This window comes from Alcanivorax sp. HI0007, assembly GCF_001635525.1.
Lineage (GTDB): Bacteria > Pseudomonadota > Gammaproteobacteria > Pseudomonadales > Alcanivoracaceae > Alcanivorax.
In genome coordinates this window covers 1-57,040 of the sequence record NZ_LWEJ01000074.1, presented here as the reverse complement: position 1 = coordinate 57,040, position 57,040 = coordinate 1, and the positions used below count along the sequence as shown (strand labels likewise).

Here is a 57,040-nt window from a genome sequence, read left to right as displayed (position 1 = left end):
AAGTTGCTGAAGATGGCTATCGATGCCTGTAACGCCCAGGGCAAGTACATCGGCATCTGTGGCCAGGGGCCATCTGATCATCCTGATCTTGCCAAGTGGCTGATGGAGCAGGGCATCTCTTCCGTGTCCCTGAACCCGGATTCCGTCCTGGATACCTGGTTCTACCTGGCGGAGAAGCATGGCAACTGATTAGCCTGCTTGATCCATCTGGTGCCCCACGGCAAAGTAAAAAGCCCGCTATTGCGGGCTTTTTACGTTAGTGGCAATGTTGGCGACAAGACGCTTTGCAGCCGCTCATGCCTCTTGAAAGTGACAGCCTGATTGGAGCCTGATTGGGCGATGGGTTGAGGTGGCGTTGAGGCCGCCAGTCAAGGTCGCCGGGTGTATCGAATCGGAGAGAAGGGAAGCCATGTTTCATCGCCTGATCAGGACGCTGGATTTATATGATGGCTTGAGATTGCCCGTAAAAGTCGGTCGGCTTGAGCTTTTGCTGGTCCATGAAGAGGGCGAAACCCGGTTAATGCAGCGTCGCTGTCCCCATGCAGACTTTGCTCTGGATCGCTGCACAATCAGTCATGGGGAGCTTCGCTGCCCAGGGCATGGATTGACCTTTTCCCTGCGGAGTGGCCGCTGTCTCAATGGCAACTACCAGCTGCAGCAATACCGGATTGACTACGACGGCCCCTGGCTGGGTGTGGATTTGTCTCCCTAACCACCGGCTTCAACACAGAAAATCGGGCTGACTGAACAGGACGACTCTCTCTTCTTTTGGCGGCGCGGCACGTGCCAGAACGGCCAGACGTCTTATTGAGGGATGGGGGAGGCGTAGACCACTTTCTCGTCATCCAGGCCTGCGACAAAGTGGCTGCTGTAACGATGGCGCAGTTGTTTGACCTTACGCACATAGGCCTGGGTCTCCTTGAAGGGAGGGATGCCACCGTAGCGGCGCACATTCCCTTCGCCGGCGTTATAGGCCGCCAGGATATGATCCAGGGTAGAGAACTTGCCTTTCAAGTAGGCCAGAAAGCGGGTGCCGCCAAGAATGTTTTCACGGGCATCAAACGGGTTGCTGACTTTCAGATAGGCCGCCGTTTCGGGCATTAGCTGCATCAGACCCTGAGCTCCCACACGGGAGATGGCCTTCGGGTTAAACAGGGATTCCGCATGGATTACGGCTTTCACCAGCGCCGGGTCGACCCGGTGCTGGCTGGCTGCGAAAGTGATCAGGGTATCGTAACGGTCACGCTCTGCATCGCTTAGCGCACGGGGCTGGTAATTCCATCCCTTGCGGATGGACAGCAGAGTATGGCCACTGCCAACCCGGTCCTGTGGCTGGTCCGTGAACAGAATGGTGCCATCGGCGGCGCGATACTTGTAGATATCGCTTGCCGCAGCACTTGAAAAACTGATCATGCCGCTCAATAGCAGAGCCAGCAGCCCGGTCAGTCGCATTGTGTCCCGTTCCCCATTGGATGCGTGCTGTTTCAGACGCGTTATTGTTTTCGTGAAATGCCTTACCAGGCTATATCCAGACTATATAGCAACAGATTAGCATTTCTGATGGACGTTACCCCCATGGTACCGCTGCGCCCGTTGATGTTGACCCCAGTTCGATAAAGGGTCATTTTCACGTGCTGAGCGTCGCGGCTGATCCAAGCCAATCATACTATCGCTGCGGTCATAGCCCAAGTGACCTGGCACACATTCCGGTTTGTCCCTGCTATTGCCGTTTGCTATGGGTGGTATCAGCGGGGACGTCTTGTGAATCTTCTCGCACTGCGCACAATGGGGTCTAACTTGAAGGAGTCAGCAGTGACAAAAGAATTCGACCTGGTGGTAATCGGGGCCGGTTCCGGCGGTGTTCGAGCGGCCCGTATGGCGGCAAGCCACGGTGCGCGGGTAGCCATCATTGAAGAGCGGTTTTTTGGCGGCACCTGCGTGAATGTGGGTTGTGTCCCCAAGAAGCTGTTTTCCTACGGGGCGCATTTTCCTCAGGAATTTACCCTGGCAGAGGATTTCGGTTTTACGCTCAAGGGCTGGTCCTTTGATTGGGCAACCCTGCGAGATAACAAAAGCCGGGAAATCCAGCGCCTGAATGGTATTTACCAGCGAATTCTTGACCAGGCCGGGGTTACCGTTTTTGAGGGACATGGCAAGGTGCTGGGCCAGGGGCGCGTTGCGGTGGATGACCAAGAGCTGAAAGCGGCGAACATCCTCGTCGCTACCGGCGGCAAGCCTTATGTGCCGGAGTTCCCGGGCTCAGAATTGGCCCGAATCTCTGACGACCTTTTCTACCTGGAGGCGCTGCCTGACACGGTGGCAGTGGTAGGAGGAGGCTACATCGCCACCGAATTCGCTGGCATCCTGCACGGGCTGGGCTGCCAGGTAACCCAGATTTACCGCGGTGACCTTTTCCTGCGCGGATTTGACGGCGATATCCGGCAGTTTGTGGCAGAGCAAATGCGCGGGCAGGGCGTGGACCTGAAGTTCAATGCCGACGTGAGCCGTCTTGAAGTCGTGGGCAGCGGCAAACAGGTCACCTATCATGATGGCAGCCAGCAAACCTTCGATGAAGTGTTTTACGCCACCGGCCGTGTGCCGAAGCTGGATGGCCTGTTCGCAGACGGTGCTGTTCCGGCATTGACGGATAAAGGGGCGATCCAGGTCGATGCCGGGTTTGCCACTTCCATTCCCGGGCTTTATGCCTTGGGGGATGTGATTGACCGTGTTCAGCTGACACCTGTGGCACTATCTGAAGGGATGTGGCTGGCTGCAAAATTGTTCGGAGAGAACAAGCCGTCATCGCACATGGATTACCGCCATATCGCTACCGCCGTGTTCAGCCACCCCAACATTGGCACCGTCGGCCTCACCGAGGAAGATGCGTTGCGGCAGACTCCTGCCGTCCGGGTTTACAAAAGTGGTTTCCGCCCCATGCGCTATACCTTGGGTGACAAACAGGAGCGCAGCTTTATCAAGCTGATCGTGGACGATGAAAGCGACAAGGTGCTCGGGTTGCATATGGCCGGGGAGGACGCGGCGGAAATCACTCAGGGATTTGCCGTGGCCATCAAGATGGGGGCCACCAAGGCTGATTTTGACGCCACGGTGGGCATTCACCCCACGGCGGCGGAAGAGCTGGTCACCATGCGTCAGGGAGAAAGAGTTACCGCCTGACGATCAACCTATCGTTTCCCGAGACGTAGGCGCGTCCCTGGCGGCGCGCCTACGGTCCGGGTGTCAAATTCTCTCCAGTGTTACAGGTAACCCATCCCCGGGAACCGGCAGGCTGGTGGTATCCACCGGCATTTCGTAGTCCTGTGGCACAGTCCAGCGGTAATTGAGCAGCACCTGGTGAAGAATGGCCTTCACCTGCATCTCCGCAAAGTGCAGCCCGATACATTTGTGGGCGCCGCCGCCAAACGGTACCCAGGCATAGGGATGCACCTTGTCTTCCCGGCGAGCGTCGCTGAATCGCTCCGGATCAAACTTTTCCGGTTCCGGCCAGTACTCCTCCATGTAGTGCGTGAAGTAGGGCACCACGTTAATGAAGCTGCCGCGGGGGATAAAGAACCCTTCGTACTCCACATCCTTGACTGTCTTGCGAGGCAGGGAGGGCACCGGAGCGCAGAGCCTAAGCGCCTCTTTCATGGCCATGCCGATGCCCTCAAGCCGGGGCAGATCCTCGTAGTCCAGACAGGTTTTGCCGAGGGCCTGGCTTTCTTCGCGCAGACGTTCCTGCCATTGCGGATTCTTGGCCAGATAGTAGAAGAGGGTGGAAAGCGTGATGGTGGAGGTGTCGTGTGCCGCCATCATCAGAAAGATCATGTGGTTGACCACGTCGTCATCGCTGAACTGCTCACCCTCTTCGGTTTCGGCGTGACACAGAACACTGAACAGATCGGAATCCCGGCTTTGGCGTTTTGCGGCAATTTCCTTGCGGAAAAAAGCTTCCAGAACCTTTCGGCCCTTCAGTCCTTTTGACCAGCGCAAACCGGGCACACTGGTGCGCACGATCGCCGTGCCGGCGCGAACGGTATCCACAAAGGCGCGATTGATGTCGTCAGCCTCCGGGCCCAGCTCATAGCCCATGAACACATCCGTGGCCAGGTCCAGAGTGAGTTGTTTTACCGCATTGAGCACGTGGAAATCGGGGATCGATTTCCAGGGGGCAATCCCGGTGGTGATGTGCGGGCCCATTCTGTCCAGGTAGCCTTTCAGCACCTCGCGGTTGAAGGCCTGTTGCATGATCTTCCGGTGCCAGCGATGCTCCTCGAAATCCAGCAGCATGATGCCGCGGTGAAAAAAACGGCCGATAAAGTAATCCCAGCCCTGATGATTGGAGAACAGATCGCCGCGGTTGAGCATAACGAATTGATTGGCATCAGGACCGAGCAATTGCACCATTTTCAGCCCGAAAACGCTGGTCCAGGACACGGGGCCGTATTGGTCATACCGCTTGCGCATCAAGCCGATGGGGTCGCGCATGAAGGAGAGGGTGTGGCCAATTAGCGGCAGCCCCTTGTCACCGGGTACGGCCCGAAGCGGGCTTTGGGTGGGCACGGGGCAAAACGGTTGCGACATGAATCTCTCCTCATAAACAGTCCGTTTACTATTAGCCTGATAGCGCCTGAACCTCAACACAACTAAACAGATTTCGTACTGGCATTTCCTGGGGAACGGCGAGTCTGAACCGGCAATCGGATGCTTGCAGAGGGTGAGCTTCCACAGCGCAGGTCCGCGGTTTTCTCCTTTTGAAGCACCACGCTGACAATAGCTGTATGGCTTTCTCTGGATCGCATTGATTGCGAATGCACGAGTTTGGCCAGGGGCATGTGTTGTTTTTTTGATCGGCAGGACCCGGGCAGCCCAAGGGGCGTGGCTGTGGGCAGTCACTAAAGGGTTATGCACCCGGTTATCCACAGAAACTGTGGATAGAAAAAGAGGGCCCATGGACACTGGGAGAGCCAGTACGGCCTGTGTATGATTCGGCAACAAACAAAATTCCTGCAGATGCCTGCCTGGTTCGCGTTGAACCGTCTTTCCGGTCAAAGGGGCCTGTCGCCTGATTCGAATCGAATCGGGGCCAGAGCGCCAATGCCCGAACGCGCAAGCCCCGGCGGAACGGGTTCTGCAGTTGATCTGCCAGTCTGCTGTATTAAGGAGAACAAGGAATGCGTCGTGTGGTCTTTAACCAGAAAGGGGGCGTGGGGAAATCCAGCATCACGGTAAACCTGGCTGCCATCAGTGCTGCCGAAGGCAATCGCACCCTGGTGGTGGATCTGGATCCGCAGTGTAATGCCAGCCAATACCTGTTGGGGATGCCTGCCTACAGCAATGGTGAGGGCCCCAAACCCAATATCGGTACTTTCTTTGCCCAGACGCTATCGTTTCGGTTGAAAGAGAAGGACGCTCGCGAGTACGTGCATGCCACTCCTTTCGAGAACCTGTTTGTTTTGCCTTCGGATGGTGAGCTGGGCGAAATCGAGCATATGCTCGAATCCAAGCACAAGATCTATAAGCTCCGGGGCCTTCTGAAAAGCCTGGCAAAGGATTTTGACGCGATCTTTGTGGATACTCCGCCGGCCTATAACTTTTATACCCTCTCCGCCTTGATTGCGGCGGACCGGGTGCTGATTCCTTTCGATTGTGATGCCTTCTCCCGCAAAGCACTGTACACACTGCTGGAAAATATTCAGGAAGCCCGGGAGGACCATAACGACGAGCTTCAGGTGGAAGGGATTGTGGTCAATCAGTTCCAGCCCCGCGCCCGATTGCCTCAGGAGCTGGTAGCATCCTTGGAAGAAGAGGGCCTGCCCATGTTGAGTAGCAAGCTCTCTGCCAGCGTGGTCATGCGGGAATCCCATGAACAGGCCACACCGCTGGTGAATTTGCAGCCCAAGCACAAGCTGACCGAGGAATACCGCGCACTGTTCCACGAGCTCAATGGCCGCTAATCCATTTCGTCGCCAGGCCACCCGCCGCGCCGAACGTATATTGCGTTCGGCCACCGCCAGTCGCTGGTTGGCCAGGGCGGTGTTCAGCCGCTCTGATCAGTTGCAGCAACGGCTGGGCGAGGCGGCAGGGCAGCTCAAACTCCTGGCCGCGATGCTGCTTGATTGGGCCACAGGGCGCTATCGGCAGGTACCCTGGGCAACCCTGCTGACCATCACCGGGGCGTTGGTGTACTTTTTGATGCCTCTGGACGCCATTCCTGACCCGATTATCGGCCTAGGTCTGCTGGATGATATGGGGGTGCTTGCCAAATCCTGGCAATTTGCCCGCCAAGACATTGAAAGCTACCGAGAGTGGCGTGATAGAAAGGGGGATATCCGTGCCGACGAGAAGCAGGACTGACGACAGCGACGCCATCTTCAAGCCGGGTTTTAATGGCCGCGGCAACCTGGTTTACGAACCCTTGTCAGTGCTGAGCCTCAGCCAACGGCTGGGACGGCTGCGCTATGCCTGTTACCAATTTGCCGCATGGTTCACGGGGTTTTTGCTGATTGCCCTTGCCATGCTGCTTTCCGTGGAGCTTGTCCCTGGCCTCGTCGGTATTGGTGTCACGCTGATAGTCGGGCTGCTGTTATTGCTCTACACGGTGGGGCTGATGGTGCGCCGGCTTCATGATATGGATATGAGCGGCTGGTGGGCGCTGCTGTCCCTGGTCCCTGTGCTGAATCTGCCCTTTCATCTATTCCTATACCTGGGTAATGGCAGCAGCTCCATGAACCGCTACGGCACGCCGAACCCGCTACCGAGCGGTATTGTTATGCTGTTCGGCGGACTGTTCTGGTTTATTAATGTGTTTTCGATTATAGCTACCATCGCCTTCATGGTAATTGCGTGGCTGGCTCCGGAATGGTTGCTGCCCTACCTGTCACAAATACCGGATAGTTGGTCGGCTTCGGGTCGCAATTGGATGGAGGTATTTTGATATCAATGTCAGGTTCCTCTCTCTTACGAATTTTGTGATAGTGTTTACTATAATTTCGTCATTGCTTGCCTGGGGCAGGCTTGATCAGAGCAAAAACAAACAACACACAACAACAATTAGCGATCTGGAAAAGGGAGTAGTTATGGGCAAGCGTCTGCTGGGGAGCCTTTTGGCCATCGCCTTGCTGCCAGTGCAGGGGATGGCAGCCATCACCAATGCCGATCTTGAAGAGTTCGAATTATCACTGTGGAAAGTGCGCACAAACTTTTTTATGCTGACAGTGATGACAGGCAGTGATACCTACGCCTCGGAACTGAACAAGACGATCTCACAGGCCAGTCAGGCGCTTTCCAATTTGAAAGCCAGTGCGGAAGGCAGTGAAGAGCGTCAGTTTGTCATGGACCTGGAAAAGGACTGGGCTCTCTACATGGACGCTGCCAAAGGCAACACTATGGCAGAGCAAGGTTACACCAATGCCTACGTCATCAAGGACGTGAATGAGCTTCCCGCCATCATGGCGGAAAAAATGGATACCTTTGGGAATGCCTCAGGTGGACAGTACGATGAGATTCGTGAGCTCTCCGCCTATCTGCAGCGGATGACATCGGAATACCTGAATGTGGCTGCGGATCCGGCCGGCGGTATGGCTGCGGGTTCCGATGAGGGGCGGCTGGATTTCAAAAATGCCGTACCGGAATTCGAGAAGATGCTTAAAGCGGCCCAGACCCAGTATGCCGGCGATGAAGCCATGACCCGGGCACTGGACCAGGTAGCGGTAAAATGGAAATTCATTCGTCAGTCCATGGTGAAGTTCTATGAAAATGCGGTGCCGTTTCTTATCTACCGCTATACCCGGCAGATGGTAGATACCATGGAGCAGGCGATCAGCCTGGCTTCAACGGATATGGCCAAGCCCACCTTTGGGCCCGTTGAATAGTCACAACGGCCATTATTCAGATACATTGTGCCCCCGCTAACGGCGGGGGTTTTTCATGGGGTTGAAAGAGGATATCGGGGTGAAAAAACAAGGACTGTGTGTGTTTGCGGGTGCACTGATGTTGGCTGTTTCCGGTGCACAAGCGGCACTGTCTGCAACGGAGCTTGCGATGCTGGAAGCGGATGCCTGGCGTGCCAGGATGGGATTTCATCTGCTCTCGATTCGTGGCGACAACCCGGAAGATCGTGCGGCCCTGCGCCAATTGCTGGAAGCCGGCGAGGGCCGTGTGGCTGAATTGAAATCCCAGGCTGAGGGTGACGAGGTGTCTCAGGCTAACGCCTTTGGCCAGGCCTGGAACGATCTTTCCCGCCGGGCCATGGATAACCCGCTGGCGTCTCTCGGCTATGCCGATTACGGTGCCATGAGCGAGATGAATACCACGACGCTGGCAGTGGCCGAATTGGCAGAACAGGCGCAAAGTGCCCCTGACGCCCAGTATCTGGATATTGCGGATTTGTCGGTATCCATGCAGCGGCTGGCCAGTGAGTATCTGGCATTGGCTGCCTTCCCGTCAGCGGGTTTGCCCACCGGTACCGGGTTGGCGCCGCTGGATTTTGCCCTTGAAGCAAAAAGTATCGATGACACGCTGAGCCGCCTCAAGAGCCGCTATGCCAGCGATCCGCAAGCGAATGAGGTTCTGGCTTTTGTCGAGCAGCGCTGGGTTTTCGTCCGGGGCACCATTCCGCGAATGAACGAGCAGGATACCAACAAGGTGCCGTACCTGTTTTACCGATATGCCACCCAGATAGCAGAGCGGGTGGATGAGTTGGTCGCGCCCTGAAACCTCGCGCCGCCGCTTGGCAAGGGACTATTGAGACAGGCACTCCCTTTTACAGCGTTCCCGTCTCGCTGCTGAACAGATCCCGCATCAATCAGAACGGGTGGCCAGCCAGTCCGCACTGATCCGCCAGGCGTGGCTCGGCGCCTTGGAACCGGAGAACACCCCGGCGTGACCGCCGGGGACTTCCTCGAATCGCTTCTCCTGGCTACCGACTAGCCGCAAGACTTCCCGGGCCGCGCGCAGGCTGACGATATTGTCAGTGGTTCCGGCAAAAGCCAGCAGATCCTGGTGAATGGCGGAGAAGTCCACACTGCGCCCTCCGACACGGATTTTTCCCTTGGCCAGGCTGTTCGCCAGAATCATCTTCTCGATCACTTCCCGCACCACCGCGCCCGGGTAATCCACCATATCGTTGAACCATTGGCCCATGGTCATGTACTCGGTGACGTATTCCCGGTCGGCGATATTCTTTACCAGATCCAGGTAAGCCTGAACCACCCCCGGCGGGTTGGTCATCTTGAATCCGAATCTGAGCAGCCCCGCCGGGATATGGAACAGCTTGTCGTCCAGGGGGGAAAGGCGCACCTTGAACCAGTCGTGGGCTTGCATGGCCGGAATGGAGGCCAGGCCCAGAGCCTTGCCGAAGGGGCCGCTCTTGTGGAAATTCACCGGGCTGGCAATCGTGATCAGGCTGCGCACCGGGGCATCCGGGTGTCCGCCCAGATACATGAGGCAGAGCAGGCCTCCCATGCAGTAGCCCAGCAGATTGACCTGTTCCTGACCGGAGTGGGCTTTCACTGTGTCCACTGCCGCCGGCAACCAGCGGTTCACATAGGTATCCAGATCCAGGCTGCGCTCCGCCTGGGAGGGTTTGCCCCAGTCCACCAGATAGACGTCATAGCCCCGGGCCATCAGATAGCGGACCATGGAGCGGTTCGGCATCAGATCGTAGGTCCAGCACTGGATGCCCAATGCCGGCACCAGAATCAACGGGGTGCGGTATTTGTTGCGTTCTACCGGCATCATTTCGTCGTTGACCGGGATTTCGCTCATGGGCGGCAGGCTATAATGGCGAACGGCCATGATGCCGTCCCGGTAGATTTCATCCCAGGGGCATTTGTCGATCTGGATAAACCGTTGCGGATGCCGCCGACGCTCGACGATATGCCCAACGGCACGCAGACTGGTTTTCAAACGGGATGACGTCGCCATGGGCGGCCTCCGACAATCAGGGGGGATGAAATGCTAGCGGCAGGGCAACGTATTACCATGGTGAAAAAGTAACACTTTGCAGATTAATGTCGACTCGTTAATCTATCGCGCCCGACGCACAGGAGGCATTGGCCGTCGTGACAAACTCATCATTACCTTACACCCGCCTGGATGTCTGTAACCGTTTTCTGGAGTCGGTGAGACACTCGGTGGTACTGGGACTGGAAGTCCTCAGCGCAGAAGAACACGCTGTCAGGGTAAGGGTTCCCTGGCGAGAGGATCTGGTGGGTAACCCGGAAACCGGCGTCATGCATGGTGGCGCCATCTTCGCCATGATGGACCATGCTGGCGGTATGGCAGTGACCTGTCGCACCTTTCCCACGTTCGAAATCACCCCCACCATCGACTTTCGCGTCGACCACCTTCGTGGACCGGCCAAGGGTGCTGCGGTGGTTTGCGAAGCCACCTGTTACCGGCTCACCAACCATGTGGCCTTTGTCCGCATCACCACCTGGGAGGAGGGCGCCGAGGACGAGCCCATCGCAACCGGTCTGGCAACCTACACCCGGTTGAAAATTGAAACTGCTGGCAAGGTGGTGGGGCAATGAAAGCACTGAAAACCCTGATTGAAGAATGCCGAGCCGGCGAGGCGGACTACCAGAGCCTGATCGACCGGGTACCCTATGCCCGCTTTCTGGGTATCCAGGTGGTGGCACAAGGGGACGAGCTGACCTTTGTGTTGCCCAAGCATGACAATGTGGTGGGTAATCCGACTCTGCCAGCCTTGCATGGCGGGGCCGTGGCAGGCTTCATGGAGCAGGCAGCGATTATCTTTATCCTGTTGCAAATGGGGGAGCCACGGGTCCCCAAGACCATCGATTTCACCATCGATTACCTGCGAGCCGGGCTTTTCCGTGACACCTATGCGGAATGCAGCGTCACCCGACTGGGCCGACGGATAGCCAATGTGCATATCAGCGCCTGGCAAAAAAACCGCCAGGAACCGATCACCATTGCCCGGGCGCATTTCCTGCTGTCCGATGATGCGGGCTGATCCCGACGGATTGAGGCCCGCTTCTTTGTCCAAGAGACCGCGCCCTGAGGTCGGGCGCGGTGCTTGGCACCGTAATTAACACGACTCGCCTGTCCGTTATCCATGTTCTGGTAGCGGATGCATCCTCCCGCTGCTTGCCTCCGTTAGTCTTCCCTGGTCCGTACCGCGATTGTGATTTTGCGCCAGCCCGCAACCCGATTGTCATAACGCGACATTGTCCCGGCAAACACTTCCGCCTAGCGTTTAAGTGAACCTGTTCGGAGCGCACCGTTGCGTTCCGGGGTGTGCGCTACAACGCTAAAAAGGGTGTATCCATGAAAATAACCAATGTCACCTCGCCACCAACTTCCGTGAGCATCTACGACAACTGGGACGGCCCCGGCTCCGACGATATCGAAGACAAGCTGACACCGGGCCACGTGCAGGATGTGGTGGAAATCTTCCAGACCCCGCTTACCGGTCACTATAACTGGGACTATTCCAGTGCCGATGGCCGTATCCGCAAGTTGTATCGCCTTGGCAAGGAGCTGAACTGGAATGCAGACATGGATCTGGACTGGACCCAGACCTTCCCCAGGAGCGAGGTTCCTCTCGATCAGGCCTTTAATCCGTTCAACGGCTGGCCCACGTTTGAGGCACTGAGCGATGACGAGAAACTGCGTTTTGGCTGGCACAACCTGGCCTGGATGCTGGCTCAGTTCATGCACGGGGAGCAGGGCGCACTGCTGGTGGCATCGCAATTAGCCAGTTGCGCGCCGTCCTACGATGCCAAGCTCTATGCGGCGAGTCAGACTTTTGACGAGGCCCGGCACGTTGAAGTGTTCACCCGGTACCTGCAGGAAAAGATCGGCATCCTGTATCCGGTGAACCCCAACCTGAAAGCACTGCTCGACAAGATCCTTTCCGATCCGCGCTGGGACCTGAAATTCATCGGCATGCAGATCATCATTGAGGGCCTGGCTCTGGCGGCCTTCAACACCCTCAAGCTGACCGCCCATGACCCGCTTCTCAAGCAGATTATCCACCTGGTGATTCGCGATGAAGCACGCCACGTTACCTTTGGCGTCAATTACTTGGAAGATTTTGTTGAGACTCTTTCTGAAGCGGAAAGGGAGGAGCGCGCCCACTTCGCGTTTGAAGCCTGCGTGGTCATGCGCGAACGGCTGATCAGCACCGAGGTCTTTGAGCACTTTGGCTGGGATGTGGAAGAGGCCCGTGAGCAGGTGCTGTCTTCCACCATCATGGCCCAGTTCCGCAATCTGCTCTTCACCCGCATCATGCCCAACCTGAAACGTATCGGCCTGCTCACCGAGTCAGTGCGCCCCCGTTTCGAAGAGCTGGGCATCCTGCAGTTCGAGAATCTGGTGGATGACGGCGAAGTGGATTGGGCAGAGCTGTCGAAACCTCTCTACGACGAAGTTTCCTGAGGGCTGTTTCTGTAGGCTCTTACAAAGCCCATGGACAGCGTAGGGTGCACTGAGCCTAAGCGAACTGCACCGATCTGGGGGCTCGGTGCATCCTACGTTTCATTACACGCTCTCCACGTTGACCATTCCCTGCCGGACCGGTTTGGCCAGCGCCTGAGAGGTCGCTTTATAAGCCTGCTGTAACGCCACGGGCCCCTGTTCCAGCTTCCCCGGACCGCTGCGGGCCAGGCCGTCAATGGCCAGGGTGATCAGGTTGGGGCGCAAAGGGGCCTGCAAGGCAGGGCTATTGGCCCGACGCCACGGGGATCGGGATTGCAGATGGTGATAGAGTACGCGCTCGCCGGGCCAGGTGCTGGCCAGGCCATGTCGGTCAGCAATGCCGCCATCCCAATAGTAGTCACCGTCAATGCGTGCCGGTTGAAACAGGAACGGCACGGCGCAAGACGCATAAACGGCCTCGATGGGATCTCCCGCATTCAGCACCCGCGTGCGGCGGGTACCCGCATGCCAGGCAGACAGGGCCACCGGGGTGGGGCTGTCTGCCAGATCGGTCAGCGTCAGCATCTCCCGCAGCAAACTGCGGAAACGTTTGCCGGCAAGCAGTCCCAGCCCGGGGGCAGGGTCCCAGAAATGCTCCCGGCACAGACCTGTCAGGGTAAGTTCCATTTTTTCCGGGCATGCCTGACCGGCCATGCAGGCTGACACCAGGGCTCCGGCACTGGAACCGCAGTAACGCGCTGGCGCCAAATCATGTTCTTTCAGGGCTTTGACGACACCAAAATGGGCAAAAAAACCAAAAAAACCGGACGACATGGCCAGGGTGAAGGGGCGATCTGCCAGCCATTCAGCCAGGCTCGGGGCGGGATATGTCTTCATTGAATGCTTCCTCTGCGGCGACAAACCCTAACCCGGGGACCCTCAGCCACACAATCCTGCTGACGGCCGTGGCCGTGACGGCCCTGGGCCAGACCCTGGTATTCACGCTGCTGCCCTCTCTGGGGCGGGCCACGGGCCTGGCGGAAATGCAGGTGGGGCTGATTATCAGTTGTTCCTCACTGGTTTTTGCGCTGGCCAGCCCGGTGTGGGGCACCCTCAGCGAATCCCTGGGGCGAAAGCGGGTGCTGGTGATCGGGCTCAGTGGCTATTCCCTGGGCACACTGATGTTTGCGCTGGTGTTTGATATCGGCCTGCACGGTGGCCTGGCGGGCGGCCTATTGGTGGCCGGGCTGGTGTTAAGCCGCATGCTGCAGGCAGCAATCATGGCCGCTACACCGGCGGCTGCCGCTGCCTACACTGCGGATATAACTACCCCGGAGCAGCGCACCCAGGGCATGGGCCGTATCGGTGCGGCCAACAACCTGGGCACGGTTATCGGCCCCGTGTCCGGTGGCCTGCTGGCAGCGGTGGGGCTGGTTTTCCCGCTCTATGGCGTGGCTGCCCTGACGGCGTTGATGGCACTGGCCACCGCATTGTGGCTGCCTGCCTCGCCCCATCAGCCCACCGCGAGAACCGTATCACTGGCCAGGGTGCTGCGTAGCGGATTGGGTGCCTATGCGGACCCGCGATTGCGGGATCTTCTGCTCACCGGGGTGATGCTGTTTATGAGCTTTGCGCTGATTCAGCAAACCCTGGGCTTTCTGTTTCAGGATCAGTTTGGATTATCGCCGGCCGCTGCGGCGCGTGCTCTGGGATTAACCATGATGGCGGCGGCGGTGACCTCGTTGGTCGGTCAGATTGTGGTCGTGCAATGGTTGCGTGCCCCGGCGACCTTGCTGGTGATTCTGGCGGTGCCCGCAATCGGTCTTGGTGCGTTGATATTGTGGCTGGCTGATCAGCAATGGGTAATGAGTGTGGCGGTTTTGCTGGTTGGCCTGGGGCTGGGCTTTGGTATGCCGGCGATCATGTCTCTGGCCAGCCTGCGCGTCAGCAGCGAAGAGCAGGGCAGGGTCGCCGGCCTGGCAAGTGCCTGTCCGGCCCTGGGTTTTATTCTTGGGCCCCTGGTCGGCACCGGGTTGTATACCCTGGATCATCGCTGGCCCTATCTGCTGGTCTTGTCCCTGATGGTGCCGCTGACCTGGCTGGCCTGGCGGCTGGTGCGTTCCGCGGCTGACAATGCGTAGGGAGTCAGTGGCGAGGTCAGAGTTTCGAGTTGCGAAAACCGGTCAAGAATACTTCAGCCTCGTAGGGTGCACTGAGCCTAAGGCGAACTGCACCATCCCCGGTGCCGAATCGGTGCAGTTTGCCTAGGCTCAGTGCACCCTTCGGAAATACCGGATGTCATAGGCCAGATCGAGTCAGGCGTTTAGCGACAGAGATTTCCATAGATGGGCCGCCAGCAGGCTGCGCCAGGGGCGGAAGTCTGCCAGCCAGGTTTCGGCTTCCCGGGCGGTCGGCGGAGTGACATCACCCTGTAATTGTTGGATTGCCCGGCGCACGGCCACATCCCCGTGGAGGCTGCCGTCCATCCATGCGTAGCCCCGCAGCAAGGCATAGTGAACACTCCATGGACCCAGCCCTCGTATCTCCAGCAAGGTCCTGCGCAGGGTTTCCAGCTCGGCTGCCGCGATGGGCCGCTCAGGCAGAAGCGCCTCGTCGAGACAGCGTCGGGCGACAGTCAGCAAGCAATCTGCTTTGCTGTGGGACAGGCCACAGTCACGCAGGGTACCCGCGTAGACCTGGGCGATATCCCTGGCATCGGGATAACAGTAAAGCCCGGCACTGTGCCTGCGGCCGGTTGTCTGTATCAGACGCCGACGGATGGAAACGGCAGCCGCCACACTGATCTGCTGGCCGATGATCGCCCAGCTGAGTGCCTCAAACGGCGAGGCGGATTGTGGTATCCGCAATCCGGCCTGGGAGCGGACCAGGGCGCCGACGAGGGGATGCTTGTCCGCCTGGGTCTCGAACTCCCGTGTGGGTTGATCGAGACCGAGCAGATGTCGCACCAGGTCATCCTGGCAAGGCGACGTCTGTGGCATTTTCCCGTCAGAGTGAAAGGTCACATGGGCCCGGGCCGGTTCATGGAATTCCACTGTCAGTAAGACAGGCGCCTGTTGCCAAATGAATGCTTTGCGCAATGTGCTCGCATCCACGGTTTCAGCTACTGCCTCCACATCCCGCCGGTGAAAATCCAGAAAGGCCTGGTGATCGAAATCCTCAGGGAGCAATACACTCCGCCGGTCAGTCATTTGTCACACTCACTGGCCCTGATAACCCGTTCGCGCTTGAGCAAGACACGCTTGCGTTCGACTCCCCAGCGATAACCGGACAGATGACCATCCCGTCGCACAATACGGTGGCAGGGAATAGCTACGGCAAGCGTGTTGGCGGCGCAGGCCGACGCCACTGCCCGGGCCGCACTCGGCTGGCCGATTTTCTCCGCCAGCTCCTGATAGGACAGGGTGGTGCCCGGTGGTATTTGTCGAAGCGCCTGCCAGACCCGTTGCTGGAATGCAGTGCCACGAATATCCAGCGGCAGCGACAGGCCTTGCCGCGGATCTTCGATCAGCGAAATCACTTGGGCCACTTTGTCATCAAATGCCCCATCCGGAGGGAGAAGCTCGGCACCGGAAAAGCGTTGCTGAAATTCTTCCAATAGTGCTTCAGGCTCATCGCCGAGGCTGATGGTACAGAGGCCCTGGGAGGTTTCTGCCACCAGCAGGCTGCCCAGACTGCATTCCGCGATGGCAAAGCGGATAGCGGTACCCTTGCCCGCGGAGCGGTACTGGCCCGGGCGCATGCCAAGCATGTCCTTGCCCTGGGTATAAAGCTGACTGCTGGACTCCATGCCGGCGTCCTCCATGGCACCAATGATGGAAGTGTGGCGCTGTAAATTTCCGCACAGGCGTCGTCGGCGCACCGCCAACGCATACTCCCGGGGAGTCAGACCGGTGACGGCCTTGAACTGGCGTTGCAAATGGTAGCGTGACCAGCCGCATTGTGCGGCCAGTTCTTCCAGGGTAGGTAGAGTGTGGCTGTGTTCAATGTGCCGACACAGGGCGGTTACGGTGGCGGTTACCGGCGAGCCTGCCACAGAAAGGGGGGTGCAGCGACGACAGGGGCGAAATCCCGCCTGCAAGGCTGCGGTGCCATCAGGAAAAATCCGCACATTTTCCACATTGGGACGTCTTGCCGGGCAACTGGGCCGGCAAAAAATGCCGGTAGTGATCACCCCATAGACAAAACGCCCATCCGCGTTGCGGTCCCGTTCCAGGATGGCCTGCCACTGTGTGTCTGTCACCGGCTGAGAGGCTGTCACCACGATCTGTTCCTTCATTGTTTCCGTCACGAGTCTGAACGGATCATGGCGCGAAGGAAATCGTGATGCACTCTGGATGTTGCGGGGGAATTGAAAAAAGCGGCGGGAATGGGAGGTGGGTGAGGGCACCCACCTCCACACGAACCTGACTACCTTACTCGGTGTAGGGCAGCAGGGTCAGTTCAACGCGGCGGTTCTGTTCACGACCGCTGGCGGTGCTGTTGCTGGCAATAGGCTGGGTTTCGCCGAAACCGACGGTGTCCAGACGCACTTGCTCAACGCCGAAACCGCTGAGGATATTGGCCACGGACTGGGCGCGCTGCTGGGAAAGCATCAGGTTGTACTTGTCACCGCCGGTGCTGTCGGTGTGACCGGCCACCTGGATCATGGTGGACTTGTATTCCTTGAGGACCTCAGACACCGCATCCAGTACCGGACGGAAAGAAGGCTTCACCGTGGTGCTGTCGGTATCAAAGGTCAGGTTACCCGGCATATTCAGGATGATGTTGTCACCATCACGGGTCACAGAGACGCCAGCACCTTCCATTTTTTCGCGCAGTTTGGCTTCCTGGACATCCATGTAGTAGCCCACACCGCCGCCGGCAACGGCACCAATACCTGCCCCTTTCAGTGCCCGCTCCTTGCGTTCCTTGGCACTGTCGGACGTGGCGATACCGATCAGGGCACCGGTTACAGCGCCAATACCGGCACCCATGCCGGCTTTGGAGGTCTGCTTCTCACCGGTATAGGGGTTGATGGTGCTACAGCCTGCCTGCAGGGAAACAGCACCTGCCAGTGCCAGGCAGCCAATAAAACGTTTCATGGAAACTCCTTGTAAATTATATAAGGTATTGGTTTTAAAATGGTTTGAGAGTGTAGAGACAATAGCCCTGCAAACAGGGTCGGTAAAGCGGCGTCTTCACGAGTTTACGAATTTGTACGAAAAAAACCGGTTGCCGTTCGGGATATGCGCATACCGGATCCATGATTCCGGTAACGGCGATGGCAATACTTTGCGTGTCCGAAATAGTCCATCAGGTGTCCCCCTGCGCCAGTGAAAACCTCACTCTGCAGGTCTACCATGGGGCATGAGTCAGGTCCGATCTGCCCCTGTCCATCCTCTCTCATTCGGGGCTGACGGATTCCCAACATCAAGGAGTACGCTGCATGCGACGCTGGAACGGCTGGGGCGACAGCGCCAACCATTATCCGCTGAAGGCCTCTGGCCTGACTTTCTTACAATCCCGCCTTGGTTCCGCCACACCCTTGCCTGATGCGGAAATCACCACGGTATCCCAGGCGGTCCCTCCCTCCCGTCTGCCAGCCCACCCGCTGATCCGAACCGATGCGGAAACCCGGATCCGCCACGCCCGCGGGCAAAGCCTGCCGGACTGGCTGGCCATGCGCTCCGGTGATTTCGGCTGTTTCCCTGATGGTGTCGCCATACCGACCAAAAGCGCTGAGGTGAAAGCCTTGCTGGTCTGGGCACAGGAGCATGATGTGCTGGTTATCCCCTATGGGGGTGGCACATCCGTAGCAGGGCACATCAACCCGCCAGCCAGCGACAAGCCGGTCCTGACCCTGTCCCTGGCGGCCATGAATCGGCTGCTGCATCTGGACAAGGAAAGCCAGATTGCCACTTTCGGAGCCGGTACACCGGGACCGGAAGTGGAAGGGCAGTTGCGGGAAAAGGGATATATGCTGGGGCATTTTCCGCAATCCTGGGAGCTTTCTACTGTGGGAGGCTGGGTAGCCAGCCGTTCCAGTGGTCAGCAGTCCATGCGTTACGGTCGCATCGAGCAGATGTTCGCCGGAGGCCGTGTTGAAACCCCCAGGGGCACCCTGGATATCCCCACCATCCCGGCCTCATCCGCCGGGCCGGATTTGCGGGAAATCATCATGGGCTCGGAAGGGCGCATGGGCGTCATTACCGAAGTCAACGTCCGGATTACGCCTTTGCCGGAAATGGAAACCTTTCAGGTGGCCTTTGCGCCGGATTGGGAAACAGCCAAGACCTTGGTACGCAGCCTCACCCAGGCAAAGCTGCCGCTTTCCATGCTGCGCCTGTCCAATGCGGAAGAGACCCGTACCCATCTGATGCTGGCCGGGCATGAAAAAATGGTCTCTGTGTTGCACCGCTACCTGGCATTACGCGGTTGCCGGAATGAAAAATGCATGATCACCTTTGGTGTCACCGGGGAAAGGGCACTGGTGCGCCATACACTGGCCACCGTCAAGAAGCGCATTCGCGCCGCCGGCGGCACGGTGGTTGGTGAGCTGCTCGGCAAAAAGTGGGAAGAGTCCCGTTTCCGCTCTCCCTATCTTCGCCATGGCCTCTGGGAGCATGGTTACGTGGTGGACACGTTCGAGACAGCAGTGGACTGGAAGCAGGTCACCCCGGCCATGGAGGCCATGGAACAGGCGGTGCGCGACAATGTGGGGGAGGGAGAGAAGGTGCATGTCTTTACCCATCTGTCACACCTGTATCCGCAGGGTTCCAGTATCTATACCACGTATGTGTTTCGCTGCTCCGACACGTATCAGGCGACCCTGGAACGTTGGCAGGCCATGAAACAGGCGGCCAGCAATGCCATCGTGGCCCATGGCGGCACGATCAGTCACCAGCACGGGGTAGGGCGCGACCACGCTCCCTGGCTCCATCATGAGAAAGGTGATCAGGGCATGGCAGCACTGGGGTCGCTGGTGAAGCACTTTGATCCCCAGCAACGGTTGAACCCGGGTTGTTTGCTTGAAAACGCAACGTCCCGGACTTGAGAAGGAATATTGATGTTAGGCAAACGCCAATCCCTGGACGCCCTGGCTGACGAAAATTGGGATCTTGTTGTCATCGGTGGCGGAATCACCGGTGCCGGCGTGCTCCTGGAAGCGGCGCGCCGCGGGCTCCGTGTGTTGCTGCTCGAACAGACCGATTTTGCCTGGGGGACGTCCAGCCGCTCCTCGAAAATGGTCCACGGAGGGCTGCGATACATAGCCCAGGGGGACATTCGCCTGACGCGCCATTCCCTGCTGGAACGGGAGCGCCTGATCGACGAATTGCCGGGGCTGGTGGAGCGGGCAACCTATCTCTTCCCGTTGCGCAAAGGGGTGTTCCCGGGCCGCTGGCCCATGAAAGCCATTCTCTGGCTCTATGACTTCCTGGCGGGCATCCGTGACCATCGCTACCTGAGCCGCGAACAATTGCTGGAGCGGGTGCCCGGCTTGAATCGCCAGTCGCTGACCGGCGCAATGAGTTATACGGATGCGCTCACCGATGATTGTCGTTTGGTGGTGCGGGCGATCCTGGAAGCGGCCCGCCATGGCGGGGTGGCGCAGAATTATTGCCGGGTGGAGCAGGCGATGGCCGATGGAGACAAATTTGCCATCACCGTCACAGACCGTACCAGCGGGCAGACCGCCACTCTCTCATCACGCCGGGTGGTCAGTGCGACGGGGGCCTGGGCAGACCGGTTTTCCGGCAGCGACCCGCGTGTTCGGCCGCTCCGGGGCAGCCACCTGTTTGTCGACCCTGAACGCCTACCAGTGAAGGATTGCCTGACGGTGATGCACCCGGATGATGGCCGCCCGGTCTTTGTCTTCCCCTGGGAGGGAGTGACCTGTGTGGGCACGACGGACCTGGATCATCCCCAGGACATGGACATTGAAGCCGCCGCCAGTGGCCAGGAAGTGGACTACTTGCTGCGCCTCATCAACAGCCAGTTCCCCGACGTCAAACTCGACCGCAAGGATATCTACGCCACCATTGCCGGCGTCCGACCGGTGATTGCCTCGGGGAAGGGGCTGGACCCCTCCAAAGAGCGCCGCGACCATGCGGTGTGGGGTGAAAACGGCATCGTCACCGTCAGTGGCGGCAAGCTCACTACCTTTCGACTGATCGCCCTGGATGCCTTGCTTGCCACCGGACTGATTGATAGCGCCACCCACCGACGCGGCCAGAAAAGCCGTGAACCCGGCTTTACGCCCATCAGCGATGCGCCCGCAGCCGTGGATGCGTTCCTCCATGCGGACCAGGGTGACCCGGATTTCATTCAGTGGATTCTGGATCACGAAGATGTGGTGCACCTGGATGACCTGATGCTGCGCCGGACCCGCCTGGGTTTGCTGTTGCCGCAAGCAGGCAAAGCCAGGCTCGATGCCCTGCAAGAACAGATTCAGCAAAGTCTGGGCTGGGATGACGAGCGCTGGCAGGAAGAAAGGGCCCGCTACCTGGATATTCATCAGCGTTATTACGGTGTGCCCGCGTCTCCATTACAGCAGGCTGCAGGATGAGCGCGCCATTACTGCTGGCTCTGGATCAGGGCACACAAAGCGCCCGGGCCATGTTGTTTGACGCCCATGGCGAGCTTGTGGCCCGGTATCAGCAACATATCGAACCCTACGTGGTGGATCAGCCCGGTCACGCGGAGCAGGATGCCAATTATTTTTGGGAGCAGTTGGGCCAGGCTTGTCAGGGGTTGTGGCTGGAGCATGCCGAGCTGCGTTCCCGGGTTGTGGCTGTCTCCCTGACCACCCAACGAGCCTCGGTAGTCTGCCTGGACAAGGCGAAGAAGCCGCTTCGTCCGGCTGTGATCTGGCTGGATCAACGCCGCACGCCGGATTTCCCCCGGCTTCCCTGGTGGTATGCGGCGCCGGTAAATTTGCTGGGCCAGGGCGAAACCCTGCGCCAGTTCCAGGCCAAGGCAGAATGCAACTGGCTGGCCCAGGACGAGCCGGAAATTTGGCAGCGAACCGCGCATTTTCTGCTGCTCTCCGGCTATCTGAACTACCGGCTTACCGGAGAAATTCGCGACTGTACGGCCTCCCAGGTCGGCTACATTCCGTTTGATTACAAGGGACAGCGCTGGGCGCCGCCCCACGATCTGAAATGGAAAGCCCTGCAGGTTACCCGCGAACAGTTACCTGAGCTGATTCCGCCGGGGGAGACCCTGGGCAAGGTGACTGCCGCCGCCAGTCGACACACCGGCATTCCTGCCGGGTTGCCGGTGATCGCCAGCGGCGCTGACAAAGCCTGTGAAGTGCTTGGGTCAGGCGCCTTTACCCCGGACATCGGCAACCTCAGCTACGGCACCACCGCCACCTTCAACACCTGCAACGAACGCTATGTGGAACCGATCCCCTTTGTGCCCGCTTACAGTGCCGCGGTCCCGGGGCGTTTTAATTCGGAGATCATCGTCCAGCGCGGTTACTGGATGGTGAACTGGTTCAAGCGGGAGTTTGCCCAACAGGAAGTGCAGCAGGCGCAAGAGCTGGGCGTCAGCCCGGAAACCCTGTTCGAATCCTTCCTGCATGAGTCGCCACCCGGTGCCATGGGGCTGGTGCTGCAACCTTTCTGGAACCCCGGGGTGCGCATACCCGGCCCCGAGGCCAAAGGGGCCATTATCGGTTTTGGTGACGTGCATACCCGCGCCCATCTCTACCGGGCGATCATCGAAGGCATTGCCTATGCGTTGCGCGAGGGCAAGGAGCGCCTGGAAAAACGTAACCGGGTTGCAGTGCAGTCGTTAAGGGTGTCCGGGGGTGGCTCCCAGAGCGATGCCATCATGCAGATCACGGCCAATATATTCGGCTTGCCCGCCGAACGCCCGCACACCTCGGAAACCTCCGGTCTGGGTGCGGCGATTAACGCGGCCGTGGCCATGGGGCTGCATGCGGATCATGCCAGTGCGGTGGCGGCAATGACACGACCAGGCAAGCGCTTTGAGCCTGACACGGAGACGGCGCGTCAATACGATGCGCTCTTCCGTCAGGTCTACCGCAAAATGTACCCGCGCCTGTCTCCCTTGTATCGTTCCATCCGGCAGATAACCGGCTACCCGGCACGATAGGACGGTTCGTCGGCATGGCGGCGTCCCCTGGCAGCATGACTCGCACTACAGAGAACGGATCCGGCCGTTTCATTCTTCGTCCGTTGTGGCTTGTGCACGTTTTTTTGCCTAGGCTGTGCCGGACTGAATGAGGTTTTCCATGGTTTTCCGATTCCGGGCCGCACTGTTGCTTTTCTGCCTCGCATCCTCTGCGGCTGCTGGCAGCGCCACCCTGCAGGCGTTAAGGGCGGACCTGGGCAGCGGATCGCTGAAGCCGGTACTGGCCCGCCAGGCGCTGGTATCCATTCCCGACAAGCTGCTGGCCCGCTGGGTGCAGGACGTCCCCATCGAACAGTTTGCCATCACCGGATTCAATCAAAACCGGGCGCGTTTTGCCGCCCGCGTCAGGCTGCATTTCGTTGACGGCAGGGTGGGGTTTTTACGGTTGGAGGGTGAGCCCGGGCCAGACTACCGGTTGACCGGATGGTATGACTACAGCAGCGGCCTCGAGCTGAGTGAGCTGATTGCCTACAGTGATCAATTCAACCGCGGACAGGGCAAGGCGTTTCTGACCATGCTGCACAAGCGCCCTGATGCTCCGGAACTGGCCAACCTGGCCGCGGACCATCCCGTGCTGCAGGCGTTATGGCTCGCACAATGCAGCGGCAAACCCTGTGAGGAGCAGGCCCTGGCGGCCCAGGCCGTCACAGACAAGCCGGCCCTGTGGCAGCTCGAGAAGGCTCTGGACGCTGATCTCGAGGATTACCGTAAAATCAGCCAGACGCTTCATGGTGCCCTCGGCGATGATCCCTATCTATGGTGGTTGGAAGGGCAGCAGGCGTTGCTTCAGCAGCGATGTGAATGGGTGCAGGCAGACCTGGCACGGGCCTGGCAACGGCACACGGAACATCGCTTGCTGGCCGACGTGGCGCTGCAATGTTATCTGGCGACAGGGCCGGGCGGGACGGAGTTTCTCGACCAGCTTTCCGCTGCTTTGGGGGCTGACACCCTGTCCGCCGCCATCCGCAATTATTACCAGCAGCAGGGCACCCCGGTACCCACTCTTTACCAACCCTGGACTGTGCCGGGAGACTATTGATATGCGTGTTTCCGATCTGGCCCGCAAGACGGGAACCACCACCGAAACGGTGCGGCATTACACCGACATTGGTTTGCTGCAACCGGTCAGGGACCCGAATAACGGTTATCGCCGTTACGGAAATACGGATCTACGGCTGCTGCGGTTTGCCCTGAAGGCGCGCTCCCTGGGGTTTACGCTTGCGGATATCCAGTCTCTGGCAGAGGCATCTCGGCATGGAGAGACCCCTTGCGGTCAGGTGCGTACGCTGATTGAAACCCGCTTGCAGCAGGTGGAGGATCGTATTGCCGAGTTGCAATCACTTAGCCAGAGAATGCGTACCGCCATGGCCGAATGGCAAACCGTCCCCGACCAGCGTCTTGACGATGGTCGGGTTTGCGGCCTGATTGACACCTTTACGGATGATGCCGGGGAAACCGGCTAGATCAGTCTTTCTTGGCGGCCTTGTCGGTACCTTTCTGTTTGTCTGCGGCCACTTTTTCCGCAGCCGCTTCTGCGCGGGCTTCAGTACGGGCCTCTTCCTTGGCGGCATCTTCCTTCACCAGACCCAGTACATGCCAGCCCGCCTTCGGTGCCGGCTGGCTTTCCTCGCTGAAGACATAGATGCGATCACGGGTGTCGATGGCAAACAGCGGCCATACCCGGCGGTGAGGGGTCTGCAGGTAGGTGTTGAAGTCGAATTCCTCTGTGAGCCGGGTCTTGCGGATTTCCGCACCCTGACTCAACAGGCTGGCCAGGCGGGCATAGGTCATTTCCGCACCAAATAACGTGGCGCCCCGGTGTTCAGGGGCCACTTCGTGTTTCACTTCCTTGTCGCTGCGTTGGGTCGGCAGGCTGAAGATGTTGGGCTCTCCGAATTCCAGGCGATAGCGCATGGTGGCCATGGTGTTGAGCTCTCGCCGTGGGCTCAGGCCCAGCAGTTTTCCGTAACCCACCAGGTCCATGTATTGGTCTGCATGCTGGGAGACCGGATTACCATAGAAGGTGCTCAGGCCTTCCATGCGCGCCAGGCGGATGGACTCCCAGCTGGAATCGGTAACCATCACCGGGAACTGGTTTTTCTGCAGGGAAGAACCAATGGCCCGGGCCACCGGGTTGGCTCCCACAATCAGGAAACCTCGCGGAGCCGGCTCGGCAACTTTCAGTAACCGCGCCAGCGGCCGGGCGGTCAGGCTTTGCAGGGCCACCGTGCCAATGATGACCATAAATGTGAGGGGCACCAGCATTTCCGCACCGGCCACGCCGTTTTGCAGCAAGCGTTCGGCAAACAGGGCGGAGATAGCCGCAGCAACAATGCCGCGGGGTGCAATCCAGGCAAGCAGTGACTTCTCCCGCCAGTTCAGATTGGAGCCAAGGGTTGCCACCAGCACCGAGGCAGGGCGGGCCACCAGCTGGATAATTGCCAGCAGCACCAGTGCCATCAGCCCAAGCTGCTGCAGCTCCTGCATTTCCAGTCGCGCGGCCAGCACAATAAACAGGCCGGAAATCAGAATGACCGACAGGTTTTCCTTGAAGTGAAGGATGTCGTTGGTCCGCACTCCCTTCAGGTTGGCCAGCACGATGCCGGTGGCGGTGACGGCCACCAGGCCGGATTCCTCACTGAGTGCGTTGGCAAGCACGAATTCGCCGATCACCAGAGACAGCACCAGAAAGCTGCGCAGATATTCCGGCACCAGATGCCGACGCAGCAGCGCCGCCAGTGCCATGGCAACCACAACCCCGATGGCGGTGCCCACGGTAATGGTCTGGATAAACAGCCACAGGGTGTGGAGCAGGGCGCCTTCCTGGCCGCTGGCCACCACCAGCTCATAGGCCAGTACGGCAAAAATGGCGCCCAGCGGGTCAATTACGATGCCTTCCCAGCGCAGCAGCCGGGCCACGCTGCTCACCGGGCGTACGCTGCGCAACAACGGCACGATCACGGTAGGCCCGGTGACCACTACGAGAGCGCCGAACAGCAGGGCCAGGTCAAAAGACAGCTTCAATAACCACCAGGCAGAAATGGCCACAATGGACCAGGTCACCAGTGCCCCCCAGGTAACCAGGCGACGCACCGTTTTCTCGAGGCCGCGGATTTCGTCGAAGCGCAGGGTCATGGCCCCTTCGAAGAGAATGATGGAAACCGCCAGCGACACGCCGGGAAGAAGCAAATCGCCCAGCAGCTCCTTGGGCTCCAACACGCCAGTGAGTGGCCCCAGAGCCAGACCGGTCAACAACAACGGGAGAATGGCAGGGAGCTTGATGCGCCAGGAAACCCACTGGCAGAGGAAGGCCACTACGGTAATGATGGCCAATTGGTAAGCGATCTCTAAATCCATGCAGTTTCCGTTTGGTAATGACGGCAGGTTGGGCGGGCAGCGTTATTAATGGGGCCGATGGCAGCATGCAGTGGCAAACAATCTGCGGGGCATCTGCGCCGGTCCGTTGGTTGTATTGTCATCACTGGCATCCATCGCGGTTTTTCGCCCCAACGGTGAGACTCGTGCCAGGCCCACCAAAGCGGCTAATGGTCACAGGACATCCCGGTGGCCGCAACCCGTTTTTCATAAGCATACTTGAATCAGGTTCAGAAAATCACTGAACCTGGCGTTGACATGCGTTACCATCGCGCTCTTACTGCCTGACTGGACATTGCATGCAAGCCCGAATTTCCCCGCGCCGACTGGCGCTTCTGCTCGGCACCCTGGTTGCCCTGGGGCCGCTGGCCATTGACACCTATCTTCCTGCTTTACTCGCCATGTCCGAACATTTCGCCGTGCCGATCCATGATGTGGAGATTTCGGTGAGTGTTTATGTGCTGGGCGTGGCGCTGGGCCAGTGGCTAGGCGGGCCCTTGTCGGATCACTTCGGGCGAAAGCCGGTGGCCTACGCAGGTTTGCTGTTGTTTATCAGCTCCAGCCTGATGATTCCGTTCAGTGCGGATATTCAGGCGCTGTATGTCCTGCGCTTTCTGCAGGCGGTGGGCGGCGGCGCCTCGGTGGTGATTGCTGCCGCGTCGGTGCGGGACCATTTTACCGGCCAGCAGGCCGCCAGTGTGCTGACCAGTATCGGCCTGGTGATGTTGATTGCCCCCCTGGTGGCCCCGGCAGTGGGCGTGGCGTTACTCAATCTGGCGGGATGGCAGAGCATTTTCTTCATGCTGGCAGGCTACGGGGCACTGCTGATGCTGCTGGTGCGTTTCCCCCTGCCTACGGTGCCGCCCAGTCAGGACAGTGAAACCCTGTGGCATCGGTTGTTTCATGCCTATGGGCGGGTGCTGCGCAATCGCCCGGCCATGGGATTCATTCTGGCCAATGGGCTGGCATTTTCCGCCCTGTTCGTCTTCATTACCGATGCGGCCTTTTTGTACATGGATTTTTTCGGTATCAGCCCGGAGCAGTTTCCACTCTTTTTCGGCGCCAATGTGGTGACCATGCTGGGTCTGAACCGCTTGAATGTGATCCTGCTGCGCCGTTATGCCAGCGCCGACATCATGCGTGCGGGTTTGATCCTGCAAGCGTTGGCGGGAGTGGCCCTGTTGGTGCTGACGCTGACAGACACTCTGGTGCTGTGGGCCGTGGTGCCATTGATCATGGTGACCGCGGGCATGGTGGCTTTGGTGATTCCCAACGGTATTGCCAGTTTTCTGAGCCTGTTCGATCGCGATAGCGGGGCGGCGACCGGCCTCAACGGCACCCTGCAATTCCTGTTGGCTGGCCTGATCGGCACCGTACTGGGTGCCTGGCATGATGGCACCCCGGTCCCCATGACCATGCTGATGGCCGGCAGTAGCATCACCGCGCTCATCGTTTTCCTCTGGCTGAGGAAGGGGGCGGAGTACCCAGCCTCCCCCTAGCATTGCGGCCCCCCTGTGCAGGGGGAATGCAGTCAGGCTTTTCCTCCACGGGGGGCGGGCTGCAGTGGTGGCGCGATCTGCGCCGCCAGCACCAGTACCAGGGTGACAGCCCAGGGCAGCAGCAACCAGAGACTCAGCGGCAACTGCCCATCAAACAACCTCTGCCCCAGAGGAAACAGTGAGGCAAAGTGAATCAGATTGGCCAACAACGCGGCCCCGCCGATCAGGAACAGGGCCTGCAGAGCCGCGGTGCGACGCAATAGACGCTGACGGGCACCGATGACGATCAGCAGATGGTTGTCCTTACGCATCTGATCGGCACTGGCCAGCAATGCCGCCGCCAGCACCAGCAGGGCGGCCAGCATCAACAGCAGACCGACGAAGAACGCGGCTCGACTGGCCTGAGTCACAATCTCTTGCAGCGTGGCCAGGATCGCATTCACATCCAGCAAACTGATCTGGGGAAATTGTTGCACCAGACTGCCAAGGGCGTTGCTCTTCTCCGGTGGCAGATAAAAACTGGTGATCCAGGTGCGGCTTTGGGCCTCCAGGGTGCCGGGGGCAAACATGAAGTAGAAGTTGGGGGCAAAACTCTCCCAGTCCACGTCTCGCAAGCCCACCACTTCCGCCTTGATGGGGGTGGCAGCACCGGTAAAGGTCAGCCGGTCGCCCACCTTCAGTCCCAGGGATTCGGCCAGCTTGCTTTCCACTGTGACCTCGCCGGGCCTGTCGGCCCAGCGACCTTCCTGCATGAGGTTACTGTCGGGCAAGGTGTCTGCTTCGGTCAGTGACAGGTCCCGATTCAATGCTCGCTCGCCCCGGTCCTGCTCCTTGGTCACCGCCTCACGAACCGGTTCGCCATTAACCGCCGTCAACCGGGCACGTACCACCGGGTAGAGGGGCTGGCTGTCGCTGTTATGTGCCGCCAGCCAGTCTTTGAACGGGGCCAGATCCTGATCGAACAGGTTGATGACAAAATAGTTGGGGGCGTTCTCGGGCAGAGTGGATCGCCAGTCACTCAACAGCTGCCGACCGGTCTGTATGGACATGGCTAACACGGCCAGTGATACCACCAGGGCGGCAAGCAGGGGCAGGGTGGTGGTCTTCCGTCGACTCAGCCGACGCAAGGCAAGGCGGGCAGCCAGTGGCATCTTGCCGCTGGCACGATCCAGCAGGGACACCAGCGGCCAGAGCAGCAATGGCAGTCCCACTGCGATGGCGAAGGTCAGCAACAGCAGGGGCCACAACGCGCTCAGTGAACCGCTCATCATGGCCGCAATCGGAACCGGAGTGAGCAGCGCAATCAACAGGGTCCAGCGCTGGCGGCCAGGCGCGTTTTCCCGTTGTTGCAGCAGGGCGGTGGCCGGCAACCCCAGATGCGCCCACAGGGTGGGGGCGGCAAATCCCAGCCACAGCAGTACCGGGCCGATGATACCCAGCAGCGGCGCCATGACGGGGAACGCCATATTGCCGCCCATCAGGGCGATCAGGTAAAGCCCGGTGGCAGCGGCCAGGGCAATGCCGACCAGGGCCGGGATCAACAATGCCAGGGCATCCCCGCCCAACAAACGGCGTACGATGGCGCCCTGGCTGGCACCCACGGTTTTCATCACCGCGCAGAGAGTTTGCTGGTGTCGCGCCCGGTGGCTGGAGGTCAGGTAAATGGCTGCCGCGCAAAGCAATACCACCAGCATCACCGCCAGTTGCGACCACAGGAAAAGCTGTTCCACCGGACCCCGGCTGCGCAGGTCGGTATTGGCCACGGTTTCCAGTTCCTGGTCCGGGCGCAGTGCCGGGGTCAGACGATCCTCCAGCTGCTGACGAGTGGCATCATTCGCCGCCACCAGCAGGTTGTGTCGGTAGCGGCTGCCTTCACCCAGTACGCCTGCATCCTGCAGATCATCAAGATGGATCAGGGCGCGGGGGTTCATGCTGTAGAAGCCCGCCTGCTGGTCCGGTTCCTGGACAATCACCTTGTCGATCAACAGGCTGCGCTCGCCCAGGGTGATAAACTCCCCGGTCTGCATGCCCAGACGGTCCAGTCCGGTGCCGGCGATCCAGACATGGCCGGGTTTCGGGCCGTGGCTCACCGGATACGGGTCAGCGAATCGGCTGTCACTGATGCGGATTTCCCCATACAAGGGGAAGCCAGCGGAAACCGCACGGATGCTGGCCAGCAAAAAACGCTCGTCATGGATCAGCACGCTGGAAAACGTCACGCTCTCGGCCTGCCGGGTGCCTTCCGCGTCGGCCAGCCATTGCCGTTGTTCCGGTTTCGGAAAACGACTGCCTTCCAGGATCAGGTCCGCCCCCAGGGCAACGGCGGTTCGCTGATTGAATCGTTGGTCCACGGTGTCGCGCAGGATCAGCATGGCGGTCATGGCAAAGGCTGCCACCAGCACGGCCAGTGCCTGCACGCGGAATGCGGGGGAACGCCAGGGTTTAAACACCAAGACGGCCCTCCACCAGCGACATGGCTCGACTGCAACGGCGAGCCAGGGTCTGGTCGTGGGTGACCAGCACCAGGGCGGTGCCCTGTTCCCGGTTCAGAGAAAACAGCAGGTCTGCCACGTGCTCGCCGTTGGCATAATCCAGGCTTCCCGTGGGTTCATCGGCAAACAGTAAAGAAGGGGCGACCGCGAAGGCTCGGGCCAGGGCCACTCGCTGCTGCTCACCGCCTGACAGTTGGGCGGGGAAGTGGTGGCAACGCTTGCCCAGCCCCACCTGGCCCAGCCAGTGTCGGGCGGTGTCGCGGGCCTTGTCACGGCCAAGAATTTCCAGCGGCAGCATCACATTCTCCTGGGCGGTAAGATCCGCTACCAACTGGAAATGCTGAAAGACAAAGCCGCAATGCTCGCCGCGCAGCCGTGCACGTTGATCTTCACTGCCACTGCTGAAGGGGGTGTCTCCCAGCAACACCTCGCCACTGGTGGGCACATCCAGACCTGCCAACAGGGAAAGCAATGTGGACTTGCCGGAACCTGACGGCCCGGTGATGGCCAGACTATCACCGGCATTCACCGTCAGCGTGATATCCTGCAACAGGTCCAGTCCGCCCTCTGGTCCCTGGACACGTTTGCCAAGGTTTCGGGCGCTCAATACGGGAGACTTTGTATTCATGATTCGGCTTCTTGTAGTGACAGTTCTGGCAATGGCGTCGTTGTCTGTGCAGGCCGGTGGCTTGCTGGTGCTTGGCGATAGTATCAGCGCGGCCTACGGGATTGAAAAATCCGCCGGCTGGGTCGCCCTGTTGGAGAAAGAACTGGAACAGCGCTGCCGTGATTTCCCCGTGATCAATGCCTCGGTCAGTGGAGAAACCACCGCCGGTGGCAATAGTCGCCTTGAGGCCCTGCTGGACACGCATTCGCCAGACATCGTGATCATTGAGCTTGGCGGTAATGATGGACTGCGCGGCCTGTCCCCGGTGGCCATGGCGAACAATCTGACACAGATGATCGAGAAAAGCCGTGCGGCCAATGCGACGCCTGTGCTGCTGGGCATGCGGATTCCCCCCAATTACGGGCAACAGTATACCCGCCTGTTCGAACAACAGTTCCGTCAGGTATCCGACGACAAACAGGTGCCTTTGTTCCCGTTTTTCCTTGAGGGCGTGGTAGAACAGGGCTGGTTGCAGAAAGACGGAATTCATCCCACCGAAGAGGCGCAGCCATTGTTGAAGCGCCATGCGATTTCCGTGCTTGAACCGGTGTTGCCCGCACAGTGCGGCAATGGCAAAGGGGACGAGGATGTTTGAGCTGACGCCCCCCTGGCAGGAGGTACTGGATTACTGGTTTGAGGATGGCCTGAGCCAGGATTGGCCGGCGTCATCGGTGACCCGGAAATGGTTTCGGGCCAGCGCCGGAGATGATGCGGAAATAGACCATCGTTTCGGCGCCTATGTGGAAGCTGGCCTTCAGCAGGAGCTGGTGGACTGGGAACGTCAGCCGCTGTCACGTCTGGCCTTGATCCTGGTGCTGGATCAGTTTCCCCGCCATATCTACCGGGGCCAGCGCAGGGCGTTTGCGGGCGATCATCGGGCCGCCACACTGGCCGTGGAAGGGGTCTCCAGGCAGATGCACAGCAAGCTGCCCCTGTGCGCCCAGGTGTTTTTCCTGATGCCGCTCATGCATGCCGAAGACGAGGATTTGCAGGATCTCTGCCTGACAAGCATGACCGCATTGCTGGAACGATCACCGGATTTTTGTCGCCAGTCGATACAAGACAGTGTTAACGCGGCAAGGCAGCACCGGGAGTTGATTCGTCGTTTTGGCCGTTTCCCCCATCGTAATGAGGCTCTGGACCGGGAAAGTACAGCGGAAGAGCAGGCCTATCTGGAAAAGTCGGGGCGTTTTGGGCAGTAGCGGCGGCTGGCCGGCGTTTTACGGCAACCCCGATGGAGGAGCCTGGGAAGCGGGACCGGTTGATGTCTTCAGTGCCGGGATTTTCTGCGGATATAAAGCGTTTTGTTGATGGTGGCCACCGTCTCACCCTGATCGTTGACGATGGTCACCGGCCAGCAGGGCAGGTACTTGCTGCCATCCGCCGTCGCTTGGCGGATATCATCCAGCATGGCATCCGTGAGCTGGAAGTGCGCATGGACCCGTCCTGTGCCCGGTTTGATGAAATCAATCTCTGCGGCCTTGTCCCAGACGATATAGTCGCGACCCAGCACGTTCATCACCATGAGCATGTAGAACGGGTCCACCATAGAATAAAGACTGCCGCCAAAATGGGTGCCCACGTAGTTGCGGTTGTACCAGCGCAACCCCATGGACACCTTCAATTCGCGGAAATCCTCAGCCAGATAATCCACCCGCACTCCAGCTCCGAGATACGGGCCGTACAAGTTGAGAAACCAGCGTATTCCTCTGGGGGTGCTGGCGAATCGGGTGAGGAAGTTGGCCTTACTCACTGCCGGGCTCCAGAACAGCCAGCGCCTGCAGAAGGCGGTTACGTACTGCGGTAGAAACGGCCTGGTCGTGGGCGTCCAGCAGGCGGCCCATCTCCTCCAGGGCGGCAAACTCCTGCTGCTTCATGGCTGACGGCAATTTCTCCAGTTGCCATTGCAGGCGTCGCTGGCGTTCAGCTTCCGGGCTGGGTACCCCGGCCAGTGCTTCGAAGGCCACCGCCAGTGTGAGGGCGGTTTCGTCACTCTCATTGGTGTCGGCAAGGCTCTCTACCTTCTCTTGCAGTGCCTGCCAGTGTTTCCATTCAGAGAGACGATCGAGTCTTTCCCGGGCGCGGCGTCGAAGTTGCTGGGCCTGGCGATTCAGTGATTGGGGCAGGGCAGCGCTGTGGAATTGCTCAACAGCGCGTAGTGCGTCCTTCAGGTCGTCGGCGCCATCTGTTGAAAAAGGGGCATCCAGGCTGTTTTGCAGGCGCTCAACGGCACTCTGTGCCTCCTGCGAACGGGCCTCCTGTTCTGCCTTGCGCTCGGCGTGCTGACGATTGCGCTCCGCAAACAGGCCATCCATGATTTTCTTGAACTGCTTTTGCCCGGCACGGTGCTGAGCCGGTGGCAGCCATGGCGTGTCTCGCCATTGTTTCTGCAGTTGCTGGGCCTGGCGGGTAGCTTCACCCACATCGGCCTGCTCGGTCAGCGCTGCCGCTTGGTCGATCAGGGTTTGCCGGGCCGCTTCCGCCTGTTCCACATAGTCTTTCAACTTGTCATCCAGGTCAGAAAGGATGGCGGAGAAGCGTTTCTGCACCTCCCGGGCATCGGTGAACCGCACCGGCTGGATGGCCTTCCAATCCTTCGGTGCCTGTTGGCGGATTTGCCAGATGCCTTGCCAGTCTGCCCGGCTCCAGTCCTGGGCACTGATAAAACCTTCCAGCTGTTCGCAAAGCTGGCGGCGCTTTTCCAGATTCTGCTGGCGCAGTGCGTCCTGTTCGGCGAAATGGGCCTTGCAGGGCTCATAGGCACGATCGGAGGCGGCCTTGAACCGGTCCCAGAGGGCCTGATCCTCATCCTGATCAGAACTCATCAGGGCCCGCCATTCGTCATGAAGCGCCTGGATGGCCGATGCCAGTTGCGGGGCATCCATGGCGCTGTCGGCAAGGGCTTCCATGGATTCACACAGCGAGACTTTCTTGGGCTCAGCAGCAAACCGGTGCCAGTCCTGCAGTTCGGCGCGTCGGGATTCCAGCTTCTTCAGCTGGTTGGCCAGCGCCGGATCATCGCCTTCCTCGACAATGGCCTGGGCCTTGTGCCAGAGCCGGTTGGCGTGGCGCAAATTGCCTTCACGGAGTTCCCGTTTCAGGGCAACCAGCAGCCCTTGATGGGGGCTGGGCGCCGGCCGGCCGGGAGCGGAAGCGGGCTTCTCTTCGCGGGATTCTGTTGCCAGTGCACTCAGCAAGGGCGGCTTGGGATATCCCGTCGGCCACTGTTCTGCCAGGCTGCGCAGGCGAGCGGGATCATCTCGGGCGTCGAGAATCTCCGTAGCCAGGCTCAACATGCGCTCGAAAGCGCTCACCAGGTCGTCGAAGGCCTGCCGGTCATTGTCAGGCGCTGGCGCTTGCTCATTGGCGCTGTCCCAGCGCCGTTTCTGGGTGGCCAGGGCAGAGCGCAATTCGCCGAGTTGGGCTTCCCAGGCTTGCGGTTCGCTGTGGCTGAGGAGTTGATACAGGTTGTGAGCGGCGGCCTCGCGCTCCGCACGGGCGGTATCTGCCAATGCCTGGCGATGGGTTTCTTCCTGCAGGGTCGCCAGTTGATGCCGGCAGTGTTGCAAGGCCTGTTGCACTCGCTCGGCCAGGTCCGGTGTCGCCCTGTTACGGCTTTCCTGCCACTGTTGCTCCAATTGTTCCAGGCGCGGGCCATACAGCGCATCCACTGAACGGCGGGCATGTTGTTCCAGTCGATCGGCCAGTTGCACCACCCGTGCGGATTCGGCTTCTTCCAGCTGGATTTTTTCCTGCAACGCCCTGGCTTGTTCCCTGGCCAGCCGGGTCACGCGTTTATCGCGGCCTTCGCGGCTCAGACGCTTGAGCAGGGACAGGCTGCGCAGTTGCTGGGCAGCCTCCAGACGCAGGGTTTCTGTCTTGCTCTCCAGCGCCAGTTCGAACAGCAGGCTGTCATCGTCCAGGCGCTCGATGGCGGCCTGTTGGCACATTTCGTCGGGGCTGTTGCGGGCAATATAGGCCAGAGCGTCCCGGTTGCCGGTGAGGCGGATCAATCGCAACCGGGTTTCACTGTTGGGAGCGCCTTCGGCGGTGCCGGCCAGTAACGCCATGATGCGTAGTGAGGCGGCCTCGCGCACGGAGGGTTCCTCGTCACGCTGATGGATTTCATCCAGCAGGGAAAAATCGGTAATCCGGCCACTGGCAGCGGCTCGCACCAGGGAATTGGAATCCCCCCGGGCGAGGCGGGCCAGGGTGGCCTCGTCATCGCTGGGGGAAAGTTGCTCGACGGCCTTCAGCCGTATATCGGGATTGGCGTGCTGCCAGCGTGGTTTCAGAAATCGGCCAAACATAATGTCTCGCCCGGGTGCTTCCCGGGTCCCTGTTTTTTGTGGGCCGATATGCCGAACTCTGGCTTATCGGTCCATTTTCGAAGTCAGTAAGGCATCCTTTTCCGCCCAGAGCTCGCCAATCCATTGCTGGAATCGGGCGCGGAATTCCGGGTCCGATTCATAGTCGCCTTCCGAGGCCCAGGCAGGAATAACACGCTGTTGAACGATCACGTCGATGTCGTTCATGGCGCCGCCGAGAAAAGCCAGTAGAGAGCGAGGAGCCTCCGGGGGGTAAATAATGGTCACATCAAGCAAATTTCGCAAATGTCCTGACATGGCATTGAGGGTAAAGGCGGCGCCGCCGGCCTTGGGTTTGAGCAGGTGTTTATAGGGGGATTGTTGCTTGGCATGTTTTTCCGCGTCGAAGCGGGTGCCTTCAAAAAAGTTCATCACCGAGGTGGGAAAGTAGGCAAATTTCTCGCAGGCCTTGCGGGTGGTTTCCAGGTCCTTGCCCTTCAGCGACGGGTTCTTTTCAATTTCCGCCTTGCTGAAGCGCTTCATAAAGGGGAAGTCCAGCGCCCACCAGGCCAGTCCCAGCAGGGGGACCTTGATCAGTTCCTGCTTGAGGAAAAACTTCAGGAACGGAATACGGCGGTTGGAAATGCGCTGCAGCACGAGAATATCGGCCCAGGACTGGTGGTTGCAGGTGACCAGGTACCATTGATCCCGGTCCAGGCTCTCCATGCCAGTGATGTTCCATTTCACCTGACTGGTCAGGCCGATAATGGCGTTATTGATGCCGATCCAGGTTTCGGCGATGAACACCAGGATTCTAGACAACACCACCTGGGCTTTTTCCCCGCGCAGGACCAGGCGCAGCAGGGCAAAAAAGTAAAGCGGCAGGCAGAGAAGCAGGGTGTTGACCAGGATGCCCAGCAGGGCCAGTGCGCCACGAATCTTGTGCCAGAGAGTCATAACTGTCGTCATCAATATCAGGGTAAACACGCATGCTACCCAAAGGCTGTGGGCATGTCCCGTGTCCGTTTCGGTCATTTTTGCCGAAAATACAGGGTGTTGGACCGTTTATGCATAAAAAAGGCCATGCGGGTATGGCATGGCCTTTATCAGGATTGCGGGGGCAGGGTCAGTTGGCCCAGCCACTATTGCGACGGCGCCCGGAACGGGAGCGCATGATCATGCCGGCAATCAGGCCAAGCAGCAGAATGCCGACCCCGGTGATCCATTGCTGGGAGGTATTGTTGTTGCGGAGCATCACATTCTCGCCCTTGACCTGATCCAGCTCGGATCGAAGCAGGCTCAGCTCCTCGTTGAGGCGACGGTTGGCCTGGTCCAGGCGGATCGGATCCGAGGCCACGTCCTGCAGTTGCTCCAGTTCATTACTGCGGGCGCTGAGGGCATTCTTCAGTTCGGATGACTGTTCGGAAAGGGCCTGGTGCTGACCTTTTAGCTCTGCCAGCTGGGTCCGCAGTTTGGCCGCTTCCGCCTTGGCCTGTTCGCTGGCCTGATTGGCCCGTTCCAGCAGGATCTCGGCGGTGGGGCTCTGGCTCAGGTATTGCTTGCCGATGTAGCCTTCAATGTCCTTGTAGCGGATCTTCGCCCAGTCCCCGTCAAAACCGAGAAACTCAATGCGGGTACCGCTCTTGATACCCCGGTGCAGGATTCGTCCAGCCGGGTTGGCGGATGAGCGAATGGGCACATAAATACTGTCATCCACCCAGGCAGTCGAGGCAACCGCCGTATGGCTGGCTACCATTATTGCCAGGAAACAAACCAGTCTTGCGAGCATGGGGGTCATTACTCCTTCGTATCAGGCCGCGCAGTCTAAAGAAGTCATCAGGGTTGCGGCGCTACCATAATCACATTTCGCGCTGTGGGCCGTGGTGTCTTTGTAAAAAATGGCAATCTGCCCGCCATCAGCTCAGGGCAGCACCTTCTTGAACGGTTTTACCGTGACGCCGGCATACACACCGGCAGCAATGTAGGGGTCCGCATCAGCCCATTGCTGGGCCGCTTCCAGGGACGGGAATTCGGCCACGACCAGCGATCCGGTAAAACCGGCGTCGCCGGGATCGTTACTGTCGATGGCCGGGTGCGGGCCGGCGAGAATAAGCCGCCCTTGTTCTTTCAGGCTTTCCAGGCGGGCCAGGTGGTCCGCCCGGGCCTGTTTGCGCAAGGGAAGGGAATTGGCCACATCCTCACTGATAATCGCGTACAGCATGGTTTCGCTCTTTCGTTTGGGGGTTAGCGGTGGTGTGCGGCCATGATCTCTTCCAGCTTCAGGCCGGTGAGTTTGCCGATGCGGCGAAACAGAAAGACCATGGCGAGGATCAGTACAATCATGGAAGGCAAGACAATAACCGGGTAACTCAGGGCTGTCATCTTGCCGAGTTCAGCGTTGAAGGCTTCGGTGCCGGGAGGGCTGGTCAGTATCAGCATGGCCAGGAAGTAATTCAGCACCGAGGACAGAAAAAACGAGGCTGCCACCATCCAGGAGGCCTGTTTCAGGGTTTGCTCGAAGGCGGACACGCTATTGTTCTCGGCCAGTCGGGACGCAATTTTCTCGGTATCGAGCACCTTGTCGTTGTAGAGGAACGTTTTCACCAATGGCCAACGCGTGCGCAGGGATACAATCGTCGCAAAACCCAGCAGGGCCGGAATGGCTGCTTCCTTGATCGCAATGTATTTGGCGTCCAGCTCCATCAGGCTGATGCCACCGGTCAGCAGAATGCTGATAATGCCGAGCCCGGAGAAAAAATTGGCCCTGCCGGTCTTGAGAAAGTCCCGCAGGCCATAGAGCAGGGGGAACGCCAATGCGACCACAATGGCCCATTTGGTGCCCAGCCAGTCGTCCCCGGAGAGTTTCGCCAGGATCAGGGCAGGAATGATGATGTTGATCAGCAGATTGGCCAGCAGGCTTTCCTGTTTCGCCGGCGCAGTGGGTTTGCGGGTCTGTTCGGGGGTATCGCTGTCGGTCATTGCTGATTCCGTTTGATCGATGGGGGCGGCCTGGCGCCGTTAAAAATGCCGGTAACGGGGACAAAAATGCTACCCTGCGCCTTGGCCCAGTGATCCGCCGGCCTTGCCGGGCCATTTGGCGGATTTGGCGTCATAGCAGAAACATCAAGAACCCTGAGAGGATCTGGCTATCTCCTGTAACCATACAATCGACTTGCACAGTCACAGCACGGCGTCCGACGGTATTCTAAGCCCTGCAGCGCTGGTGTCGAGGGCTGCAGACTACGGAGTGACCTGCCTGGCTCTGACCGACCACGATACTCTGGCAGGACTGCCGGAGGCGGATGAGGCTGCTCGCCAGCATGGCATCAGGCTGGTGAACGGGATCGAGCTGTCCGTGCGACACGAAAACCGTGAGTATCATGTGTTGGGGCTATGGCTGGATACCGATTGCGCCCAGCTGCAGGAAAGGGTGGCTGCCCAGCAGGCCGCACGGGTCAATCGTGCCCGGGAGATAGGCCGTCGTCTGGACCGGGCTGCCACGCTGGCCAATAGCTATGAACGCACCTGCGAGCTGGCAGGCACCGATGCCCCGGGTCGCCCCTTGTTTGCCCGGTTTCTGGAAGAGGCGGGCAGGGTGCGCAACCAGCGACATGCCTTTAACCGTTACCTCAAGCAGGGCCAATCCGCGTTTGTGGCAACGCCCTGGTGTTCGCTGCATGAGGCCATTGCGGATATCCATGCCGCAGGAGGCTCGGCGGTGCTGGCCCACCCGCAAGCCTATGGCATGACCCGCAAGAAACTGCGCCAGTTTCTTGCCAGCTTCAAGGAGGCCGGCGGCGATGGCCTGGAAGTCGCCATGCCGGGACTGTCCCCGCAACAGACCGCGTTGCTGGATGAGTGCTGGCAGCACTTTGATTTGCAGGTGTCCGCCGGGTCGGACTTTCACTCACCAGAGCAGAAATGGCTGGCCCTGGGGCGATTGCCGCCGGTGCCGAAGGGGGCCAGGCCGGTGTGGGAAGGGAGGCTGGCTTGAGCTAACAGTTAATAGTGAACAGTTAACAGCTAAAACAATGTGTTGCCGCTGTTTCTTAAAGTTCACTGTTAGCATTTTTGCAGGCTTTTGATGCTACTAATCTTTGGGTTTTCGCTATTCACTTTTAACTGTTCACTGTTAACTGCTTACTTATGACCGAAATCCTCTATATCCATCCTGAAACACCCCAGCCTCGCCTTATCCGGCAAGCTGTGGATGTGATTCGCAACGGCGGGCTGATCGCCTACCCGACGGATACCACCTATGCACTGGGCTGTGGCATCGGTGAAAAAAATGCTCTGGACCGACTGATCCGCCTGCGGCAGCTGGACAAGAAGCACCAGTTCACCCTGTTGTGTCATGACCTGTCCGCGCTGGCCATCTATGCCAAGGTGGAAAACCCGGATTACCGTTTGCTCAAGTCCCACACGCCGGGCCCCTATACCTTCATTCTCAAGGGCACTACCGAGGTGCCACGGCGGCTGATGGACCCGAAGAAGCGCAATATCGGTATCCGGGTGCCGGATCATCCCATCTGCCAGGCGTTGCTGGCCGAGCATGGCGAGCCGATCATGACCTCGACCTGCCATCTGCCCAATGATGAATTTCCTCTCACCGATCCCCAGGATGTCCGTGATTTCCTGCAGGGGCAGGTGGACCTGGTCATTGACGGGGGCTTCTGTGGTGTCACCGAAACCACCGTCATCTCGCTGGCCGATGGCGATGGCCCCGAAGTGGTGCGCGAAGGGGCGGGACCGGTGGACAGTATTTACTGATCTCCGCCGCGACTGGTTATCTTTTGCCCGGACTGCCGTAAAGAGCCCGCTTGCCACTGTCCCTGATGGCCCGGTTCACCGTATAATCCCGGGCTTTCCTCCGTGCCTTGCCAGTGGCAGCGCACGGACCGTCGGGTTTGTTAAGGAGTAGGCTTTGAGTTCCGTGGTTCCCTCCCAGCGAGTTGTTTCAGGCATGCGCGCCACCGGCCGTCTGCATCTGGGTCATTACCATGGCGTGCTGAAGAACTGGGCGCGTCTGCAGCACGAGTACGAGTGCTTTTTCTTCGTGGCAGACTGGCACGGACTCACCACCGAATACGAAAACCCGCACAAGATCGAACAGCACGTCTGGGATCTGGTGATCGACTGGCTGGCCGCCGGTGTGAACCCCGGTTCCGCCACCCTGTTTATCCAGAGTCAGGTACCGGAGCACGCAGAGTTGCATCTGTTGCTGTCCATGATGACACCCCTGTCCTGGCTGGAACGGGTGCCTACCTATAAAGATCAGCAGGAAAAGCTGCGCGAGAAAGACCTCAGCACCTATGGGTTTCTGGGCTATCCGCTGCTGCAATCCGCCGACATTCTGGCTTACCGGGCCGGTCAGGTACCGGTCGGTGCTGATCAGGTGGCCCATGTGGAGCTCACGCGGGAAGTGGCGCGCCGTTTCAATCACCTCTATGGCCGTGAGCCGGGCTTCGAGGAAGCCGTGGATGCCGCCATCAAGAAAATGGGCAAGAAACAGGCAAAGGTCTACCTGACACACCGTCGTCAGTACCAGGAAAAAGGCGATGAAGCCTCCCTGGAAACCGCCCGCGCCCTGGTGGAAAGCCAGCAGAATATCACCCTGGGTGACAAGGAACGGTTGATGGGCGATCTGGAGGGTGGCGGCAAGGTGATCCTGCCGGAACCCCAGGCCCTGCTGACACCGGCCTCCAAGATGCCCGGCCTGGATGGGCAGAAAATGTCCAAGTCCTACGGCAACTTCATCACCATGCGTGAGGAAGAGGCGGATATCGACAGCAAGATTCGTCGCATGCCGACCGACCCGGCCCGGGTTCGCCGTACCGACCCGGGCAACCCGGATAACTGCCCGGTATGGCAGTTCCATATGGTCTATTCCGATGACAACACCCGTCAGTGGGTGAAAGAGGGCTGCACCAGTGCCGGTATCGGTTGTCTGGACTGCAAGAAGCCGGTCATCGAAGCGGTTCAGGAAGAGCTGGAACCGATCCGCAAGCGCGCCGAAGAACACCTGCGCAACCCGGATCTGGTCCGCACCCTGGTCGCTGAAGGTTGCGAAGAAGCCCGCGAGGCTGCCCGCGCCACCCTGGAAGAAGTCCGTGCCGCCATGGGGCTCAATTACCGCTGAGGCGCAGCTGCGCACTCGGGAGAGAGACATGACTGAACCGGCAGAACCCACAGCCACACCCGTCATGAAGCCGCTGCATCCCAGCCAGGCTGAGATGCCGTTTGGCCTGATGTATGGCAAGGCCATCACCAAGCTGCCGGACGATCTGTACATTCCGCCGGATGCACTGGAAGTCTTCCTGGAAGCGTTCGAAGGCCCGCTGGATCTGCTGCTGTACCTGATCAAGCGCCAGAACCTGGACATTCTCGATATTCCCGTCTCCACCATTACCACCCAGTACATGGAATACGTGGAGCTGATGAAGGCGATGAACTTCGAGTTGGCGGCGGAATACCTGGTGATGGCCGCCATGCTCGGTGAGATCAAGTCGCGGATGCTGCTGCCCCGTCAGAAGGATGACGAGGAGGATGAAGAGCACGACCCGCGGGCTGAGTTGATTCGCCGTCTGCAGGAATACGAGCGTTTCAAGCAGGCTGCAGAAGACATTGACGAGCTGCCAAGGCTGGAAAGGGATATCTTCCCCGCCGAAGCAAAGCGCCCGGAGTTTACCCGCGAAAAGGCGCAGCCGGACGTGGATATGCGCGAGCTGCTGTTGGCCCTGAAAGAGGTGATGCACCGGGCGGATATGTTCGAGAGCCACCAGGTGTCCCGCGAGAAGCTGTCGACCCGGGAGCGAATGGCCAACGTCCTGGACAAACTCAAGGGCCGCGATTTTGTGCCTTTCGTGGAGTTGTTTAACCCGGAAGAAGGGCGCCTGGGTGTGGTGGTCACATTCCTGGCCACCCTGGAGCTGGTTAAAGGCAGCCTGATCGAGCTGGTCCAAAACGGGCCTTTTGCCCCGATACATGTGAAGGCGAAGACCCTGGTGCTGGAAGAATCCGACGTGCTGGCTCAACTGGAACTGGAAGACGAACCCGATGACGGCGTGGATGATGAAACCGATACCCATGACGGAACCAAGGGGTAAGCGTGGAAGCTGAGCAGATAAAAAAAATTATTGAGGCCGCCATCCTGGTGGCGGAAGGCCCGCTGGACCGGGATGCCATCCTGTCCCTGTTTGACGAGGAGGATCGTCCCAGCAAGCAGGATCTGGGTAAATACCTGGAAGATATCGATGCGGCCTATGCAGACCGCGGCATCTTTCTGAAGGAAGTGGCCTCCGGTTTCCGTTTTCAGGCTCGCCCGGAACTGGGGCAGTGGGTCAGCCGGCTGTGGCAGGAGAAGCCGCCGCGATACAGTCGGGCGATACTGGAAACCCTGGCACTGATTGCCTATCGCCAGCCCATCACCCGTGGCGAAATCGAAGAAATTCGTGGTGTTTCGGTAAGCTCGCATATCGTCAAGAGTTTGCTGGAGCGAAACTGGGTACGCGTGGTGGGCCACCAGGATGTGCCGGGCCGGCCGGCCATGTTTGCCACCACCAAACAGTTTCTCGACTACTTTGACCTGAAGAGCCTGGAAGACCTGCCCCCGCTGTCAGAGATTCGCGATCTGGACAAGATCAACGAGGAGCTGGCCCTCAGCGATGTACCTCCCGCCAATGCGGGCCCCGGAGATATGGACGAGGCGCCGGAAGGGGAGGACGGCCATGGCATGCTGGAAGACGAACGCGAAGCCCGGCTGCCGGGCGATCAGGAGGCTTTCCCGGGGCTCGAGCAGGAACCGGAAATTGACGACGCCACCCTGATGAGCATGGACAAGGTGGATTCGGTGCTGAGCAGCTTTGAGCAGGAGTTCCGCCGCAAACCGTCTGTAGACAGGGATGATTCGGAGAGCCCGGCTGAAGACGCTGCGGCCGACCAGGCAGAACCGGCTGACAATGACCCCGATAATGACGCTGACGGCACCGATGCCGCTGCGAACGAGAATGCAGAGGACAGCCAGACCCGTCATGAGTGAGACTGAAAAATTGCAGAAAGTGCTGGCGCGAGCCGGCCTTGGCTCCCGTCGGGAGCTGGAAAAATGGATTGCCGATGGCCGGGTTTCGGTGAACGGCACAGTGGCAACCCTGGGTGACAGGGTTGGCAATGACGACACCCTACGTGTGGATGGCAGGATTATTAAAGTGAAGCCGGAAGAAGACATTGTTCAGCGCGTGATCATGTACCACAAGCCACCCGGCGAAGTGTGTTCGCGCAACGATCCGGAAGGACGCCCCACGGTGTTTGATAATCTGCCACGCCTGCAGGGCATGCGCTGGGTGCAGGTAGGGCGTCTGGACATCAATACCACCGGGCTTCTGCTGTTCACCACCGACGGGGAGTTGGCGCATCGCCTGATGCACCCGTCCAATGGCTTCGTCCGTGAGTACGCAGTGCGCGTCCGTGGCGGCATGACCCCGGAAAAGCGCCAGGCCATGCTCGATGGCGTGTTGCTCGAAGATGGTGTGTCCAAATTCGACAGCATCGAAGATGCCGGCGGCGCGGAAGAGGGCGCCAACCACTGGTACAAGGTGACGCTGACCGGGGGTAAATACCGGGAAGTGCGCCGTCTGTTCCAGTCCCAGGATCTGGATGTGGCCCGACTGATGCGAATTCGCTTTGGCGATCTGACACTGCCGCCACAGCTGCGCCAGGGTCGCTGGATGGAGCTGGAAGCCGAGCAAATCCAGGCCCTGATCGGCAAGGTGGAGCTGAAGGGCAAGAAATACACCGGCCTCTACGGCCGTGCCCGCCTGCGCCATCAGCGTACCGGCAGCAAACCGCCCCGCAAGGCCCGCGGCCCTTACCGGCGCTAGGCAGTCACTCTGCAGGAGCGCCGCTCAAGGCGCCAAGCAGACGTATCGAGTTACGAGAAGCGAGTCTTGAAAATCCGGGGCCCGTACTCAGGGTTCGCTTTTCGTAACTCGCTCCTCGTGACTCGTCACTATTGTTCTACGGCAGCCTCATCAAGCGTCCGACCAGCGCGGGCAGCGCAGTCTCCACTCTGAGAATTCGCGTCCCGAAGCTGTGGCAGGCAAATCCCTGCCGCTGCAGCATTTCCACTTCGTAGTCAGTCCAGCCACCCTCCGGGCCGATGGCCAGAGTGACAGGCTCACTCAGATCACAGGGCATGGCCGGGAAGTCGCCGGGATGGGCAAGCAGGCGCCGGCCGGGCCCGGCCCAGCGGTCCAGCTCATCTTCCACGAAGGGTTTGAAACGCGGCGCGAGAATAAGGTCGGGCAGGGACGTGTCCCGGGCCTGTTCCAGCCCGAGCAGCATCTTTTCCCGCAGCAGGCCGGCCTTCAGATTCGGGGTTTGCCAGTAGCTCTTGTCCACCTTCCAGCTATTGATCAGCACAATACGTTTGATGCCCAGACTGGTGGCGTCGATTAGGATGCGTTTGAGCATCTTTGGCCGGGGCAGGGCCAGCAAAAGGGAAAGCGATGGGGCAGGGGTCGAATGAGACTCTACATTAAATAAAACCGTTATCTCATTGTTTTTAATTGACTCTACCCGTGCCATTCCCACGCCGCCATCGAGAATGCCGGCCCGGAAAGTGTCTCCCTCTGCCAAACCCAGAATATCGCGCACATGACGACCCTGGCGCTCGTCCAGGCACCAGAGATTGTCGTGAAGATATTGATGAGGGTGTAGCAGCAGCAGGTTCATGGGGCGGATTATGGCACAGCCTGGGCGCTAATCCGCCCTCAATTCCTCACCGCATAGTGACGTAAATCGCTGTTTACTTGGCTGTTCTCGCCCTTTGCGGGTGGTGGCAGCCTTGCTAAATTGCCCCTCTGTCATATCGCCTGCAGGCCGGCTCCTGCGTTGAAAGGGGATTGGCCTGCTGGTAACTGGCGACGTCTTCGGGGCGCTGGTAGAGTGTGCCGCCCGTTCACCCGTTCGATTAACTGTTTAGTGTGGAGAGTTTCATGCAGTTTCAGGGTACTGACCAATATGTGGCCACCGACGACCTGAAAATGGCCGTTAACGCAGCGATCGCCCTCAAGCGCCCGTTGCTGATCAAGGGTGAGCCGGGTACCGGCAAGACCCTGTTGGCAGAACAGGTGGCCGAGTCCCTGGGCCTGCCGCTGCTGTCCTGGAATATCAAATCTACCACCAAGGCCCAGCAAGGCCTGTACGAGTACGATGCGGTGTCGCGCCTGCGTGACTCCCAGCTCGGCGCCAAAGGGGTGGAAGATGTGTCCAACTACCTGAAAAAAGGCAAGCTGTGGGAAGCCTTTACCCATGAAGGGCAGGTGGTGCTGTTGATCGACGAGATCGACAAGGCCGACATCGAGTTCCCCAACGACCTGCTGCAGGAACTGGATCGCATGGAGTTCTTCGTCTACGAGACCGGGGAAACCATCCGCGCCGAGCAGCGCCCGATCGTGATCATCACCTCCAACAACGAGAAGGAGCTGCCCGACGCCTTCCTGCGCCGCTGCTTCTTCCATTACATCAATTTCCCCGATGCCCAGACCATGCAGGCCATCGTGGATGTGCATTTCCCGGAGATCAAAAAGAACCTGGTCACCGAGGCCCTGGAAATCTTCTTCGACCTGCGCAAGGTGCCCGGGCTGAAGAAGAAGCCGTCCACCAGTGAGCTGATCGATTGGCTCAAGCTACTCATGGCCGACGATATTCCGGCGGATATCCTGCGTAACCGGGATACCAAGAGTGCCGTGCCGCCGCTTTATGGCGCGTTGCTGAAAAACGAGTCGGACGTCCAGCTGCTTGAGCGCCTGGCGTTCATGAACCGTCGCGAAAGCTAACCGCAGCGCTGACTGATTATGCTGATTGGTTTCTTCGAAAATCTGCGCCGCTACCGGGTCCCGGTGACCCTGCGTGAGCTGCTGGACCTCTTTGATGCCCTGCAGGCCCATGTTGCCTTCGGCTCTGTTGAGGATTTCTACTTGCTCAGCCGGGCGGTGATGGTCAAGGACGAAAAGTTCTATGACCGCTTCGATCAGGCCTTTGCCAATTACTTCGAAGGGCTGGAAAACCTGGAGCCGGACTGGCTCAACAAGGTGATTCCGGATGAGTGGCTGCGCAAGGAGCTGGAGAAGAACCTGAGCCCGGAAGAGTTCGAGAAACTCAAGGGCCTGGGTAGCCTGGAAAAAATCATGGACGAGCTGCGCAAGCGGCTCGAAGAGCAGGAAAAACGGCACCAGGGCGGCAACAAGTGGGTCGGTACCGGTGGCACCAGCCCGTTTGGCGGCTATGGCGCCAACCCGGAGGGCGTGCGCATGGTCGGCCCGTCCCGCAACAAGCGGGCGGTGAAAGTCTGGGAAAAGCGTGAATTCCGCAACCTGGACGATTCCGTGGAACTGGGCACGCGCAACATCAAGCTGGCCCTGCGTCGTTTGCGCAAGTTTGCCCGCACCGGGCGCGAAGAAGAGCTGGATATGGATGACACCATCCGCTCCACTGCGCGCAATGCGGGTCTGCTCGACATCAAGATGCGTCCGCAGAAGGAAAACCGGGTCAAAGTGCTGATCTTCTTTGATGTGGGCGGCTCCATGGACCCCTATATCAAACTCTGCGAAGAGCTGTTCTCCGCCGCCCGGCTGGAGTTCAAGCACATGGAGTATTTCTACTTCCACAACTTCATTTATGAATATGTGTGGAAGGACAACCGCCGTCGCTGGGACGAGAAGATTTCCACCTGGGACGTGCTGCACAAGTACGGCAGCGACTACAAGGTGATTTTTGTCGGTGATGCGGCCATGAGTCCCTACGAAGTCAATTCCGTGGGCGGTAGCGTGGAGCACTGGAACGAGGAGGCCGGGGCCGTCTGGTTCCAGCGCGTCATGGAAACCTACGAGAAAGTGGCCTGGCTCAACCCGGAACCGGAGCGGGCCTGGCAGATGACGACCTCCACCCAATGGATCAAGCAGCTCAGTGAACACAAGATGTACCCGCTCACCATCGAAGGCCTGGAAAAGGCCATGCGTTATTTGAGCAAGTAATAGACCGCTGACAGAAAACTGCCTGCCGTCGCGCCGACATCGTCGGGTTCGGCGACAGGCCGGTTCCTTGACGACCCATCCCGCAAAAACCTGCATTCCATCCGTCCGCCCAAACAAGATTTTGCCGAAATAAACATTTCGTCTAGTAGCGAACCGCGATTGAGATCCGTATCCTCCGCGCCTTTCGTGTTTTACCGCCCCGGACAGCCCACAAGGCACGGAAGCCCGGGACGTTGAAGCAAAACATTGAACGCCCACCGTGATCCGGTGGACTTCAGGAGAGATTGTCATGTCCAGGGTGCGAACCACCATCTGGACGACGGCTTTCAGCACCAGCGCTCTGGTCTCGGCGGGCCTTTGTGCGGATACCACCGAAGCTGAAATCCGTCGTCTGCAGCAGGAGCTGAATCAGCTCAAGGCCAGCCTCAGCCAGGATGCGCCAACCCGTCCCCGGTCCAATGATCCGCAGTGGCCCAGCTTCGCCGTCTTCGGCAAGGTCAGCGTGGACGCCATCTACGATGACAAGAATGCGGGCCTCAACGATCTGTTGATCCCCAGCACCATCCCTGCCGGCGACACCCACCAGCAAAACGTTGAGCTTCACGGAAAAAACAGCCAGCTTGGCGTGCGGATAGGAGAGGGCGGTGGTGCCCAAGCCGTGTTTGCCATGGATCTGTTCGGTAGCGTTGACGGTTATGAATTGCGGGTGCGCGATTTCTATTTCGAATACGGTGCCCTGCGTGCCGGCTATGGTTATACCGCCTTGCTGGACGGCACCGCCTGGCCGCTGACCCTGGATTCCCAGGGGCCAAACAGTGCCATCTTTGCCCGTCAGACAGGGGTGCGTTGGCAGGGCGAGCATCTCACCCTGGCGCTGGAAGATCCCAATCCGGAAGTGTATGACCCGGAGAATCTGAGCAGTGCCAGCGGTCGCCGCCCCGACGTCATCGCCGCCTGGACCCAGCCCCATGGCCGCGGCCATGGACGAGTAGGGCTGGTGCACCGGGAAATCGGGGTGGAATTCGCTGATGGAGACCAGCAATTTGCCAGCGCTACCGGGGGTGTAGTCAGTGGCACACTGGCCCTGGCTGACACGGTCACGCTACTTGCCAGCGCCAGCTACGGCGAGGCCATGGCCCATTACTACAATGACCTGTCCGGCTTCGGCGATGGGGGCATGGATGGCTATGTCTTTGCTGACAGAGGACTGGAGCCGCTACTGGCCCAGGGCGGTTATCTGGCCGGGCAATGGCGGTTCCGACCGGACTGCACTCTGACTCTGGTCGGCGGAGAGATCACCCTGGAAAACGACAGGGAGCTGCCGGCGGATGCCATGCGCCGCACTCGCTACGGCACCCTTAGCCTGGTTCGCCAACACGACGACCATCTCAGTTACGGAGCCGAGTTCGCCTACGGCATGCGCGACAATCAGGCAGGGGATCGCAGCGAAGCGCCACGGCTGCAGCTGAATCTTACCTACCGGTTTGAGCACAACCGCAACAATGGATAAGGAGATGCCAACCATTGCGTTCTGACAGTGTCAGATCTGCAAACGGGGATAAACGAGTATGGGCCACGCCATGGACGGCGGCACAGCTTGCAGCAACGATTAACGATCCATCATGCGACGGGGCAATGCTTGGGCACCCTAGCAGTTAGATAATATTGGGATGTTAAATATCAATAACTTACAGATGTTTCTCAACACATAGTGCTTATGATTTCGACGACTTTGTAATGCGATCCTCAGTTCGACAGAGCTCAACAAAAAGTGCTTATTGCCTCGTCGATATTGCGACTTGGAGCCAAAAATTATAGAGCGACGAGCATAAAGCCGATTGACGCTCGGTTTTATGCTCGTTACTGTTCATATCACTGCATCGCTGGATTAGCACCTTCCTAATGAAAAAACACACCCCACCAGCATCACATCCCGTTCCCGCGCTGGGAGAGCTCGAACTGACTGTCCTGAATCTGCTCTGGGAAAATCCCGGCCTGTCACCCAAGTCTGTGCACGCCGTAATTGGTGCGGAGCGGGGGATTTCCGTCAATACGGTGCAGTCCACTCTGGATCGTCTCTACAAGAAACAGCTGCTCACCCGTGAGAAGCAGGGTTACGCGTATCACTACACGGCGATTGTTGAGCGGGACAGTCTCATTGCCAACATGATCAGTGATGTGATGGGCCGGTTTCAGCTTGATGGCGCAGCCTCTATTTCGGCTTTTGTGCAGGCCACAGAATCCTTGGCGGATGAGGATCTGGCGCTTCTGGAAGAGGAGATCCGTGCACGCCGGGCCCAGTCTGGAGGCAAGCAATGACCGCCATGGTGATGCTTGATACCGTCTTGCCTGCTGCCATGCTCGGCTGGTTGCTCAGCCAGCTTCTCGGGGCGGTAACCGCAAAGCGGCTGACTCCTAAAGGCATCGCTCCCCGGATACGTCAGCAGCGAGTCCTGATGGTGGCGTCGTCCGCTGTCTTGCTGCCACTGGTGATGATGGCGGCCATCTTGGCGGCGAACTTGTTCCCGTCTTCGGAATGGATAGCCAGCCATTGTGGCGCCCATAGCCATGACCATATTCATGCTTGTCTGAATTCCGCCGAACAGGGTGCACTACCGGTCTGGCAGGGTGTGGTTGCCTTGCTGGCCCTCGTTGTGGTCATGGGCTCCCTGGTCCGCACGCTGCTAACGGAACGGCGGTTGCAGCAGCGGCTGCAGGCACTGATAAAACTGTCCAATGGGCAGGGTAGATTCCGTCGTTTGCAGGACACGCGTGCAGTGGCGCTGGCAGTGGGTGGCAGTGAGCCAGCGGTGCTCCTTTCCTCCGGTTTGCTCAGAAACCTGAACCCTCATCAGCGACGCATTGTGCTGGCCCACGAAAGCGCGCATTTGCGCCACGGCGACCCGCGCCGAAATCGTCTGGTGATGCTGCTTCTGGCGCTTTTTATTCCACCCTTGGCAAAGCGTCTGCGGGCGGTGTGGGAGAATGCACTGGAAGAAGCGGCCGACGATGCCGTAACCCAGCGCTTCAATCGATTCGATGTGGCAGAAACGCTGCTGCGGGTACTGAGTCTTCAGCAATTTCACTTGCAAGGGGCACAGTCAGTAAAAAGCGGGGACACCCAGGCCCGCATCCAGCGACTGATCACGCCCCATCAAGTAGATCCCGTGACAGGCCGTTTGTTTGAATGGGCATGCCTGATGGTACTGCCTGCCATGCTGGTTGCCGTGCTGGTTCAGCACCATGCCATCGAGACACTGCTGAGCTGGCTGGGAGCCTGAGATGCGAATCATGCCGCTGCTGGCTATTAGTACTGCCGGGCTCCTGCTGGCTTTCTCGACACCGGTGCTGGCCTTGAGCGAGGGTGATGCCGTCAAGCAGGCATTACGTAACAGCACCTTTCAGCAAACCCTGTCCGCCAGAGAGCAACAAGCACAAGGGGAAAGCCGCGCTACCGGTCGCTGGTTCAACCCCGAGATCAGCTATGAGCGCGAAAGTCTGGATGTGCCCGGCGGGGAAAGCCGCGAAACCACCCTGTCGCTGAGCCAACGCTTTAATCTGGCGGGTATTAAACGCCTGGAGCGGGCTGCAGCGCGCCACCATGTGGATGCCGAGGCCGCCCGGACCACCCTGTTAAAAAGCGAAAGAGTGGCGCATACCCGGGCGGCATTTTATCAGGCACTGATGGCGGAACAGCACTATGCCCGGCTTGATGCGTTGTATAGCGACCTGAATCAACTCAGTAGCTCTATTCAGGCCCGGGCGGAAGCCGGGGATGCCTCACGCTATGACGCCATGCGCATTGGCCGGGAAGTGGCCATTTATGCGGGTCGTCGCCTGCAGCTGGCCAGTCATCTCCAGGCGGAAAAAGGCCGCCTTGAAGTGCTCACTGGCGCAGATGTTTCCTCTCTTGAGGGGGCACTTTTGCCCCGAAACGACATTGCTGCTTCAGAAGAGGATGCACTGGCGTTACACCCCTTGATTGCTGTCTACGATGCCCAGATCAGCCGCGCCAGTACCCAGGCCACGGCGGCGGGCCGCCAGCGCTGGCCGGACATGACATTGAGCCTGGGCCGCAAGGACGTGGATGAGCCGGGCTTCGAAACCGACGGCCATGTGGTGGCATTGGGCATGGAGCTGCCCATCGGCACTAATGGCAAGCACAAGGCGGCGGCAAGCCGTTCCCGGGCCGACTTGCTGGAAGCGGAACGTCAACTTGCGGTTCAGCAATTGCAGGCGCAGCACACTGCGTATATCGAGCAGTTCCAGGCAAATAAACGCGCCAGTGAAACCTTGGCCCGCCATGGCGATGACAGCGATGCCAGCGAGGAGGGCGCCTTGGTGACCACTGCCCGCGCTGCCTACAACGCCGGTGAAATCAGCATCATGGCACTGCTGGATGCCTACCGCGCGGATTATGAATTACAGGAACGCAGGCTGGAGCACGCTCTGGCTGCACGACAAGCTTACATCCAATGGCAACAACTGACGGGGAAATAACCATGCAAAAAATCAACGGCATCTGGCGTCCGGTAGTGCTGGCTGGCCTGTTTGCGGTACTGGCCGCCTGTGGGCAGGACCATGACGGCGATCATGGCCACGCCCACGAGGGCGATGCTGCTCATGCCCATGACGGAGAACATGCCCACGATAGCGCGCCGGAAACTGAAGCGTTCTATCCGGGAGAAGACGCAGCCTCCACAGACACAGCTTCCGATGAGCAAACCAGCGATGCCACCGCTTCCGAAGAGACCCTGGAAGCGAGCCCGCAAACCGATGACCACGGTCACGCCCATGGCGACGACGGCCATCATGCGCACTAAGTCCTGTGTTCTTGGCATCCTGATGCTGGCGCTGGTGGGCTGCGACAGCCCCCAGCCCGGCAACGGCGATGCCGGGCATCGTGCCGAGCTGTCCTATACCCACTACACCGACGTCAGCGAATTGTTCGTTGAATTCCCGGCACTGGTGGCAGGCCAGCCCTCCCGGTTTATTGCGCACTTTACGCGCCTGGCAGATCACCAGCCGGTGACCGAGGGCAGGGTGGATGTGGTGCTGCGCCGGGATGGTGACATCGTGGCCGGCTTCCGGGTCAGCAGCCCCACCCGCGACGGGCTTTTTACACCGGTGGTGACGCCCAAATCGGCGGGAGATTTCGATCTTGCCGTGATACTCCATACCGGCAACGGCAAGGTCACCCACGAATTGGGGCCGGTGACAGTATTTGCTGATGCGGCGGCGGTGAGCGTCAACCAGGCTGCCGTGGAAGGGGAAATCAGTTTCCAGAAAGAGCAGCAGTGGCAATCGGATTTTGCCTCTGTGCCCGCCAAGCCACGTCCCATGAGACCGTCGGCGCCCGGTTTTGCCACCGTCATGGCGCCTGCCGATGGCGGGGCGGATATTCCTGCCCCCGGCGATGGCTATTTTTCCAGCCAGAATCTGGCCAAGGCCGGGCAACTGGTGGAAGCCGGGGAGATATTGGGTTACCTGATTCCCCGTCTCGGTAACGGTGCCGACCTGGGGGAATCGCGGGTTGCCTTTGAGCGGGCTCGCAGCGCATTGGCGCTGGCCAAGGCCGACGTAAAACGGTTAACGCCGCTGTTTGAACAAGGCGCGATCCCTCGCCGTCGGCTGGACGAGGCGCAGCAAAGCCTACGGGTCGCCCAGGCGGAATTCCAGGCGGCACAGTCCCGTTTGACACAGACACAGACGGGTGCCGAGGCATCCGGGCTGGTGCTGCGCGCCCCGGTGTCCGGCGAAGTCATTGAGGTGCAGGCCCGGCCCGGGGCCTTCGTGCGCGCCGGCGAGCGCGTCTTCCGCATTGCCACGCCCACACGGCGTTGGTTGCAGGTGCGTGTGCCGGAGCATTATGCCGCTCAGCTCCATGCCACTAGTGGCGCCTGGTTTGACCACCCGGTAACGGGAACACAGATTCTGGACAGCACCACCGGTGCCCGTGTGGTGCAGGTCAGTGCATCGGTGGAACCGAAAAGCCGCACGGCCTCGGTGACCCTGGAATACCCGAGAGAAACCGGGCCGGATTTGGTGGGCAGCCGGTTTGCTGCCCATCTCTTCACCCGCTCCGCAGAGCCGCGGCTGGCAGTGCCCCGCAGTGCCCTGGTGGACGATGGCGGCCGCCAGGTGGTGTTCGTCCACAGTGGCGGCGAAACCTTCGCCCGGCGGGAAGTGCAAACCGGCATCGTCGATGGTGACTGGATAGAAATCGTTTCCGGGCTGAGTGCCGGGGAGCGGGTTGTCTCCCAAGGTGCCTGGTCCGTTCGTCTGGCTGCCAGTGGTGGCGACGACATCGGCCACGGTCACGCCCACTAAGCCCTTACCGCCCCAGGATTGCTCATGATAGATCAGATAATTCGCTGGTCGCTGCACAACCGTTTGCTGGTGCTGGCGACATCGCTTGGCCTGCTGTTGTGGGGTGGCTGGGCGGCGCTGAAAACGCCCATTGATGTGTTCCCGGATCTCACTGCGCCTTCGGTGACCATTGTGGCGGAAGCCCATGGCATGCCGCCGGAGGATGTGGAAGCGCTGGTCACCATCCCCATCGAGAGCGCCATGAACGGCGCGGTTGGGGTGCGCCGGGTGCGCTCCAATACCGGTGTGGGCAACAGCGTGGTGATTGTCGAATTCGAGTGGGGCACGGACATCTATCTGGCCCGCCAGATCGTCTCCGAAAAACTGCAGGGGGCCATGTCCAGCCTGCCACCGGACCTGCCGCCGCCCCAACTGGCGCCGGTGTCCTCGGTGATGGGTGAAATCCTGTTTATTGCCCTGCATTCGTCTGTCCATGACGAAATGACCCTGAAAACCGCCGCCGACTGGACCATTCGCCGCCGCCTGCTCGCCGTGCCCGGGGTCGCCGAGGTGATTCCCTTTGGCGGGGAAACCCGTCAATTTCAGGTGATCGCCAATCCCGAACGGCTGGCAGCTTACGAGGTGACCCTCACTGAGCTGGCCGATGCGGTGCGTGATGCCAGCCGCAATGCGGCGGCGGGTTTCATCACCCACAACAACCAGGAATTTCTTATCCAGGGACTGGGCCGGGCTCGGGACCTGGAGGCGGTAGGGGCGTCGGTGGTCACACGCCGTGATGGCATGCCGGTGCTGGTCCGGGACCTGGCCCAGGTCAGCATTGGCCCGGCACCGCGCCGGGGCACGGCAGCCTATAAAGGAGATGCCGCGGTGGTCATCGGCATTCAGAAACAGCCCAACGCCAACACCCTGGCGCTAACCGGGAAGCTCGATACCGTACTGGCAGATCTGCAGGACTCCCTGCCGGATGGCATGGTGATCGAGACCCGGGTGTTCCGGCAGGCCGATTTCATCAATACGGCTGTGTCCAACCTCAGCAAGGCGCTGCGTGACGGGGCCATCCTGGTGGTGGTGATCATGTTTGCCTTCCTGCTGAGCGGCAGGGCCACCGTCATTGCCTTGCTGGCGATCCCGCTGTCATTGCTGGTGGCGATCCTGGTGATCCGCTGGATGGGCGGCACCATCAACACCATGACCCTGGGCGGCATGGCCATCGCGCTGGGGGCGCTGGTGGATGACGCCATCATCGTGGTGGAAAACATCATCCGCCGGCTGCGCGAGAACAAACAGGCCGGCACTGACCGGGACCGGGCCTTGCAGGTGATTTTCAAGGCCACCCGGGAAATCGAAGGCTCCATTGTCTTTGCTACCCTGATCATCATTCTGGTGTTCCTGCCGATCTTCTTCCTGGCCGGGGTGGAAGGGCGTCTGCTGGCGCCCCTGGGCCTTGCCTATGTGGTCGCTCTGGGCGCCTCGCTACTGGTGGCGCTGACCGTGACGCCAGTGTTGTGTCTGTTCTGGCTGCCCGGCTCGAAGGCCATCGATAGCGGCCATGACACCCGCTTTATCATCTGGCTGAAAGCCCACTATCGCACTTGGCTGGACAAGGCACTTGGCAGCCCGAAGTTAGTGCTCGGCGGCGCTGTGATTTTACTGGTGGTGTCGCTGGGCTCGCTGGCTTTTGCCGGCCGTGCCTTCCTGCCGGCCTTCAACGAAGGCAGCCTGACGGTCAGCGCTGTGACCCTACCTGGCACCTCCCTGGCAATGTCCGACCAGATTGGCAGCCGGGTGGAGAAAATCCTGCTGGCTCAGCCCGAGGTACGTACCACGGCGCGCAGGACGGGCAGGGCAGAGCTGGACCCTCATGCCCAGCAGGTGTTTGCGTCGGAAATCGAGGCCTCGCTGGTCATGGGTAAGCGTAGCAAGGAAGCCCTGCTTGAGGCGTTACGCCACGATTTCTCCGCCATTCGGGGCGTCAATATTGTCATTGGCCAGCCCATTTCCCACCGGATTGATCACATGCTGTCCGGTACTCGCGCCAATATCGCCATCAAATTGTTCGGCGAAGACCTGTATGAATTGCGTCGACTGGGCAAGCAAACCGAGGCTCTGGTCAAACAGGTGCCCGGAGCGGTGGATGTGGCCATGGATCAGCAAAGCGAGATTCCCTTTGTGACAGTGCGTTTTGATCGTGCTGCCATGGGCAACTATGGCGTTACCGCCGCCGAAGCGGCGGAATTGCTGGAGGGCGCCTTTACCGGCATTACCGCCGGCCAGATTCGCGAAGGACTGGCCAGTTTTGATCTGGTTGTGAGGCTACCCGAGTCGGCAGGCCAGGATATCGAATCGTTGCGGCAGACACTGATCAACCTGCCGGATGGCTCCGTTCTGCCGTTTGAGGCGTTGGCAGAGATTCGGCAGAGCCGGGGAGCCAACACCATCAGCCGTGAAAATGTGCAACGGAACCTGGTGGTCATGGCCAATGTGGCGGAGCGCGACCTGATCAGCGTGGTTGAGGATATCCGCGTGATTCTGGACGAGCAGCTGGAATTGCCCACCCGCTACCATCTGGACTTCGGCGGTCAGTTTGAAAGCGCCCAGGCGGCCAATACCCGCCTAATGCTCCTAGGCGCCGTGGTGGTTGCCGGTATCTTCCTGCTGCTGATGACGGCATTCGGCTCTGCCAGGGATGCCGGCCTGGTGATGATCAACCTGCCCCTGGCGCTGATTGGCGGGGTCGTGGGGGTCTGGCTGACGGAAGGCATTATCAATATTGCGGTGGTGATCGGCTTTATCACCCTGTTCGGTATCGCCACCCGCAACGGGGTCATCCTGATCGACCACATCCGCCGACTGATGAGCGAGCATAAGCTGGACCTAGAAAAGGCCATCCGTCAGGGTGCCGAAGAACGTCTGGTACCTATCCTGATGACGGCACTGGCCACGGCACTGGCCCTGGTGCCGCTGGCCATGGCCGGCGGGGAGCCCGGCAGTGAAATCCAGGCGCCCATGGCGGTGGTGATTCTCTGGGGGCTGATCAGCTCTACAGCACTGAATATGCTGGTGGTGCCGGTTGCCTATCGGTGGCTGGGGGAACGCCGGGGTTAAGTCTGGTGCTACCAGATCTCGATGCCGAAAGGGCGGACCAATAGACCGAGCACCACGAAGCAGCCAACCGTAAGCAGCACACTGCAGCCCATGGAAGCGAGAAAACCCCAACGATCCAGCATGAACGGAAACAGGGCAAACATGGGCAGCGTCGGGATCACGTACCAGAAGGTGTACCAGGCGTGGTTGCCGATTTTCTCAGAAGGCTGATTTCCCATGTAGAGCCAGAACATGGCAAGCAGGGTTACCAGTGGCAAGGCACCGATCAGGGCGCCCAGTCGATCGCTGTGCCGGGCAACTTCCGAGATCAGAACGACCAGCGCAGCAGTAATGAGGTATTTGAGGTAGAGGGGCATCATCTGGATTCCTCTTGGGTTTGGTTGCTCCTGAAGTATCCCGTTATATTGGCTGCTCTTCTATTTAACATAATATACATTATGCGTATCAATCAGTAGGCGTGCGGGAGGGGGATGCGGACGCGAGGACGCGCACACCCCGCGCGCCCTCTGGGCTTGTCAATAATTCAACAAGTGACACGTTCCCCCAGTTCAAGGACGGCCAGTTCTCGATCAATGTGCACGATGCACGTCTCCGCAAGATGTCCAAGGCCGTAACCACCTCTGCGAGCATCCATCNGGACACCATTCCATCTGGCTACTGCGCCGCGATGATCACTCTGACTTAC

The 57,040-nt window shown here is 59.5% G+C and carries 53 protein-coding genes (1 of these 53 cut by a window edge); 35 read left to right on the top strand and 18 right to left on the bottom strand.

All coding sequences use genetic code 11. The annotated features are described in order from the left end of the window. A protein-coding gene (gene ppsA / locus A3714_RS03755) for a phosphoenolpyruvate synthase (protein WP_063509915.1) crosses the window boundary here: on the top strand, nt 1-189 show its final stretch. It extends 2,184 nt beyond the left edge of the window; 189 of the gene's 2,373 nt are visible here — the last part of the coding sequence; its start codon lies off the left edge, out of view; its stop codon occupies nt 187-189. Between the two features lie 220 nt (nt 190-409). Beyond that, on the top strand, nt 410-712 hold the full coding sequence (locus tag A3714_RS03750) for a Rieske 2Fe-2S domain-containing protein (RefSeq protein ID WP_063509914.1): 303 nt from the start codon (nt 410-412) through the stop codon (nt 710-712). Nucleotides 713-804: 92 nt separating this feature from the next. On the opposite strand, the gene A3714_RS03745 is transcribed toward A3714_RS03750, so the two are convergent. Beyond that, nucleotides 805-1,452: a lytic transglycosylase domain-containing protein gene (locus A3714_RS03745; RefSeq protein ID WP_063509913.1), complete on the bottom strand. Its 648-nt coding sequence runs from the start codon at nt 1,450-1,452 to the stop codon at nt 805-807. Between the two features lie 360 nt (nt 1,453-1,812). Here A3714_RS03745 and gorA point away from each other — a divergent pair, with 360 nt between their 5' ends. Continuing rightward, complete coding sequence (gorA, locus tag A3714_RS03740; RefSeq protein WP_156493069.1) at nt 1,813-3,177, top strand: glutathione-disulfide reductase; 1,365 nt, start codon at nt 1,813-1,815, stop codon at nt 3,175-3,177. Nucleotides 3,178-3,240: 63 nt separating this feature from the next. On the opposite strand, the gene A3714_RS03735 is transcribed toward gorA, so the two are convergent. After that, nucleotides 3,241-4,584, bottom strand: coding sequence for a cytochrome P450 (locus A3714_RS03735; protein WP_063509911.1), 1,344 nt, complete (start codon nt 4,582-4,584; stop codon nt 3,241-3,243). A 590-nt stretch (nt 4,585-5,174) separates the two neighbouring features. On the opposite strand from A3714_RS03735, the gene A3714_RS03730 reads away from it, so the two are divergent. The 5 genes from A3714_RS03730 (at nt 5,175) to A3714_RS03710 (ending at nt 8,715) form a co-directional block, all read left to right on the top strand. Beyond that, nucleotides 5,175-5,957, top strand: coding sequence for a ParA family protein (locus tag A3714_RS03730; RefSeq protein ID WP_062816053.1), 783 nt, complete (start codon nt 5,175-5,177; stop codon nt 5,955-5,957). After that, nucleotides 5,947-6,357: a YkvA family protein gene (locus tag A3714_RS03725; protein ID WP_062816052.1), complete on the top strand. Its 411-nt coding sequence runs from the start codon at nt 5,947-5,949 to the stop codon at nt 6,355-6,357. The genes A3714_RS03730 and A3714_RS03725 overlap by 11 nt, the downstream gene beginning before the upstream one ends. Beyond that, nucleotides 6,335-6,937, top strand: coding sequence for a DUF805 domain-containing protein (locus A3714_RS03720; RefSeq protein WP_231866190.1), 603 nt, complete (start codon nt 6,335-6,337; stop codon nt 6,935-6,937). Before A3714_RS03725 ends, A3714_RS03720 begins: the two co-directional genes overlap by 23 nt. 142 nt (nt 6,938-7,079) lie before the next feature. Further along, a complete protein-coding gene (locus tag A3714_RS03715; protein ID WP_063509910.1) occupies nt 7,080-7,874 on the top strand; it encodes a hypothetical protein in 795 nt (264 codons plus the stop codon). A gap of 55 nt (nt 7,875-7,929) precedes the next feature. Then, complete coding sequence (locus A3714_RS03710) at nt 7,930-8,715, top strand: hypothetical protein (protein WP_063509909.1); 786 nt, start codon at nt 7,930-7,932, stop codon at nt 8,713-8,715. 87 nt (nt 8,716-8,802) lie between these two features. On the opposite strand, the gene A3714_RS03705 is transcribed toward A3714_RS03710, so the two are convergent. After that, nucleotides 8,803-9,927 (bottom strand): alpha/beta fold hydrolase, encoded by a 1,125-nt coding sequence (locus tag A3714_RS03705; RefSeq protein WP_063509908.1) that lies wholly within the window; start codon nt 9,925-9,927, stop codon nt 8,803-8,805. Nucleotides 9,928-10,064: 137 nt separating this feature from the next. Here A3714_RS03705 and A3714_RS03700 point away from each other — a divergent pair, with 137 nt between their 5' ends. From A3714_RS03700 to A3714_RS03690, 3 genes are all read left to right on the top strand, one after another. Beyond that, the gene (locus A3714_RS03700) at nt 10,065-10,535 is read left to right on the top strand and encodes a PaaI family thioesterase (protein ID WP_231866188.1); all 471 of its coding nucleotides are present in this window, start codon (nt 10,065-10,067) and stop codon (nt 10,533-10,535) included. Then, complete coding sequence (locus tag A3714_RS03695; protein WP_035244352.1) at nt 10,532-10,981, top strand: PaaI family thioesterase; 450 nt, start codon at nt 10,532-10,534, stop codon at nt 10,979-10,981. Before A3714_RS03700 ends, A3714_RS03695 begins: the two co-directional genes overlap by 4 nt. Before the next feature lie 314 nt (nt 10,982-11,295). Beyond that, nucleotides 11,296-12,408: a ferritin-like domain-containing protein gene (locus A3714_RS03690; RefSeq protein ID WP_063509906.1), complete on the top strand. Its 1,113-nt coding sequence runs from the start codon at nt 11,296-11,298 to the stop codon at nt 12,406-12,408. 102 nt (nt 12,409-12,510) lie between these two features. Here the strand turns inward: A3714_RS03690 and A3714_RS03685 are convergent, their stop codons facing one another. Then, entirely contained in the window at nt 12,511-13,284 is a 774-nt protein-coding gene (locus A3714_RS03685) for a patatin-like phospholipase family protein (protein WP_063509905.1), read from the bottom strand. On the opposite strand from A3714_RS03685, the gene A3714_RS03680 reads away from it, so the two are divergent. After that, nucleotides 13,275-14,528 carry an MFS transporter gene (locus A3714_RS03680; protein ID WP_062816046.1) on the top strand — a complete coding sequence of 418 codons (1,254 nt, stop codon included), beginning with the start codon at nt 13,275-13,277 and terminating at the stop codon, nt 14,526-14,528. The two genes, A3714_RS03685 and A3714_RS03680, sit on opposite strands and share 10 nt — an antisense overlap. A gap of 174 nt (nt 14,529-14,702) precedes the next feature. Here the strand turns inward: A3714_RS03680 and A3714_RS03675 are convergent, their stop codons facing one another. The 3 genes from A3714_RS03675 to A3714_RS03665 all read right to left on the bottom strand — a co-directional run bounded on the left by A3714_RS03675 (nt 14,703) and on the right by A3714_RS03665 (nt 17,489). Further along, complete coding sequence (locus tag A3714_RS03675) at nt 14,703-15,596, bottom strand: AlkA N-terminal domain-containing protein (RefSeq protein WP_063509904.1); 894 nt, start codon at nt 15,594-15,596, stop codon at nt 14,703-14,705. Beyond that, on the bottom strand, nt 15,593-16,669 hold the full coding sequence (ada, locus tag A3714_RS03670) for a bifunctional DNA-binding transcriptional regulator/O6-methylguanine-DNA methyltransferase Ada (RefSeq protein WP_231867822.1): 1,077 nt from the start codon (nt 16,667-16,669) through the stop codon (nt 15,593-15,595). The genes A3714_RS03675 and ada overlap by 4 nt, the downstream gene beginning before the upstream one ends. A gap of 151 nt (nt 16,670-16,820) precedes the next feature. Next, nucleotides 16,821-17,489: an OmpA family protein gene (locus A3714_RS03665; RefSeq protein ID WP_062816043.1), complete on the bottom strand. Its 669-nt coding sequence runs from the start codon at nt 17,487-17,489 to the stop codon at nt 16,821-16,823. 344 nt (nt 17,490-17,833) lie between these two features. Here A3714_RS03665 and A3714_RS03660 point away from each other — a divergent pair, with 344 nt between their 5' ends. From A3714_RS03660 to A3714_RS03640, 5 genes are all read left to right on the top strand, one after another. Next, nucleotides 17,834-19,441: an FAD-binding oxidoreductase gene (locus A3714_RS03660; RefSeq protein WP_063509610.1), complete on the top strand. Its 1,608-nt coding sequence runs from the start codon at nt 17,834-17,836 to the stop codon at nt 19,439-19,441. 12 nt (nt 19,442-19,453) lie between these two features. Further along, on the top strand, nt 19,454-20,953 hold the full coding sequence (locus A3714_RS03655; protein WP_063509609.1) for a glycerol-3-phosphate dehydrogenase/oxidase: 1,500 nt from the start codon (nt 19,454-19,456) through the stop codon (nt 20,951-20,953). After that, nucleotides 20,950-22,509 (top strand): FGGY-family carbohydrate kinase, encoded by a 1,560-nt coding sequence (locus A3714_RS03650; RefSeq protein WP_063509608.1) that lies wholly within the window; start codon nt 20,950-20,952, stop codon nt 22,507-22,509. The genes A3714_RS03655 and A3714_RS03650 overlap by 4 nt, the downstream gene beginning before the upstream one ends. A 139-nt stretch (nt 22,510-22,648) precedes the next feature. Further along, the gene (locus A3714_RS03645) at nt 22,649-23,587 is read left to right on the top strand and encodes a hypothetical protein (protein WP_063509607.1); all 939 of its coding nucleotides are present in this window, start codon (nt 22,649-22,651) and stop codon (nt 23,585-23,587) included. 1 nt (nt 23,588) lies between these two features. Then, nucleotides 23,589-24,011 (top strand): MerR family transcriptional regulator, encoded by a 423-nt coding sequence (locus tag A3714_RS03640; RefSeq protein ID WP_063509606.1) that lies wholly within the window; start codon nt 23,589-23,591, stop codon nt 24,009-24,011. 1 nt (nt 24,012) lies between these two features. On the opposite strand, the gene A3714_RS03635 is transcribed toward A3714_RS03640, so the two are convergent. Further along, nucleotides 24,013-25,905 (bottom strand): sodium:proton antiporter, encoded by a 1,893-nt coding sequence (locus A3714_RS03635; RefSeq protein ID WP_063509605.1) that lies wholly within the window; start codon nt 25,903-25,905, stop codon nt 24,013-24,015. Nucleotides 25,906-26,222: 317 nt separating this feature from the next. Between A3714_RS03635 and A3714_RS03630 the strand changes: the two genes are divergently transcribed. Further along, a complete protein-coding gene (locus tag A3714_RS03630; protein ID WP_063525867.1) occupies nt 26,223-27,422 on the top strand; it encodes a multidrug effflux MFS transporter in 1,200 nt (399 codons plus the stop codon). A gap of 32 nt (nt 27,423-27,454) precedes the next feature. Here A3714_RS03630 and A3714_RS03625 read toward each other — a convergent pair whose 3' ends face one another. Together A3714_RS03625 and A3714_RS03620 are read right to left on the bottom strand one after the other, a co-directional pair. Next, entirely contained in the window at nt 27,455-29,872 is a 2,418-nt protein-coding gene (locus A3714_RS03625) for an ABC transporter permease (protein ID WP_063509334.1), read from the bottom strand. Then, nucleotides 29,865-30,542, bottom strand: a complete 678-nt coding sequence (locus A3714_RS03620) for an ABC transporter ATP-binding protein (RefSeq protein WP_062816035.1) — start codon at nt 30,540-30,542, stop codon at nt 29,865-29,867. The genes A3714_RS03625 and A3714_RS03620 overlap by 8 nt, the downstream gene beginning before the upstream one ends. On the opposite strand from A3714_RS03620, the gene A3714_RS03615 reads away from it, so the two are divergent. Continuing rightward, complete coding sequence (locus A3714_RS03615) at nt 30,541-31,176, top strand: arylesterase (RefSeq protein ID WP_063509330.1); 636 nt, start codon at nt 30,541-30,543, stop codon at nt 31,174-31,176. The two genes, A3714_RS03620 and A3714_RS03615, sit on opposite strands and share 2 nt — an antisense overlap. Continuing rightward, on the top strand, nt 31,169-31,783 hold the full coding sequence (locus A3714_RS03610; RefSeq protein ID WP_063509329.1) for a DUF924 family protein: 615 nt from the start codon (nt 31,169-31,171) through the stop codon (nt 31,781-31,783). The genes A3714_RS03615 and A3714_RS03610 overlap by 8 nt, the downstream gene beginning before the upstream one ends. A gap of 68 nt (nt 31,784-31,851) precedes the next feature. On the opposite strand, the gene A3714_RS03605 is transcribed toward A3714_RS03610, so the two are convergent. The 6 genes from A3714_RS03605 to A3714_RS03580 all read right to left on the bottom strand — a co-directional run bounded on the left by A3714_RS03605 (nt 31,852) and on the right by A3714_RS03580 (nt 37,867). Then, entirely contained in the window at nt 31,852-32,334 is a 483-nt protein-coding gene (locus tag A3714_RS03605; RefSeq protein WP_063509328.1) for a DUF4442 domain-containing protein, read from the bottom strand. Then, complete coding sequence (locus A3714_RS03600; protein ID WP_063509327.1) at nt 32,327-34,891, bottom strand: DUF349 domain-containing protein; 2,565 nt, start codon at nt 34,889-34,891, stop codon at nt 32,327-32,329. The genes A3714_RS03605 and A3714_RS03600 overlap by 8 nt, the downstream gene beginning before the upstream one ends. A gap of 63 nt (nt 34,892-34,954) precedes the next feature. Next, complete coding sequence (locus tag A3714_RS03595; protein WP_063509326.1) at nt 34,955-35,845, bottom strand: acyltransferase; 891 nt, start codon at nt 35,843-35,845, stop codon at nt 34,955-34,957. A gap of 169 nt (nt 35,846-36,014) precedes the next feature. Continuing rightward, a complete protein-coding gene (locus A3714_RS03590; protein WP_063509333.1) occupies nt 36,015-36,677 on the bottom strand; it encodes a TIGR04211 family SH3 domain-containing protein in 663 nt (220 codons plus the stop codon). Nucleotides 36,678-36,809: 132 nt separating this feature from the next. After that, a complete protein-coding gene (locus A3714_RS03585) occupies nt 36,810-37,109 on the bottom strand; it encodes a YciI family protein (protein WP_062816029.1) in 300 nt (99 codons plus the stop codon). A gap of 23 nt (nt 37,110-37,132) precedes the next feature. Beyond that, nucleotides 37,133-37,867: a VC0807 family protein gene (locus A3714_RS03580; RefSeq protein ID WP_062816028.1), complete on the bottom strand. Its 735-nt coding sequence runs from the start codon at nt 37,865-37,867 to the stop codon at nt 37,133-37,135. 193 nt (nt 37,868-38,060) lie between these two features. Between A3714_RS03580 and A3714_RS03575 the strand changes: the two genes are divergently transcribed. The 6 genes from A3714_RS03575 to rluB all read left to right on the top strand — a co-directional run bounded on the left by A3714_RS03575 (nt 38,061) and on the right by rluB (nt 43,764). Further along, the gene (locus A3714_RS03575; RefSeq protein WP_255361690.1) at nt 38,061-38,882 is read left to right on the top strand and encodes a PHP domain-containing protein; all 822 of its coding nucleotides are present in this window, start codon (nt 38,061-38,063) and stop codon (nt 38,880-38,882) included. A gap of 152 nt (nt 38,883-39,034) precedes the next feature. Next, nucleotides 39,035-39,658 (top strand): L-threonylcarbamoyladenylate synthase, encoded by a 624-nt coding sequence (locus A3714_RS03570; protein WP_063509324.1) that lies wholly within the window; start codon nt 39,035-39,037, stop codon nt 39,656-39,658. Nucleotides 39,659-39,812: 154 nt separating this feature from the next. Next, complete coding sequence (locus tag A3714_RS03565; RefSeq protein WP_082810788.1) at nt 39,813-41,027, top strand: tryptophan--tRNA ligase; 1,215 nt, start codon at nt 39,813-39,815, stop codon at nt 41,025-41,027. Between the two features lie 28 nt (nt 41,028-41,055). Beyond that, nucleotides 41,056-41,994, top strand: coding sequence for a ScpA family protein (locus A3714_RS03560; RefSeq protein WP_063508167.1), 939 nt, complete (start codon nt 41,056-41,058; stop codon nt 41,992-41,994). 2 nt (nt 41,995-41,996) lie between these two features. Then, on the top strand, nt 41,997-42,926 hold the full coding sequence (scpB, locus tag A3714_RS03555) for an SMC-Scp complex subunit ScpB (protein WP_063508168.1): 930 nt from the start codon (nt 41,997-41,999) through the stop codon (nt 42,924-42,926). Then, complete coding sequence (rluB, locus tag A3714_RS03550) at nt 42,919-43,764, top strand: 23S rRNA pseudouridine(2605) synthase RluB (RefSeq protein WP_062816022.1); 846 nt, start codon at nt 42,919-42,921, stop codon at nt 43,762-43,764. Before scpB ends, rluB begins: the two co-directional genes overlap by 8 nt. A gap of 136 nt (nt 43,765-43,900) precedes the next feature. Here rluB and A3714_RS03545 read toward each other — a convergent pair whose 3' ends face one another. After that, nucleotides 43,901-44,617 (bottom strand): 16S rRNA (uracil(1498)-N(3))-methyltransferase, encoded by a 717-nt coding sequence (locus A3714_RS03545; RefSeq protein ID WP_063508169.1) that lies wholly within the window; start codon nt 44,615-44,617, stop codon nt 43,901-43,903. 263 nt (nt 44,618-44,880) lie between these two features. Here A3714_RS03545 and A3714_RS03540 point away from each other — a divergent pair, with 263 nt between their 5' ends. The 9 genes from A3714_RS03540 (at nt 44,881) to A3714_RS03500 (ending at nt 56,355) form a co-directional block, all read left to right on the top strand. After that, nucleotides 44,881-45,723 carry a MoxR family ATPase gene (locus A3714_RS03540; protein ID WP_063508170.1) on the top strand — a complete coding sequence of 281 codons (843 nt, stop codon included), beginning with the start codon at nt 44,881-44,883 and terminating at the stop codon, nt 45,721-45,723. 18 nt (nt 45,724-45,741) lie between these two features. Continuing rightward, nucleotides 45,742-46,920, top strand: coding sequence for a VWA domain-containing protein (locus A3714_RS03535; RefSeq protein WP_062816019.1), 1,179 nt, complete (start codon nt 45,742-45,744; stop codon nt 46,918-46,920). A 289-nt stretch (nt 46,921-47,209) separates the two neighbouring features. Further along, nucleotides 47,210-48,430, top strand: a complete 1,221-nt coding sequence (locus tag A3714_RS03530) for a hypothetical protein (protein ID WP_063508171.1) — start codon at nt 47,210-47,212, stop codon at nt 48,428-48,430. Between the two features lie 392 nt (nt 48,431-48,822). Then, the gene (locus tag A3714_RS03525) at nt 48,823-49,239 is read left to right on the top strand and encodes a BlaI/MecI/CopY family transcriptional regulator (protein WP_063508172.1); all 417 of its coding nucleotides are present in this window, start codon (nt 48,823-48,825) and stop codon (nt 49,237-49,239) included. After that, nucleotides 49,236-50,201 (top strand): M56 family metallopeptidase, encoded by a 966-nt coding sequence (locus A3714_RS03520; protein WP_063508173.1) that lies wholly within the window; start codon nt 49,236-49,238, stop codon nt 50,199-50,201. Before A3714_RS03525 ends, A3714_RS03520 begins: the two co-directional genes overlap by 4 nt. A gap of 1 nt (nt 50,202) precedes the next feature. Beyond that, complete coding sequence (locus A3714_RS03515) at nt 50,203-51,420, top strand: TolC family protein (RefSeq protein WP_063508174.1); 1,218 nt, start codon at nt 50,203-50,205, stop codon at nt 51,418-51,420. 2 nt (nt 51,421-51,422) lie between these two features. Further along, nucleotides 51,423-51,743, top strand: a complete 321-nt coding sequence (locus A3714_RS17910; RefSeq protein ID WP_063509240.1) for a hypothetical protein — start codon at nt 51,423-51,425, stop codon at nt 51,741-51,743. Then, nucleotides 51,715-53,250 (top strand): efflux RND transporter periplasmic adaptor subunit, encoded by a 1,536-nt coding sequence (locus A3714_RS03505; RefSeq protein WP_197463359.1) that lies wholly within the window; start codon nt 51,715-51,717, stop codon nt 53,248-53,250. Before A3714_RS17910 ends, A3714_RS03505 begins: the two co-directional genes overlap by 29 nt. Nucleotides 53,251-53,274: 24 nt before the next feature. Next, a complete protein-coding gene (locus A3714_RS03500) occupies nt 53,275-56,355 on the top strand; it encodes an efflux RND transporter permease subunit (RefSeq protein WP_063525778.1) in 3,081 nt (1,026 codons plus the stop codon). 8 nt (nt 56,356-56,363) lie between these two features. Here A3714_RS03500 and A3714_RS03495 read toward each other — a convergent pair whose 3' ends face one another. Continuing rightward, entirely contained in the window at nt 56,364-56,714 is a 351-nt protein-coding gene (locus tag A3714_RS03495) for a DUF3147 family protein (protein ID WP_197463358.1), read from the bottom strand. Nucleotides 56,715-57,040 lie beyond the last annotated feature (326 nt).

What these genes read in the sequence shown, in the direction of transcription:
- A3714_RS03750 (WP_063509914.1), top strand. Translation starts at nt 410, where the DNA reads ATGTTTCATCGCCTGATCAGGACGCTGGATTTATATGATGGCTTGAGA.
- A3714_RS03745 (WP_063509913.1), bottom strand. Translation starts at nt 1,452, where the DNA reads ATGCGACTGACCGGGCTGCTGGCTCTGCTATTGAGCGGCATGATCAGT.
- A3714_RS03735 (WP_063509911.1), bottom strand. Translation starts at nt 4,584, where the DNA reads ATGTCGCAACCGTTTTGCCCCGTGCCCACCCAAAGCCCGCTTCGGGCC.
- A3714_RS03730 (WP_062816053.1), top strand. Translation starts at nt 5,175, where the DNA reads ATGCGTCGTGTGGTCTTTAACCAGAAAGGGGGCGTGGGGAAATCCAGC.
- A3714_RS03725 (WP_062816052.1), top strand. Translation starts at nt 5,947, where the DNA reads ATGGCCGCTAATCCATTTCGTCGCCAGGCCACCCGCCGCGCCGAACGT.
- A3714_RS03715 (WP_063509910.1), top strand. Translation starts at nt 7,080, where the DNA reads ATGGGCAAGCGTCTGCTGGGGAGCCTTTTGGCCATCGCCTTGCTGCCA.
- A3714_RS03710 (WP_063509909.1), top strand. Translation starts at nt 7,930, where the DNA reads ATGGGGTTGAAAGAGGATATCGGGGTGAAAAAACAAGGACTGTGTGTG.
- A3714_RS03705 (WP_063509908.1), bottom strand. Translation starts at nt 9,927, where the DNA reads ATGGCGACGTCATCCCGTTTGAAAACCAGTCTGCGTGCCGTTGGGCAT.
- A3714_RS03695 (WP_035244352.1), top strand. Translation starts at nt 10,532, where the DNA reads ATGAAAGCACTGAAAACCCTGATTGAAGAATGCCGAGCCGGCGAGGCG.
- A3714_RS03690 (WP_063509906.1), top strand. Translation starts at nt 11,296, where the DNA reads ATGAAAATAACCAATGTCACCTCGCCACCAACTTCCGTGAGCATCTAC.
- A3714_RS03680 (WP_062816046.1), top strand. Translation starts at nt 13,275, where the DNA reads ATGTCTTCATTGAATGCTTCCTCTGCGGCGACAAACCCTAACCCGGGG.
- A3714_RS03685 (WP_063509905.1), bottom strand. Translation starts at nt 13,284, where the DNA reads ATGAAGACATATCCCGCCCCGAGCCTGGCTGAATGGCTGGCAGATCGC.
- A3714_RS03675 (WP_063509904.1), bottom strand. Translation starts at nt 15,596, where the DNA reads ATGACTGACCGGCGGAGTGTATTGCTCCCTGAGGATTTCGATCACCAG.
- A3714_RS03665 (WP_062816043.1), bottom strand. Translation starts at nt 17,489, where the DNA reads ATGAAACGTTTTATTGGCTGCCTGGCACTGGCAGGTGCTGTTTCCCTG.
- A3714_RS03660 (WP_063509610.1), top strand. Translation starts at nt 17,834, where the DNA reads ATGCGACGCTGGAACGGCTGGGGCGACAGCGCCAACCATTATCCGCTG.
- A3714_RS03655 (WP_063509609.1), top strand. Translation starts at nt 19,454, where the DNA reads ATGTTAGGCAAACGCCAATCCCTGGACGCCCTGGCTGACGAAAATTGG.
- A3714_RS03650 (WP_063509608.1), top strand. Translation starts at nt 20,950, where the DNA reads ATGAGCGCGCCATTACTGCTGGCTCTGGATCAGGGCACACAAAGCGCC.
- A3714_RS03645 (WP_063509607.1), top strand. Translation starts at nt 22,649, where the DNA reads ATGGTTTTCCGATTCCGGGCCGCACTGTTGCTTTTCTGCCTCGCATCC.
- A3714_RS03640 (WP_063509606.1), top strand. Translation starts at nt 23,589, where the DNA reads ATGCGTGTTTCCGATCTGGCCCGCAAGACGGGAACCACCACCGAAACG.
- A3714_RS03635 (WP_063509605.1), bottom strand. Translation starts at nt 25,905, where the DNA reads ATGGATTTAGAGATCGCTTACCAATTGGCCATCATTACCGTAGTGGCC.
- A3714_RS03630 (WP_063525867.1), top strand. Translation starts at nt 26,223, where the DNA reads ATGCAAGCCCGAATTTCCCCGCGCCGACTGGCGCTTCTGCTCGGCACC.
- A3714_RS03615 (WP_063509330.1), top strand. Translation starts at nt 30,541, where the DNA reads ATGATTCGGCTTCTTGTAGTGACAGTTCTGGCAATGGCGTCGTTGTCT.
- A3714_RS03620 (WP_062816035.1), bottom strand. Translation starts at nt 30,542, where the DNA reads ATGAATACAAAGTCTCCCGTATTGAGCGCCCGAAACCTTGGCAAACGT.
- A3714_RS03610 (WP_063509329.1), top strand. Translation starts at nt 31,169, where the DNA reads ATGTTTGAGCTGACGCCCCCCTGGCAGGAGGTACTGGATTACTGGTTT.
- A3714_RS03600 (WP_063509327.1), bottom strand. Translation starts at nt 34,891, where the DNA reads ATGTTTGGCCGATTTCTGAAACCACGCTGGCAGCACGCCAATCCCGAT.
- A3714_RS03595 (WP_063509326.1), bottom strand. Translation starts at nt 35,845, where the DNA reads ATGACTCTCTGGCACAAGATTCGTGGCGCACTGGCCCTGCTGGGCATC.
- A3714_RS03590 (WP_063509333.1), bottom strand. Translation starts at nt 36,677, where the DNA reads ATGCTCGCAAGACTGGTTTGTTTCCTGGCAATAATGGTAGCCAGCCAT.
- A3714_RS03585 (WP_062816029.1), bottom strand. Translation starts at nt 37,109, where the DNA reads ATGCTGTACGCGATTATCAGTGAGGATGTGGCCAATTCCCTTCCCTTG.
- A3714_RS03580 (WP_062816028.1), bottom strand. Translation starts at nt 37,867, where the DNA reads ATGACCGACAGCGATACCCCCGAACAGACCCGCAAACCCACTGCGCCG.
- A3714_RS03570 (WP_063509324.1), top strand. Translation starts at nt 39,035, where the DNA reads ATGACCGAAATCCTCTATATCCATCCTGAAACACCCCAGCCTCGCCTT.
- A3714_RS03560 (WP_063508167.1), top strand. Translation starts at nt 41,056, where the DNA reads ATGACTGAACCGGCAGAACCCACAGCCACACCCGTCATGAAGCCGCTG.
- rluB (WP_062816022.1), top strand. Translation starts at nt 42,919, where the DNA reads ATGAGTGAGACTGAAAAATTGCAGAAAGTGCTGGCGCGAGCCGGCCTT.
- A3714_RS03545 (WP_063508169.1), bottom strand. Translation starts at nt 44,617, where the DNA reads ATGAACCTGCTGCTGCTACACCCTCATCAATATCTTCACGACAATCTC.
- A3714_RS03540 (WP_063508170.1), top strand. Translation starts at nt 44,881, where the DNA reads ATGCAGTTTCAGGGTACTGACCAATATGTGGCCACCGACGACCTGAAA.
- A3714_RS03535 (WP_062816019.1), top strand. Translation starts at nt 45,742, where the DNA reads ATGCTGATTGGTTTCTTCGAAAATCTGCGCCGCTACCGGGTCCCGGTG.
- A3714_RS03530 (WP_063508171.1), top strand. Translation starts at nt 47,210, where the DNA reads ATGTCCAGGGTGCGAACCACCATCTGGACGACGGCTTTCAGCACCAGC.
- A3714_RS03525 (WP_063508172.1), top strand. Translation starts at nt 48,823, where the DNA reads ATGAAAAAACACACCCCACCAGCATCACATCCCGTTCCCGCGCTGGGA.
- A3714_RS03520 (WP_063508173.1), top strand. Translation starts at nt 49,236, where the DNA reads ATGACCGCCATGGTGATGCTTGATACCGTCTTGCCTGCTGCCATGCTC.
- A3714_RS03515 (WP_063508174.1), top strand. Translation starts at nt 50,203, where the DNA reads ATGCGAATCATGCCGCTGCTGGCTATTAGTACTGCCGGGCTCCTGCTG.
- A3714_RS17910 (WP_063509240.1), top strand. Translation starts at nt 51,423, where the DNA reads ATGCAAAAAATCAACGGCATCTGGCGTCCGGTAGTGCTGGCTGGCCTG.
- A3714_RS03505 (WP_197463359.1), top strand. Translation starts at nt 51,715, where the DNA reads ATGGCGACGACGGCCATCATGCGCACTAAGTCCTGTGTTCTTGGCATC.
- A3714_RS03500 (WP_063525778.1), top strand. Translation starts at nt 53,275, where the DNA reads ATGATAGATCAGATAATTCGCTGGTCGCTGCACAACCGTTTGCTGGTG.
- A3714_RS03495 (WP_197463358.1), bottom strand. Translation starts at nt 56,714, where the DNA reads ATGATGCCCCTCTACCTCAAATACCTCATTACTGCTGCGCTGGTCGTT.